This window comes from Pseudomonas sp. D4-21, from assembly GCF_051132125.1.
Taxonomy (GTDB): domain Bacteria; phylum Pseudomonadota; class Gammaproteobacteria; order Pseudomonadales; family Pseudomonadaceae; genus Aquipseudomonas.
Map to the genome: position 1 here is coordinate 5,030,025 of NZ_CP071664.1, position 57,671 is coordinate 5,087,695.

A 57,671-nucleotide genomic window follows, 5' to 3' on the forward strand; every position below is an offset into this window, starting at 1 on the left:
TGCTTCTATCGTCTTCTTCAATGAATCAAGCAATTCGTGTGGGAGCTCATGGAGCCGCTGCTGTCGTCGATTAAGGAGGTGATCCAGCCGCAGGTTCCCCTACGGCTACCTTGTTACGACTTCACCCCAGTCATGAATCACACCGTGGTAACCGTCCCCCCGAAGGTTAGACTAGCTACTTCTGGTGCAACCCACTCCCATGGTGTGACGGGCGGTGTGTACAAGGCCCGGGAACGTATTCACCGCGACATTCTGATTCGCGATTACTAGCGATTCCGACTTCACGCAGTCGAGTTGCAGACTGCGATCCGGACTACGATCGGTTTTGTGGGATTAGCTCCACCTCGCGGCTTGGCAACCCTCTGTACCGACCATTGTAGCACGTGTGTAGCCCAGGCCGTAAGGGCCATGATGACTTGACGTCATCCCCACCTTCCTCCGGTTTGTCACCGGCAGTCTCCTTAGAGTGCCCACCATAACGTGCTGGTAACTAAGGACAAGGGTTGCGCTCGTTACGGGACTTAACCCAACATCTCACGACACGAGCTGACGACAGCCATGCAGCACCTGTCTCAATGCTCCCGAAGGCACCAATCCATCTCTGGAAAGTTCATTGGATGTCAAGGCCTGGTAAGGTTCTTCGCGTTGCTTCGAATTAAACCACATGCTCCACCGCTTGTGCGGGCCCCCGTCAATTCATTTGAGTTTTAACCTTGCGGCCGTACTCCCCAGGCGGTCAACTTAATGCGTTAGCTGCGCCACTAAGAGCTCAAGGCTCCCAACGGCTAGTTGACATCGTTTACGGCGTGGACTACCAGGGTATCTAATCCTGTTTGCTCCCCACGCTTTCGCACCTCAGTGTCAGTATCAGTCCAGGTGGTCGCCTTCGCCACTGGTGTTCCTTCCTATATCTACGCATTTCACCGCTACACAGGAAATTCCACCACCCTCTACCATACTCTAGCTCGACAGTTTTGAATGCAGTTCCCAGGTTGAGCCCGGGGATTTCACATCCAACTTAACGAACCACCTACGCGCGCTTTACGCCCAGTAATTCCGATTAACGCTTGCACCCTCTGTATTACCGCGGCTGCTGGCACAGAGTTAGCCGGTGCTTATTCTGTCGGTAACGTCAAAACACTAACGTATTAGGTTAATGCCCTTCCTCCCAACTTAAAGTGCTTTACAATCCGAAGACCTTCTTCACACACGCGGCATGGCTGGATCAGGCTTTCGCCCATTGTCCAATATTCCCCACTGCTGCCTCCCGTAGGAGTCTGGACCGTGTCTCAGTTCCAGTGTGACTGATCATCCTCTCAGACCAGTTACGGATCGTCGCCTTGGTGAGCCATTACCTCACCAACTAGCTAATCCGACCTAGGCTCATCTGATAGCGCAAGGCCCGAAGGTCCCCTGCTTTCTCCCGTAGGACGTATGCGGTATTAGCGTCCGTTTCCGAGCGTTATCCCCCACTACCAGGCAGATTCCTAGGCATTACTCACCCGTCCGCCGCTCGCCACCAGGTACAAGTACCCGTGCTGCCGCTCGACTTGCATGTGTTAGGCCTGCCGCCAGCGTTCAATCTGAGCCATGATCAAACTCTTCAGTTCAAACATCTTTGGGTTTTGAGAAAACCCTAAACTTGGCTCAGCAATCGTTGGTTACATCTTTGATTTCTCGCGGAGTAACTTGTGATGCTGATAATCTGTTGACTAGCAGTCTGACTCCACAAGCACCCACACGAATTGCTTGATTCAGTTGTTAAAGAGCGGTGGGTTGAGCCTTTCGTCTCAACCGAGGCGCGCATTCTACAGCGCCCCGTGTATCTGTCAAGCGGTTATTTTAAGAAGTTTTCAAAGTTTCGCTTGGAAATCCTTAACAACTTCAACCACTTGCGCTTTCGATCTCTCGTTAGCGGGAGGCGAATTCTACAGCGTTACTCGCTGCTGTCAACACCTCTTTTTTACCGCTTTCGACCGAGAAGATCGAACCGTCGATAGCGCCCAACAAACCGGCCTACCCACTCCTTCCGTGCTTCGATGAACTGAAGCGAAGCACTTACCGAAACCTGGCTAACTCATTGAAACTCAAGGAGTTTTCCGTTTCGACTGCGCCGGAAGTGGGGCGAATTATAGACATCCAGAATTTGCCGTCAACCGTTATTTTCAGCTTTACGTAGATTTCAGCGTAATACGTGCGAAAGCCTTCTTGCCGGCCTGGCACACATGGGTAGAACCCAGCTTATATATGTAGGTGCGATCCACCACCTCACCATCTATACGCACACCTCCCGAACCCAGGAGGTCCCGCGCCATTGCGGCATTCTTGACCAAACCTGCCTTATTAAGCACCGCAGCGATCGGCATATCCTCAGCGGCGATCAACTCGACCTCAGGCAAATCATCCGGCAACTCACCATCTTTCATGCGATTACCTGCTGCACGATGAGCATTGGCCGCAGCCTCCTCACCATGGAAACGCGCAACGATTTCCTCGGCCAACTTGATCTTGATGTCACGCGGATTCGCCCCAGCCTCCACATCCGCACGGAACCCATTGATCTCGTCCATGGACCGGAAACTCAACAGCTCGAAATAACGCCACATCAGAACATCAGGAATAGAGACCAATTTGCCATACATGACGCCTGGCGCTTCCTGGATGCCGACGTAGTTGCCCAGGGACTTGGACATCTTCTTCACGCCATCGAGCCCTTCCAGCAAAGGCATGGTCAGGATGCACTGAGCCTCTTGGCCATAACCGCGCTGCAGCTCACGCCCCATCAGCAGATTGAACTTCTGGTCGGTTCCGCCAAGCTCAACGTCCGCGCGCAACGCGACCGAGTCGTAACCCTGTACGAGCGGGTAGAGAAACTCATGAATGGCGATTGGCTGGTTGGTTGTGTAGCGCTTGTCGAAATCATCACGCTCGAGCATGCGAGCGACAGTGTATTGGGAAGTCAGGCGAATGAAATCAGCCGGCCCCATCTGATCCATCCAAGTAGAGTTGAAAGCCACTTCAGTCTTGGCGGGGTCAAGAATCTTGAAAACCTGAGTCTTGTAGGTTTCCGCGTTGTCGAGAACCTGCTCACGGGTCAACGGTGGGCGTGTCGCGCTCTTCCCGCTCGGATCACCGATCATCCCGGTGAAGTCACCTATAAGAAAGATGACCTGGTGCCCAAGGTCCTGGAACTGGCGCAGCTTATTGATAAGCACGGTATGGCCAAGGTGCAGGTCAGGCGCCGTCGGATCGAAACCAGCCTTGATGCGCAGCGGCTGCCCGCGCTTGAGCTTTTCGATCAGCTCGGACTCGACCAACAGTTCTTCCGCACCACGTTTGATCAGCGCTAGCTGCTCTTCAACCGACTTCATAACAGACCCGTAAGGCTCAGATTCAAAGGGCCCCAACCATACAAGATCGCGCACCAAATACAAGGTTTGCCGGGCATGAGGAAGCCCATCCAACAGAACAGAAGGCTCGCGGGCTTGCTTCGCAGGGGTTTTGGTTATATTTTATACAGTTATTTCATCTTCATCATGTCATTCATCTTTTCCAATTCATTTTTTAAAAGTCAAAATTACTTATGACCTCAGAACCGTCTAAAGCGCCGCCGCTTTACCCGAAGACCCACCTGCTTGCTGCAAGTGGCATCGCAGCCCTCCTTAGCCTGGCGCTCCTGGTGTTTCCCTCCAGCGATGTTGAAGCCAAAAAGACGACTTTGAGTCTCGAACTGGAAAGCCCTGCTGAACAACTGACACAAGAACAAGACGCCGCCGAAGCCGTTCAGGCCACAAACGAACCGGCCGCCTCTCCTTTTGCGCAGATTGAAAACAGCCCGGAAGATACTGCCCAGGCTGCAGCACCTGTCGCAGAAGAACAGAAAGGACCGGACCATCGCGAAGTGATCGTTGCGAAAGGCGACACACTCTCTACCCTTTTTGAAAAGGTCGGCCTGCCCCCGACTGCCGTCCATGAAATCCTGGCCAGCGACAAGCAAGCCAAACAATTCGCCCAACTGCAACGCGGCCAGAAGCTGGAATTCGAACTCGATCCAGAAGGCCAACTGACCAACCTGCACACCAAGCTGAGCGATCTGGAAAGCATCACCCTGACCAAGAACGACAAGGGTTATGTGTTCAACCGCGTCACCGCCAAACCTACCGTTCGCTCAGCCTACGTTCATGGCGTCATCAGCAGTTCGTTGTCTCAGTCGGCAGCGCGCGCCGGCCTTTCCCATAGTCTGACCATGGACATGGCCAATGTGTTTGGCTACGACATCGACTTTGCCCAGGACATTCGCCGGGGTGACGAATTTGACGTCATCTATGAACAGAAGATGGTTAATGGGAAGAGCGTCGGCAACGGCCCGATTCTTTCCGCGCGCTTCACCAACCGTGGAAAAACCTACACCGCGGTGCGCTACACCAACAAACAAGGCAATAGCAGTTACTACACCGCCGACGGCAACAGCATGCGCAAGGCATTCATCCGCACACCGGTTGATTTCGCCCGCATCAGCTCGAAGTTTTCCGCCGGTCGCAAGCATCCGATCCTGAACAAGATCCGCGCCCACAAAGGTGTCGATTACGCCGCTCCTCGCGGTACGCCAATCAAGGCTGCCGGTGATGGCAAGGTACTGCTGGCCGGACGTCGCGGCGGGTATGGCAATACGGTGATCATCCAGCACGGCAATACCTATCGCACGCTGTATGGTCACATGCAGGGCTTTGCCAAAGGCGTGAAGACGGGCGGCACCGTCAAGCAAGGCCAAGTCATCGGCTATATTGGTACCACCGGCCTGTCCACCGGCCCGCACTTGCATTATGAGTTCCAGGTCAACGGCGTCCACGTCGACCCGCTTGGCCAGAAATTGCCGATGGCCGATCCGATTGCCAAGGCCGAGCGCACGCGCTTCCTGGCTCAGAGCCAACCCTTGATGGCTCGCATGGATCAAGAGAAAGCCACGATGCTAGCCTCGAGCAAGCGCTAAGTCATGGCGCTTTATATCGGTGTGATGTCCGGGACCAGCCTGGATGGCTTGGATATCGCACTGGTCGAACTGGACCCGGCGATCAAATTGATCGCCACCCACTACATCCCCATGCCCACCGCCCTGCGCACCGAGCTGCTCGAATTGTGCACCAGCGGGCCCGACGAGATTGCTCGCTCGGCGATTGCCCAGCAAAACTGGGTAAAGCTGGCCGCACAGGGCATACACGCCTTACTCAACGAACAGAAACTCAAGCCGGCGGACATCACGGCAATTGGCAGCCATGGCCAGACCATTCGCCATGAGCCGGCCCGTGGATTTACCGTGCAGATCGGCAATCCAGCATTGCTGACTGAGTTGACCGGCATCACCGTCGTTAGCGATTTCCGCAGCCGTGATGTGGCTGCTGGCGGACAAGGCGCCCCACTCGTTCCTGCGTTTCACGAGGCGCTGTTTGAAGAGCGAGTCGGAAATCGCGCCGTTCTGAACGTCGGCGGCTTCAGCAATCTCAGCCTGATAGAGCCCGCGAAACCCGTAGCCGGTTTCGACTGCGGTCCGGGGAACGTATTGCTCGATGCCTGGATACTTCAACAACGAGGCGAGCACTTCGATCGCGATGGCCAATGGGCCGCCAGCGGGAAAGTCGAACCAGTCCTGCTGAAGACCCTGCTCAGCGACCCGTTCTTCGTCACCAAGGGGCCGAAAAGCACTGGGCGTGAAGTCTTCAACTTGCCTTGGCTGACCCGGCATCTGTCGCAGCTGCCAGGCATCGCCCCGCAAGACGTACAGGCCACGCTGCTCGAACTCACTGCCCTGACGATTGTTGAATCACTGCAACATGCCCAGTCAAATACCCAAGAGTTGTTGGTCTGCGGCGGCGGCGCGCACAACCACACGCTCATGAAGCGCCTGGCTGACTTGCTGCCGCATGCTACCGTCAACAGTACTGCAGTTTACGGCGTTGATCCGGATTGGGTCGAAGCCATGGCCTTCGCCTGGCTTGCCCATTGCTGCCTTGGCGGTATTCCAGGCAATCGCCCAAGCGTCACAGGCGCCCGCGGCCTGCGCGTTCTCGGCGCTATCTACCCGGCCTGAGGTCAAAATTGCAGGCAACAAAAAACCGCAGTGCCGTAAGGCACCCGCGGTTTTTTTATGAAGCTATCAGATCGAGAATGAAGAGCCGCAGCCACAAGTAGTGGTAGCGTTTGGATTCTTGATCACGAAACGCGACCCTTCCAGGCCCTCCTGGTAATCCACCTCGGCCCCGGCCAGATACTGGAAGCTCATCGGATCGACCACCAGGCTCACGCCTTCGCGCTCGACAATGGTGTCATCCTCAGCCACTTCTTCATCAAAAGTGAAGCCGTACTGGAAACCTGAACAACCGCCGCCCGTTACAAATACGCGCAGCTTCAAACGATCATTGCCCTCTTCATCGACCAGGCTCTTCACCTTGTGCGCGGCACCTTGGGTGAATTGCAAAGCCGTGGGGGTGAAGGTTTCGACGCTCATGCTGAATATCCCCCGGCGCTTACGCCGCCATAATGCGTGATGGCGGGCATTATCCGCTTCTCCTACAAAATTGGTCAACTATTAGAAAAGCAACGGCAGCTACAAGCCCGAGCCTATAGCTGCCGCGGTGAAGCTTGCAGTTGCGGTTACGGCAACATCCCTGCGTGGGACAGGCCCAGGCGTTCATCCAGGCCGAACAGGATGTTCAGGTTCTGCACTGCCTGGCCGGACGCACCCTTGACCAAGTTGTCGATGACCGACAATACCACTACCAGGTCGCCATCCTGCGGACGATGCACGGCAATCCGGCAAACGTTCGCACCACGCACGCTGCGGGTCTCCGGGTGGCTGCCGGCGGGCATTACGTCGACAAACGGCTCATTGGCGTAACGCTTTTCAAACAACGCCTGCAGGTCCACCGAACGGTCGACGACGGTCGCATACAGGGTGGAATGGATACCACGTATCATCGGTGTCAGGTGCGGCACGAAGGTCAGGCCGACATCCTTGCCCGCTGCCCGGCGCAACCCTTGGCGAATCTCCGGCAGGTGGCGGTGCCCCTTCACCGCGTAGGCCTTCATGCTTTCCGACGTTTCGGAATACAGCGAACCGACACTGGCGCCACGCCCGGCACCGCTGACACCGGACTTGCAGTCGGCAATCAGCCGCGAGGTATCTGCAAGGCCGGCTTCCAGCAGCGGCAGGAACCCCAGTTGCGTTGCAGTCGGGTAGCAACCAGGGACAGCGATCAGCCGTGCCTGCCTGATTTTCTCCCGATTGACTTCCGGCAGCCCATAGACCGCCTCGTCAAGCAGCTCCGGCGCGCCGTGAGGCTGGCCGTACCACTTGGCCCATTCGTCGGCGTCCTGCAGGCGAAAGTCCGCTGACAGATCGATGACCTTGGTTCCGGCGGCGAGCAATTCGCCTGCCAGCGCGTGAGCCACGCCGTGGGGGGTGGCGAAGAACACCACATCGCAGGCGCCAAGGGTCTTGATATCCGGAACACTGAATGCCAGGCCATCATAATGACCACGCAGGTTCGGATACAGGTCGGCGACGGCCAGGCCGGCCTCGGATCGGGAGGTGATGACCACTACCTCAACCTGCGGATGCTGTGCCAGCAGACGCAGCAGTTCGACACCGGTGTAACCCGTGCCGCCGACAATACCGACCTTGACCATAGACCTGCCCTCAACGAACCCACTGGAAAGCCGTCGATGATAGGGGGCACGCGTCGCCGCGACAACCGCCAAGGTGACGTGTGGCCGCTCTAACCTCTACTATCGGCCTACCGTGAATCTGGGAATAACCAAAAATGCTCTATCTGTGGCTCAAAGCACTTCACATCGTCAGCATGGTCTGCTGGTTTGCCGGCCTGTTCTATCTGCCTCGCCTGTTTGTCTATCACGCCCAAAGCGAAGACAGCGTCAGCAAGGAACGCTTCAGCATCATGGAACGCAAGTTGTATCGCGGCATCATGGGTCCGGCGATGATCGCTACCCTGGTGTTTGGCATCTGGCTGCTCAGCCTTAACGCCGGCGCCTACTTCACTCAAGGCGGCTGGATGCACGCCAAGCTTACCCTGGTGGTATTACTGATCGGTTATCACCACATGTGTGGAGCCCAGGTGAAGCGCTTCGCCCGTGGCGAAAACACCCGCAGCCATGTCTTTTATCGCTGGTTCAATGAAATACCGGTCGTGATATTGCTGGCTATCGTAATTCTCGTCGTGGTCCGGCCGTTCTGATTTCAAACGCACACTGACCCGGGGTACCTCCAATGTCACTGCCCGCCTTGCTTGAACAACGTCTGCGGCTACCCGTCGTGGCAGCACCCATGTTTCTCATTTCCAACCCCCAATTGGTGCTGGCCTGCTGTCGCAACGGTGTAGTCGGCAGCTTTCCGGCCTTGAACCAACGCGAGAGCAGCGGCTTCAAGGCGTGGTTGGAAGAAATCGAAGCGGGCTTGGCCAATCTGGAAAAACCGGCCCCCTACGCGGTCAATCTGATCGTTCATAACAGTAATCCACGGCTTCAGGCCGACCTGGCGATCTGCATCGAACACAAGGTGCCGATCGTCATCACCAGCCTGGGCGCAGTGAAAGAACTGGTCGATGCGGTCCATGGCTATGGCGGACTGGTCTTCCACGATGTGACGACTCGCCGCCATGCCGAAAAAGCCGCCGAAGCAGGCGTCGACGGCCTGATTGCCGTCGCGGCCGGTGCGGGTGGGCATGCCGGGACCTGGAGCCCGTTCGCACTGGTTGCGGAAATCCGGCAATTCTTTGATAAAACCCTGCTACTCGCAGGATGCTTGAACCACGGCCATCAGATCCTGGCGGCTCAAATGCTCGGCGCGGATCTGGCCTACTTCGGAACGCGCTTTATCGGCACGATCGAAAGTCACGCGTCCGACGCTTATAAAGAGATGTTGCTCACATCCAAAGCCGCGGACATCGTGCATACTCCCGCTGTATCTGGAGTGCCGGCCAGTTTCATGCGCCAGAGCCTGGAAAGTGCCGGCTTCGACCTGGCCGCCCTGCAAGGCAAGGGTGCGTCGGGCTCCGATTCGAAACTCAAACCGCTCAATGATGAAGCCAAGGCCTGGAAAACCGTATGGTCCGCAGGTCAAGGCGTGGGCGAGATCGATGATTTGCCAAGCGTCGACCAACTGATCGCACGCCTGGATGAAGAATACCGCCAGGCGCAAGCGCGGGCGGCACAGCTTGGCGGCCAATGGCCCCGCTGAAACCAACCACAAATACAACTTGGAAAGACAAGGATGCCAGGCATGAGCGAAAACCGCTTCAACATTGTATTCGACGGGGCTTTGCTGCCTGGCGTCGATACAACTACCGCCAAGCTCAATCTCGCCGAACTGTTCAAAAGCGATGTCAGTGCCATAGAACGTCTGTTCAGCGGTCGCAAAGTGTCCCTGAAGCACAACCTCTCCCAGAATGAAGCGCAGCAGTATCTGGAAGCGCTCCATAAAACCGGGATCGATGCACGGATCGAAACGGAACCGTCCCTCCAACTGAACCTTGGCGAAGTGCAGGAATCGCCCCAGTCGAGTGCGCGTCATCCCGAGTCGGTGATCGACCCAGTCTCTCCCTACGCGCCTCCCCGGGCACAGGTAGGTGAAGCATTCGCCGAGTACGGCACGCTCAAGCCCTTCAGTTTCGAAGGCCGTATCGGGCGCCTGCGCTACCTGGCATGGACCATGGTTTTGACTCTGGCCGTCCTGCCGCTGGTCGGCCTGGGATTCTGGCTCGCCACGACCTGGCTCCTCGCTTCCGATTCGATAGCGGGGCTGATCGTCGGCGGCCTGGTCGCTGCCGTGGTTGTGCTGGCTTTTGCCTTCGTGAGTATCCAGTTCAACGTCCAGCGCCTGCATGACCTCGGCTGGTCAGGTTGGTTGTGGCTGATCAACCTCGTGCCTTTCGTGGGAAGTATTTTCCCGTTCATCCTCATCATCGCCCCGGGCAATACCGGCGCAAACCAATATGGCCCACCTCCGCCACGCAATACCACGGCAGTCAAAGTACTTGCGTCGCTCTGGCTGGTGATGATCGTGTTGATTTTCATGGCCACGTTTGCCGGCATCTTCGGAGCCCTCCAGGATTACGACAGCAGCGACGTAAGCAGCTATGAGAGCAGCGAATACAGCGACCAGAGCGCCGAAGAACCCGCCGTCGAGGCAGCCGAGCCCGCCTCGCCTTCTGTAGACTATCAAGAAGAAGAGGAACAATAAGCGTACTTCGTGCCGGTGACTGCCCCATCCACCGGCGCGAAGCCGTTGCGATGGAGAACTGCATGACCCGTTACGCTCTGATCACTGGCGCCTCCAGTGGTATCGGCCTGGCCATGGCCGAAGCACTGGCTCGGCGCGGGCGCAACCTGTTACTGGTAGCTCGACAGCGCGATCGGCTGGAAAGCACTGCGATCGAACTGACCCAACGATTTGGCGTGGAGGTTTTGTTTCGGGCCTGCGACCTGAGCGAGCCCCTGCGGCTTTCAGGTTTCCTGCTCGAGCTGGAGGAAGGTGAACGCCAGATCGACCTGCTGGTCAACTGCGCCGGCATCAGCACCTGCGGTCCGTTCCTGGGCCAGGACTGGATGACCGAGCAAGACCTGATCGAGGTGAACATCCTTGCCCTGACCCGCCTTTGTCATGCCGTAGGCAATAGCATGGCGTTGCACGGAGGCGGTCAGATTCTCAACGTTGCTTCTATCGCAGCGTTCCAGCCTGGCCCCTGGATGAGCACCTATCACGCCAGCAAAGCCTATGTATTGCACTTCTCCGAAGCCCTTCGAATAGAGCTGAAGAAATATGCAATCAACGTATCGGTACTTTGCCCAGGCCCCACCCAAACTGCCTTTTTTAGCAAGGCCCAGCCCGACGGGAAGACGCTGCGCAGCACTAGCAACTCGATGCCCCCTGAAGAGGTCGCGCTGTACGCCGTCCGTGCACTGGAAAGAAACCGGGCCATCATCATTCCTGGGCGCCGCAATCGCTGGATTGCCCTGCTGCCACGACTCGGGCCGCGCTGGCTGGTTCGAATCCTCGCCGGCAGATCCAACAGAGCCTGTTACGCACGTTGAAGCCCCTTCCCCTGAAAAACCCGGGCTCGATGACCGAGCCTTCAGTAAACTTGGCTCAAACAACTCAACGGAGAAACAGCTGTGGATACTCTGTTTACCAAGATCATCAACCGGGAAATCCCGGCCAGGATCATTTACGAGGATGATCAGGTCCTGGCCTTCCATGACATTGCCCCACAGGCTCCGGTGCACTTCCTGGTCATTCCGAAAAAGCCGATCCGAACCCTCAACGAACTGACCGAGGAAGACAAGGGACTGGCCGGGCACATCCTGTTCACCGCCCAGCGCCTGGCGCTCGAACTTGGCTGCGAGGAAGGCTTCCGCGTGGTGATGAACTGTAATGAACTTGGCGGGCAGACTGTCTATCACATCCATATGCACGTGCTGGGACAGCGCCAGATGAACTGGCCGCCGGGTTGATACCCTGTTCCAACGCAAATCCTCAGCGGCCGATTGAGTTAGACTGGCCGCCGTGATTTTTTCCGGAGGTAAGCATGACTACCCAACGTCACTACTCGCCCATTGACCGTCTGTTGCTGCAGGCCGATACCGCGATGCGCACGCTGCTGCCTTTCAGTGGCCAACCGTACCGCCCATCACCGGCAATCGTGCAGCCGGAAGTGCAGATGAGCGATGAAGAGACTCGCCATGTCGCTGGGCTGATGCGCATCAACCACACCGGCGAAGTGTGCGCCCAGGCCCTATACCAGGGCCAGGCGCTGACGGCGAAACTGCCGCAGGTCCGGGAGGCGATGGAACAGGCCGCCGAGGAAGAAATCGATCACCTGGTCTGGTGCGAGCAACGTATCCACCAACTGGGAAGCCACACCAGCGTGCTGAATCCCTTGTTCTACGGCATGTCTTTCGGGATCGGCGCAGTCGCCGGGTTGATCAGCGACAAGGTCAGCCTCGGATTCGTAGCGGCAACCGAACATCAAGTGTGCAAGCACCTGAACGAACATTTGCAGCAATTGCCGGCCGAGGACGAAAAGTCCAGGGCGATTCTCGAACAGATGCGCCAGGACGAAGAACATCATGCTGAAAGCGCGCTCGATGCAGGCGGCTTCCGATTCCCGGCCCCCGTCAAATTCGGCATGAGCTTGTTGGCCAAAGTGATGACCAAGAGCACCTATCGGATCTGACAGCGGACGCGGAACCAAACCTTCAAAACCAAAAAAGGCGACTGTCCATTCAGGGCAGTCGCCTTTTTTTCAGCCGAAACCTTAGCGCGGCATGTTGCGCGCGTAGAAGATCTCCAGCATTTCGTGTTTCACGCGCTCTTCCACCTGGCCACGCTGTTCGATGGACAGGTTGCTGGTAGCGTCACCGAACAGGTAGTTGTCCAGTTCGAAGTCCTTGAGGAGCATTTTCGTGTGGAACAGGTTCTCCTGATACACGTTCACGTCGGTCATCTGGTACGCGTCGCGAGTGTCTTCGGAGAGGTAGTTCTGGATCGAGTTGATTTCATGATCGATGAAGTGCTTGTGCCCTTCCACGTCCCGGGTAAACCCACGCACACGATAATCCACCGTCACAATGTCGGAATCGAACTGGTGAATCAGGAAGTTGAGCGCCTTGAGCGGTGAAATGACGCCACAGGTCGACACATCAATGTCCACTCGGAACGTCGCGATACCGTCCACCGGATGAATTTCCGGGTAGGTGTGTACCGTGATGTGGCTCTTATCGAGGTGGGCCAGGATAATTTCAGGCAACGGGCCCGGCGACTCTTCGATCTGGCTGTCGGTCGGTGTCACCGGCTCTTCCGAGATCAGAATGGTCACGCTGGCGCCTTGGGGTTCATAGTCCTGACTGGCGATGTTCAGGATGTTGGCACCAATGATATCGACAACTTCCGTGAGGATCTGCGTGAGGCGCTTGGCGTTGTACTCTTTATTGATGTACTCGACGTAGGCCTGTTGGTCTTGCGGGGTTTCCGCATAGCAGATGTCATAGATGTTGAAGCTCAAGGTCTTTGTCAGGTTATTGAACCCATGGAGCTTGAGTTTGCTTTTCACCGTTTGAAAACTCTCTGTGTATTGCGGCCTGGCCGCGTGATCAAGCATGCCCGTCAGATGCGAACGACGCACCTGCGTAGGACGGTTAACACCTCTTCGCGATGGCGATTTTGGTTGTCTGTCCAGACAAGTGAGCGGCCTCTGGCCGATCACTGCCCTGAAAAAAGTGGCGCATTATGCAGACGTCAGCTTCTGATCGCCAGAGCTTGCACCGCTTTTGTGATGGTTGGATGTCGATTTAACCCAACTCGATGATTTCATAATCATGGGTGATTTCGACGCCTGCCGCACCGAGCATGATCGAGGCCGAGCAGTATTTCTCCGCCGACAGCTCAATGGCGCGCTTGACCTGGGCCTCCTTCAACCCTCGGCCCTTTACTACAAAATGCATATGGATCTTGGTGAACACCTTTGGATCCTCGGTCGCGCGCTCGGCTTCCAGAAAAGCTTCGCAGCTTTCCACTGCCTGGCGCGACTTCTTGAGGATGCTGACCACGTCGAAATTACTGCAGCCACCCACACCCAGCAGAAGCATTTCCATTGGTCGAACACCCAGGTTCCGACCTCCGGCATCCGGCGGGCCGTCCATGACAACTACATGACCACTGCCCGACTCACCGAGGAACATGGCTTCGCCAGCCCATTGGATGCGTGCCTTCATCGCCAAGACTCCACTGTCAAAAAAAGGGGGCGCCAGCTTAGCACAGGCCCCCGTCATGGCAGCGGTCGCCTGGGGTTACTTGGAGCTGATACAGCTAAGTAAATTCTCGAATCAATTTTGAACGCCTCTGTTAAGCTGGCGCCCAATCGCTGGCGTATGGCCAGCTTTTTTTTGCGAAAGCTATTCGCACCCACAACAACACCAAACCAACACAAAGCGCAGTTTTCCGGGACACAACCATGGTTGCTATTACTCCCACGTCCAAGATCAAGAATCTCGACAAACTCTTGATGCATTGCCAGCGTCGCCGTTACCCCGCCAAGCACAACATCATCTGCGCAGGTGATCGTTCCGACACGCTGTTTTTTATCATCAAGGGCTCGGTCACTATCCTGATTGAAGATGACGATGGGCGAGAGATGATCATCGCCTACCTCAATTCAGGGGATTTTTTTGGCGAGCTAGGGTTGTTCGAACAGGCGGGGAAAGAGCAGGAACGCAGTGCCTGGGTGAGAGCCAAGGTCGAATGCGAAGTTGCGGAAATCAGTTACGGCAAGTTCCGGGAACTGTCGCAGCAAGACCCGGACATCCTTTACGTCCTAAGTGGACAAATCGCACAGCGCTTGCGCAACACCACTCGCAAGGTCGGCGACCTCGCCTTCTTTGATGTAACAGGCCGCGTTGCCCGCTGCCTCCTGGAACTGTGCAAGCAACCCGACGCCATGACTCATCCGGACGGCATGCAGATCAAGGTGACCCGCCAGGAAATCGGTCGGATCGTGGGCTGTTCGCGGGAAATGGTCGGCCGGGTACTCAAGGATCTGGAAGAACGTAACCTGGTCAATGTCAAAGGCAAGACCATGGTGGTGTTCGGAACCCGCTAAAGGCTGTCGAGCAAGTTCTGATAGAGCGTTTGGAGCCGTTCCAGCGCGTGAGGCGCCGGGTATTTTTCATGGAGGGCGATGTGGCTCTCGGCGCGCACGCGCTGCTCCAGGCCACACGCCTCATTGAAACGATTGACCGCGTCCACCATGCAGTCGCGTTCGTCTTCCAGCAACAACGCGCCATGCACCAGCCCTACAGGCCGTTGCCCGCCCTTGCTCTGGCGCCAGCGCTGCGCAGTGCCGACCATTTTGCGACCGTCAAGATTGACATTGAAGCGCCCGTCACAAAACGCGCCCTCCACTTCACCCAGCGAAGCGACCCCGCCCAACTCATCGAGCAACTGGCAGATGGGATCGCACAAGCGGCGGTAAGCGGTTTCGATCCGACCGTGGTCACCCTCGCTTCGCGGTGGTGCGTAGACCAACGCGATATTGACGGTGGCAGCGGATTGAGGCACCGGCTCACCGCCGGTCTCACGCAACAGCACGGGCCACCCATTGGCGGCCGATACTTCACAAGCCAGCTCGAAGCCAGGCAAGCGGCTCAAGCGCCGCGGCATGACCAACGCGCGGTCGCTGGGCTGCCAGAACAGCAAGCCGGACTCAGCGTCCCCGGCGCAGATGCTGGCCAGCAGATCCTGTTCGGCTTGGAGTCCGTTTTCAACGGTGAAGGCTATGGCTGGAGGCATCATCAGTCCAGCGTCGAGCCGCTCACCGGAACGCCGCGCTCAGGGAAAAACAACCGCTGCAATTCCGTGCCCGGGCTTTCAGCCCGCATGAACGCCTCGCCCACCAGGAACGAATACACATCGCTGACTTCCATCAACTCGACATCGGCCCGGTTGAGGATGCCGCTCTCGGTGATGACCAGCCGATCACGGGGGATCCGTGGCAACAGGTCCAAGGTCGTCTCCAGGCTGACTTCAAAGGTGTGCAGGTTGCGGTTGTTCACGCCAACCAGTTTGGTGTCCAACGTCTTGAGGGCACGCTCCAGCTCGTCGCCATCATGAACTTCCACCAGCACATCCAGGCCAACGTCCTTGGCGACCGCAGCCAACTCGGCCATCTTCACGTCGTCCAGGGCAGAGACGATCAACAGCACGCAATCGGCGCCCAACGCTCGCGCCTCGACGATTTGATACGGATCGATCATGAAGTCCTTGCGAATGACCGGCAACTTGCATGCCGCCCGAGCCTGTTTGAGGTAATCGTCCGCGCCTTGGAAAAAATCGATATCGGTCAGCACCGAAAGGCAGGTCGCGCCGCCTTTCTCGTAGCTCTTGGCAATGTCGGCCGGAACAAAATGCTCCCGGATCACGCCCTTGCTGGGGGAAGCTTTTTTGATCTCGGCGATTACCGCCGGTTGCTTTCTCTTCGCCTGGTCGATCAATGCCTGGGCAAAGCCACGTGGCGCGTCCGCCAAACGTGCGAGGGCTTCAAGCTCGGTCAGACTGACCCGGGCACTGCGCTCGACGACTTCCTGCCTTTTGCGGGCCAGAATGTTTTCCAGAACCGTTGGCACGCTCATCCTTCATTCTCCACTTTGAATACGGCGGTAAATGCGCCCAATTCTTCCAGTTTTTCCCTGGCCAGCCCGGTGTGCAATGCATCGTGGGCGAGCTCTACGCCTTGCTTGAGGCTGCTGGCGTGATCAGCGGCGTACAACGCGGCACCCGCGTTGAGCATGATCATTTCCGCCGCTTTCTGGCCATTCTCCGTTTTACGACGTCCCAGGGCATCGCGGATCAACTCCAGCGACTGGGCCGGTCCATCCACCGCCAGGCCATGCAGGCTCTGGCTCTTCATGCCCAGGTCTTCAGGTTCGACCCAATATTCAGTGATCTGATCGTTTTTCAGCTCAGCCACGAAGGTCGGCGCGGCGAGACTGAACTCATCCAGGCCATCCTTGGAATGGACCACCAATACGTGTTTACTGCCCAGGCGCTGCAGGACCTCGGCCAAGGGGCGGCACAGCGCCTGGCTGAACACCCCGACGACCTGGTGCTTCACGCCGGCCGGATTCGTAAGCGGGCCGAGCATGTTGAACAGCGTGCGCAGTCCCAGTTCACGGCGCGGTGCCGCCGCGTGCTTCATGGCGCTGTGGTGGGTCTGGGCAAACATGAAACCGATGCCGACGCTATCGATACACCGGGCCACCTGGACTGGCGTCAGGTTCAGGTAGATACCGGCGGCCTCCAGCAAGTCGGCGCTGCCGCTCTTACCCGAGACAGCGCGATTGCCGTGTTTGGCGACGGTGCAGCCGGCTGCCGCAACCACAAACGCCGAGGCCGTGGAAACGTTGAAGATGTTGGCGCCATCGCCCCCCGTACCCACGACATCCACCACGCCGTCCAGCGTCTTGAGTTCAACTTTGTCCGCCAATTCACGCATGGTCGTGACTGCACCGACGATCTCGTCGATGCTCTCGCTCTTCATGCGCATGGCCATCATGAACGCGCCGATCTGCGCATCCGTGCATTGGCCGGTCATGATTTCGCGCATTACGTCGCGCATTTCATCGGTGCTCAGGTCGAGCTGGCCGACGATACGGTTCAGGGCTGCCTTGATATCCATGAAAAGTCCTTAGCGCGTGCCGCCGCTTTGTTTGAGGAAGTTGGCGAACAGCTCGTGGCCCTGCTCTGTGAGGATAGACTCGGGGTGGAATTGCACACCCTCAATATTTAACGTCTTGTGTCGCAGTCCCATGATCTCGTCCACCGAGCCGTCTTCGCGCTGGGTCCAGGCGGTCAATTCCAGGCAATCAGGCAAGGTTTCGCGCTTGACGACCAGGGAATGGTAGCGAGTGACCGTAAGCGGATGATTCAGGCCTTCGAATACGCCCTTGTCTTGGTGGAACACCGGGCTGGTCTTGCCATGCATGACTTGCCGGGCGCGCACGACGTCGCCACCGAACGCCTGGCCGATGGACTGGTGGCCCAGGCAGACACCGAGGATCGGCAATTTGCCGGCGAAATACTTGATGGCCTCGATGGATACGCCCGCTTCGGTCGGCGTGCACGGGCCGGGCGAGACCACGATACGTTCGGGCTTGAGGGCCTCGATCTCGGCGATGGTCAGCTCGTCGTTGCGCACCACCTTGACCTCGGAGCCCAGCTCGCCGAGGTATTGCACAACGTTGTAGGTAAAGGAGTCGTAATTATCGATCATCAGCAACATGGCGTAGCAACCTTTGGATTCACTGACTTTAAATACGGCCTCGGGGCGCGAAAAGCTCCGGGCCACAGGTTGTCGGGGAGCAATTCAGTTGCCTGAAGTCTGCTCCGCCAACGCCACGGCGCGGAACATCGCCCGACGCTTGTTCAAGGTTTCTTCCCACTCCAACGCAGGCACAGAGTCGGCGACAATGCCACCGCCCGCCTGTACATGCAGTTCGCCGTTCTTGATGACCGCGGTACGAATGGCGATGGCCGTGTCCATGTTGCCGTTCCAGGCGAAATAACCCACCGCGCCGCCGTACACACCGCGCTTGACCGGTTCCAGCTCGTCGATGATTTCCATCGCCCGGATTTTCGGCGCGCCAGACAAGGTGCCCGCCGGCAGGATCGCCCGCAACGCATCCATGGCCGTCAATCCGGCCTTCAACTGGCCGGTGACGTTGGACACGATGTGCATCACGTTGGAATAGCGCTCGATGACCATTTTCTCGGTGAGCTTCACCGAACCCACTTCCGATACCCGCCCGGTGTCATTGCGGCCAAGGTCGATCAGCATCAGGTGTTCGGCAATTTCCTTGTCGTCCGACAGCAGGTCTTCTTCCAGAGCCCGATCCGCTTCTTCCGTGGCGCCGCGAGGACGAGTGCCGGCAATCGGACGCACGGTGATCAGGTTGTCTTCGACTCGCACCAGCACTTCCGGCGAACTGCCCACGACGTGGAAGTCGCCGAAATTGAAGAAGTACATATAGGGTGTGGGGTTGAAGCAGCGCAGCGCCCGGTAGAGGTCGATAGGCGCGGCCTTGAAGTCGATGGACATCCGTTGCGACGGCACGACTTGCATGCAATCGCCGGCGAGGATGTATTCCTTGATGGTATCGACGGCCCGTTCGTAATCGTCCTGCGTGAAGCTGGAGCGGAACACCGGGTCGGTTGCCGACTGCTTGCTGAAATCCAGGCCTGGGCGTGGCGTGATCGGCTGGCGGAGTTTTTCCAGCAGCGCCTGCAGGCTTTTCTGACCTTGCTCGTAGGCATCTTCCTGAGACGGATCGGCCAGGACGATCGCGTGCATCTTGCTCGCCAGGTTATCGAAGACGACAACCGCATCGGAGACCATCAACAGGATGTCCGGTACGCCCAACGGATCAGGGTTGGGACAAGTGCCGAGGCGCTTCTCCACATAGCGCACGCAGTCGTAGCCGAAATAACCCACCAGACCGCCGTTGAAACGGGGCAGGCCGGGGATGGTCGGCACGTTGTAGCGAGCCTTGAAGGTCTCGACGAACGCCAGCGGGTCTTCGGCTTCGAGGCTTTCGATCTCAACGCCGTCCTGGGTCACGCTGATTTGATGGCCATGCACCCGCAACACGGTGCGACACGGCAAGCCGATGATGGAATAACGGCCCCATTTCTCACCGCCCTGCACCGATTCGAGCAGATAGGAGTTGGGCTGGTCAGCCAGCTTGAGATAGATCGACAACGGCGTGTCGAAGTCGGCCAGGGTTTCGCAGGCGAGCGGGATGCGGTTGTAGCCGGCAGCGGCTAGACGCAGGAATTCTTCGCGGATCATGGGGTGCCTCGTGGCAAGAGGAGCTGTCAGTCAGGTATGCAAACGCGCCGGATAACCGGCCAGGAACAAGTCAGGCGCGCCAACGCCAGCGGGCCAAGGCCTTCATGACTTTCATCCAGAGTTTGCGAGTGACCACCACGATGGCGTTTCCAGAAGAGGATTGAACAGCGTCGGGCAACGTTATCTCAGCGGCCGGGTCCAGGCAACCGGGAATTAACAGGCGCAAATCATCGATCACCAGTGTCGGAAACTCTTCGGCGATCGGCCGGCCGTGGTTGTAGCCATAACTCAGCGCCACGCATTTGACTCCGGCCGCCTTTGCCGCCAGCACATCACTGCGCGAGTCGCCGACGAACAGCGATTGGGAAGCCGGGACATTGGCCATTTTCATCACGAAGAACAGCGCGGCCGGGTCTGGCTTTTTCTGCGGCAGGGTGTCGCCGCCGATGATCCAGCGAAAATATCGGCCGATTTTCATCTGGTCCAGCAGCGGCGCGACGAAGCGTTCCGGCTTGTTGGTGATCAACGCCATTTCCACGCCTTGCTTGTGCAGCCATTTGAGCGTGGAACGCACTCCGGGATAGACCACGGTCAGTTCGTGGTTGCCTTCGTAGGCTTCGTTGAAAAGCTCCATCGCCCGCTCGGCCTCGGCTTCATCGACGCCCTGGGCATCGATGTGGTTGGCCAGGGCCCGGCGCACCAGCATGGGCGCGCCGTTGCCAACCCATTGGCGAACCGCGTCGATACCAGCGGGGGGACGTCCAAGTTTGAGCAGCATGCTGTCCACGGCTGCCGCGAGGTCCGGGACCGAATCAACCAGCGTGCCATCGAGGTCGAACATCACCAGGCGCGGCAGGCTGCCGGGAAACAGCTGCTCGAAACCGCTCATGGGCGCGCCAGGGCCAATTCGGCGCGCATTTTCTCAATGACCTCTTTGTAGTCGGGCGCATTGAAGATCGCCGAACCGGCGACAAAGGTGTCGGCGCCGGCCGCGGCGATTTCGCGGATGTTGTTCACGTTCACGCCACCGTCGATCTCCAGCCGGATGTCGCGCCCCGAGGCATCGATCAGCGCCCGGGCTTCGCGCAGCTTGTCGAGGGTGCCCGGGATGAACTTCTGCCCGCCGAAGCCGGGGTTGACGCTCATCAGCAAGACCATGTCGACCTTGTCCATCACGTATTTGAGTACATCCAAGGGCGTTGCCGGGTTGAACACCAGGCCAGCCTTGCAGCCACCTTCGCGGATCAACTGCAAGGAGCGGTCGACATGCAACGAGGCTTCCGGGTGGAAGGTGATATAGGTCGCGCCTGCCTCGATGAAATCACCGACGATGCGATCCACCGGGCTGACCATCAGGTGCGCGTCGATCGGCGCGGTGATGCCGTACTTGCGCAGCGCCGCGCAGACCATCGGGCCGATGGTCAGGTTGGGTACGTAATGGTTGTCCATGACATCGAAGTGCACGATGTCGGCCCCGGCGGCCAGAACGTTGTCCACTTCTTCGCCCAAGCGGGCGAAGTCGGCGGAGAGAATCGACGGAGCAATAGCGAAGGGCTGCATGACGCACCTGTTTTGAGCGAAATCACGATGGCGCGCATTGTATACCTCAAGATTTGGCGCGCCCACCGTGGCAGACGATCAATACGCCGCGCGGTAGATCTTCTCGATATCGGCGGCGCTCAGTTGCCGCGGGTTGTTGCGCATCAGCCGCTCTATCCCCGCAGCCTCCGCTGCCATGGACGGGATCACATCCTCGGTCACGCCCAAGCCGCTGAGCCCTGAGGGGATTTCAACGGCGGCACACAACGCAACCATGGCTTGCACCGCCTCGTCCGCGGCTTCGAGGTCGCTCAGATGGGCGGTCTTGATGCCCATGGCGTCGGCGATGTCTCGCATGCGTTCGACACAGGCCATTTTGTTCCACGCCATGACATAAGGCAGCAGCAACGCGTTGGCCACACCATGGGATACATGGAACCGCCCGCCCAGCGGATAAGCCAGCGCGTGCACGGCCCCCACCCCGGCATTGCCGAACGCCATGCCCGCCATCAGGCTTGCGGTGGCCATGTCTTCGCGGGCTTGCAGGTGCGAAGGGTTGGCGTAGGCCTTGGGCAGTGCGCGGGTGATCAGTTTGATTGCGCCGATGGCCAGGGCATCGGTGATCGGTGAAGCATTGAGCGACAGGTAGGACTCGATCGCGTGCACCAGCGCATCGACACCGCTGGCGGCGGTCACCCCCCGCGGGCAGGTGAGGGTCATTTGCGGGCTGACCAGCGCCACGTCCGGCAACAGGTAATCGCTGACGATGCCTTTCTTCAGCTGTGCAGCCTTGTCGGAGAGGATCGCCACGTTCGTGACTTCCGACCCGGTACCGGCCGTGGTAGGGATGGCGATCATCGGCGGGCCTTTGCGCGGCACCTGATCGACGCCGAACATGTCTTGCAGTTCGCCGTGATAACCGGCATAGACGCCCACGCACTTTGCGATATCGATGGCACTGCCGCCACCCAGGCCGATCAGGCCGTCATGGCCACCGTCGCGGTAGGCTTGCATGCAGTCTTCGACGATGGCGATTTCCGGGTCCGGCATGACCCGGTCGAAAATCTCGTAGTCGCGGCCGCCAAGATGCTGCAGCGCCAACTCCACGGTGCCGGACTTCACCAGCGCCGCATCGGTCACGATCAGCGGGTTGTCGACATCCAACCGCGTCAGTTCCGCCGCCAGTTGCTCGATGGCAGCGGCACCGGTGATCAGTTTGTGGGCGATCTTGAACGAGGAAAGACTCATGTGCGCGGCCTCTTGCTCGAGAGTGGGCTGGCACAAGGATAGCTCGGTATGGCGGGTTGTCTGTTATTCAGCGTGTGAATGCCCCAACGAATCCCAATGTGGGAGCGAGCCTGCTCGCGAAGCGGAGTGTCAGCCGACATAAACGTTGAATATGCCACCGCATTCGCGAGCAGGCTCGCTCCCACACTGCTTTACCGCAATTCTCAGACCTGGGTAGTACGCAGCTTCTCGCTGCGCCCACGCAACCACTCCAGGGTCAGCAACAGGATCACCGAGAAGGCGATCAGCAGCGTTGCTGCCGCCGCGATGGTGGGGCTGAGGTTTTCACGGATGCCGCTGAACATCTGCCGAGGCAACGTCGCCTGCTCCGGCCCCGCCAGGAACAGAGTCACCACCACTTCATCGAACGACGTCGCGAAGGCGAACAGCGCGCCGGAAATGACGCCCGGGGCGATCAACGGCAAGGTCACCCGGCGAAACGCCGTCAATGGCGACGCTCCGAGGCTGGCGGCAGCCCGGACCAGGTTGTGGTTGAAGCCCTGCAAGGTCGCCGAAACGGTGATGATGACAAACGGTACGCCCAGCACAGCGTGGACGACGATCAGTGAAAAGAAGCTGTTACCCATTCCCAACGGCGCGAAGAACAGGTAGCTGGCCACGCCGATGATCACCACCGGCACCACCATGGGCGAAATCACCAGGGCCATCACCAGCGCCTTGCCCGGGAAGTCGCCACGGGTCAGTCCGATAGCGGCCAATGTGCCGAACACCATCGCCAACAGCGTCGCTGCCGGGGCGACGATGATGCTGTTCTTCAAGGCCCGCATCCATTCCGCCGAAGCGAAGAAGTCGTGGTACCACTGCAGCGAAAAGCCCTGCAACGGGTAAACCAGGAAGCTGCCGGAGTTGAACGACAACGGAATGATCACCAGCACCGGCAGGATCAGGAACAACAGGATCAGCCCGCAGAGTATGCGCAAGCTGTAGAACCACACCCGTTCGACGGGGGACATGTAAGGACTCAGCATTTCGATCTCCCCTTAGCTCAGGCGCAGGCGACTGGCGCCCACCAGCCAGCTGTAAATCAGATAAAGCACGATGGTCGCCAGCAACAGCAGGCCGCCGAGCGCCGTGGCCATGCCCCAGTTGATGCTGGTGTTGGTGTAGAACGCGACGAAGTAGCTGACCATCTGGTCGTTCGGGCTGCCCAGCAGCGCTGGGGTGATGTAGTAGCCGATGGCGAGAATGAACACCAACAGGCAACCGGCACCGACACCTGCGTAGGTCTGCGGGAAGTACACCCGCCAGAAACTGGCGAACGGGTGGCAACCCAGGGAAATCGCCGCGCGCATGTAGGTGGGCGAGATACCCTTCATCACGCTGTAGATCGGCAGGATCATGAACGGCAGCAGGATGTGGACCATGGAGATGTACACACCGACGCGGTTGAACACCAGTTCCAAAGGTTTATCGATGATGCCCATGGCCATCAAGGCGCTGTTGATCAAGCCTCCCGATTGCAGCAGCACGATCCACGCCGCCACACGCACCAGGATCGAGGTCCAGAACGGCAGCAGCACCAGAATCATCAACAGATTGCTCTGGCGCGACGGTAGGTTCGCCAGTAGATAAGCCAACGGATAGGCGAGCACCAGGCAAATGGCGGTAATGACCAGGCCCATCCAGAAGGTGCGGGTAAAAATGTCCAGGTAGATCGCCTGGTCGGGAGTGGCCGGCGCGAGTTCACCGAGATCGTCAATGCGATGGTCGACCGCCGCGAGCAGGTAGTACGGCGTGACGTCGCTGGTGTTGCGGCGGATCACCTGCCAATAGGCCGGGTCACCCCAACGTTCGTCGAGGCCTTCGAGCGCTTCTTTATAGGAAGCCGGTTCGGCAGCGAACGGCAGCGCCCTGGCAGTCTTGGTCAGGAGGCTGCGATAGCCGGCCAGTTCCATGTTCAATCGTTTGGACAGGTCGCCCAAAGTCTGATTTTTCCGGGCTTCGGCCAGGTCCTCGCTGGCTGCCTTGTAAACAGGCTCGCCTGGCAATCCACGTCCATCCCAGGCGGCGACCGCAGCCACGGTGCGCGGCATTGCGTTGACCACTTCCGGGTTGCTGACGCTTTTGAACAACAGCGCGACGATGGGCACCAGGAACACCAGCAACAGAAACAGCACCAACGGCGCGATCAAGGCCTGGGCCTTCCAGCGGTTGACCCGCTCGGCGCGCTTGAGCCGCTGCTTTAGGGTGGGGCTGGTGCCCGCGTTCAGTGGAACGGCGATGGCCATGGCGAACTCCGCAAATCTTTTTATCGTTACAGGGGCGGCGGGCCGCCTCTGTTCTTTTGAAACCACAACCTGGACGTACGCGTGATCGTGGCGAGGGAGCTTGCTCCCGCTGGGCCGCGAAGCGGCCCCAAAAATGTCGGCAATGCCTATCTCGTGAGTGCTACGCACTCAAGCGGGAGCAAGCTCCCTCGCCACAAAAAGCCTCGCCTCCCAGGAAGACGTGGGTTACTTCGCCGCCCAGGAGTTGAAGCGCTGTTCCAGTTGCTCGCCGTTGTCAGCCCAGAAGCTCACGTCGATCTGCACTTGGTTGGCAATGTTCTCCGGAGTGGTCGGCATGTCTTTCAGGACATCCTTGGCCAGCAACGGAACAGCCTGGGTGTTGGCCGGGCCGTAGGCGATGTTTTCCGAGTAGGTCTTCTGCTGCTGTGGCGCCACAGAGAAGGCGATGAATTTCTTCGCCGCTTCTGCGCGCGTCTTGTCCAGGCCACGAGGAATAGCCCAGGCGTCGAAGTCGTAGATGCCGCCGTTCCACACCACTTTCAGGTTGCTTTCTTTCTGCACCGCGGCGATCCGGCCGTTGTAGGCCGAGCTCATGACAACGTCACCGGAAGCGAGGTATTGCGGCGGTTGGGCACCAGCTTCCCACCATTGGATGTTCGGCTTGAGTTCGTCCAGCTTCTTGAAGGCGCGGTCCTGGCCATCTTTACCAGCCAGCACTTTGTAGACGTCTTTGGGCGCCACGCCGTCGGCCATCAAGGCAAATTCCAAGGTGTACTTCGCGCCCTTGCGCAGGCCACGCTTGCCCGGGAACTGCTTGGTGTCCCAGAAATCAGCCCAGCTGGTCGGCGCGGTTTTCAGCTTATCGGCGTTGTAGGCCAGCACGGTCGACCAGACGAAAAAGCCCACGCCGCAAGGCTGGATGGCGCCCTTGACGTAGTCTTCGGTCTTGCCGAACAAGGCCGGATCGAGCTGCTCGAACATGTCCTCGTCGCAGCCACGGGACAATTCCGGCGACTCGACTTCCACCAGGTCCCACGAGACGCTCTTGGTATCGACCATGGCCTTGACCTTGGCCATTTCGCCGTTGTACTCGCCCGCCACAATCTTGCCATTGCCGGCCGCTTCCCACGGTGCGTAAAAGGCTTTGACCTGAGCCGCCTTGTTCGCCCCGCCGAAAGACACCACGGTCAGGTCCGGGCCCGCCGCCATCGCGCTTGCCGCACCCATCATGCCCAATGTCAGGGCTGTGAACTTCAAGGATCTCAACATTTATTGTTCTCTCCACGTGCAGGGTTGGTGTTGGTACAGCAGGGGGGCGATCAGTTCGCCTCTAAAAGGGGATCGAGCGCGCGCACATGCTCGACTTGCCAGCCAAGCGGAACCACGTCCCCGACGGCGAGCGCGGGATCGAGCTCGGCAATGGGCTGTTTTACGAAGAAGTCGTTCTTGCCGCAGACCTCCAGGCGAACCCGGACGTGGTCGCCCAGGTAGATGAATTCCGCCACCCTCCCTGAAAAGCGGTTGACGCATTGTTCGCTGGAGCCGTTGAGGCTCACCCGCTCCGGCCGGATCGAGAGCGTGACCGGCTCGCCAGGCTGGCCGACATTGACGGCCAGGGCCTCGACTTTCTCACCGCGCCCCAACTCCACCAGGCAGCGATCGCCGGTCTGGCTGTGCAGGCGGCCGTTGAGGCGGTTGTTTTCGCCGATGAAGTTGGCGACGAAGGTGTTTTTCGGTTCTTCGTACAGTGTGCGCGGCGGGGCGATCTGCTGGATCTCGCCCTGGTGGAACACGGCCACACGGTCGGACATGGTGAGGGCTTCGCCCTGGTCGTGCGTCACGTAGACCACGGTGACGCCGAGGCGCTGGTGCAGGTGCTTGATTTCCATCTGCATGTGTTCGCGCAGCTGTTTGTCCAATGCACCAAGGGGTTCGTCCATCAAGACAAGTTGCGGCTCGAACACCAGCGCCCGGGCCAGGGCCACGCGCTGCTGCTGGCCACCGGACAATTGCGCCGGATAACGCTGGGCGAAGGTTTCCAGCTGGACCATGCTCAAGACTCGCTTGACCCGATCACCGACGTCGCTCTTGTTCAAGCCGCGAACGGTCAACGGGAAGGCCAGGTTCTCGGCGACGGTCATGTGGGGAAACAACGCGTAGTTCTGGAACACCATGCCGATGTCGCGCTTATGAGGCGGCACGTTGTTGATGGAACGGCCAGCCAGCAGGATTTCACCGGCGGTCGGAGTCTCGAAACCGGCGAGCATCATCAGGCTGGTGGTCTTGCCGGAGCCGGAAGGTCCGAGGAGGGTCAGGAATTCGCCTTTGCGAATGTCCAGGTTGAGGTCTTTGACGATCAGGTTCTCGCCGTCGTAGCTCTTTTGCACACCACGAAAGCTGACCAGCACATCACTGGCCCCCGCGCTTGAATCGACCTGGCTCATACCCGCACCTTTTGTATTGATGACTGCTTGTGAGTCCAAGCCTAGTGGAGCCCGGGACCCGCGCAAATCGGGCCGCAGGAGAGAATCGCCTCAGCCGGATGGAAGAGTCGGGGTAGGGATTTCCCTACACGGGTGGCGGGATTGGATAAGTGCAATGGCAAGTTTCAAGCAGCGAGCTGCAAACCGGGGCAAACGCTGTGCTGGGGCGTGTCGCAAATGGATATGCCAACACAAACCCTGTGGGGGCGAGCTTGCTCGCGATGGCGGTCTGTCAGCTACCTATGCGCTGTATGGTCCGACGCTATCGCGAGCAAGCTCGCTCCCACAAGGGGACGATGGTGGGATTCAGAGCAACTTGTGCTCCATCGCGTATTTCACCAGTTCCGCCAGCGAGGTGATGTTGAGTTTCTGCATCAGCCGCGCCTTGTGGGTACTGATGGTCTTGCTGCTCAGGGCCAGTTGCTGGGCAATGTCGTTGACATTGGCGCCTTGGGCGAGGCGTTCGAAGACTGAGAACTCGCGCTCCGACAATAGGGAATGCAGCGGTCGGGTGTCGGTCAGGCCCACTTCGAAGACCATGCGGTCGGCCAGGTCCGGGTCGATGTAGCGTCCGCCGGCAGCGACTTTTCGAATCGCCATGAGCAGCAATGCCGGGTCGCTGTCCTTGGTGGCGTAGCCGGCGGCGCCGACCTTAAGGGCGCGAGCCGCCATTTGCGCTTCGTCATGCATGGACAACACCAGGATGGCCGGCGGGTTGTTCAACGCCCGGATCCGTGGGATCGCCTCCAGGCCGTTGACGCCCGGCATGGAAATATCCAGCAGCACGACTTCGCAGGGCACGTGCCGCAGGGTCTCGAGCAGTTGTTCGCCATTGCTCGCCTCCCCCGCCACCACCAGATCCTTGGCCAGGCCGATCAACTGCTTGATCCCTTCGCGGACGATGGTGTGGTCTTCGGCTACCAGTACACGGATCACATTGTTCTCCAGATTCAGAATCTCATCGCGAGCAAGCTCGCGTAACATTAATCCATGTGGGAGCGAGCTTGCTCGCGATGCGGTCACCCCGGATAACCACTCCCGTCATGCCTCACCCAACGGCACGCGCACCGACAAGGTCGTCCCCTCCCCCGGCTCGCTGTCCAGAGTCAACTGTCCGCCCATGATCAACACACGCTCACGCATGCCAACCAAACCAAAGGACGTTGGCCTACTGGCGTCGGCAATGAATCCTACACCGTCATCGCTGACCGTCAGGCATAGATGGCCGCCTTCCTGGGTCAGCGTCAGTTCCACAGTATGCGCCTGGGCGTGGCGCATCACATTGGTCAGCGCTTCCTGGAGAATCCGGAACAGACCGATGGCCTTCGCGTCGCTCAACGGTGGCAAGTTGTCAGGCACCTGCACCAGGCACGGGATATGGGTACGCGCCTCGAAGCGCCGTGCCTGCCATTCAATGGCCGAAGCGATACCGGCATCCAGGATAGGTGGGCGCAACGCTGTGGCCACGTCTCGCACCAGTTGAAACAGCTGGGCGATCAAGCGCTTCATGCTGTTGAGCCGCTCCTGCAGGCCAGGATCCAGCTGCGCGTAGGCCAATTCGCACATGGAAGTCTCCAGCTTCAGCACCGTCAGCATCTGGCCCAGCTCGTCGTGGACCTCCCGGGCAATACGTGCTTTTTCTTCCTCTCTTACGCTTTCCAGGTGCGCCGACAACTCACGCAACTGTTCACGCGAGCTGGCCAGCTCCAGTTCGATGCGCTTGCTTTCAGTGATGTCCCAGACGATACCGTCCCAGACGTAGGCGCCATCCTCGAGACGACGTGTGATTGCCTTGATCTCGGCCCAGCGTTGCTGCCCTTCGCGCGTCAGGATGCGGCCTTGCCATGACCAGTCGCTGTCACTGTCCAGCGCCTGGTCCTGGGTGCGGTGGTAATCGGCCTTGTCGTCCGGATGGACCAGGCTGCGCAGACCGGTATCACTGCGGGCCAAAGTCGCCGGGGAGTAGCCCACCAGGCTTTCGCTGCCTTCGCTGATGTAGGCAAAGTCGATTTGTCCAGTCACCGGAGCCCGCTCCAGTCGAAAGACCAACCCCGGCACGTTCGCCGCGATGCCTTGCAGGCGCGCCTCGCTTTCACGCAAAGCCGCCAATGCGCGTCGGCGCTCCGTCACGTCGTTTAGGTAGACGACCAGGTATTCGGCATCGCGAAAACGCAGGAAGCTCAGGGAAACGTCGGCCGGCAGGATGCTACCATCGGCGCGCACACATTCGGTCTCGAAACTCTGCGGCCCGTCTTCACTGGCTCGGGCGCGCTTCCACAAATTCAACCAACGGTCCATGTGCAAGCCCGGCTCGAAATCGATCAGCGGGCGGTCGATGATCCCGCCCGGGCCGTAGCCCAGCATGGTTTCGGCGGCGCGGTTGGCGTAGCGCACATGGCTGTCCCAGTTGACCCAGAGGATGCCGACCGTACTTTGATCGATGGAAAACTGCGTCAGCCGCAAGGCTGCTTCGCTGGCGGTGCGTTGGGCGATGTCCTCTCGCGCGGCACGCAACCGGCGCTCCAGTCCACGTTGCTGGCGGCGTTGCCAAGACACGGTGGCCACGCTGGCGAGCAGCAATGCCAGCAACAGCAAGGTCAGGTTCTGCCAGAAACCCGGAGTTTCGGTCAGGCGCGGGTATTTCGGCTTGAGCCAACGACTGTGCAGTTGCTCAAGTTCCTTGGCCGGGATGGCTTGCAGCCCCTTGTCGATAATTTCGGCCAACTGGGGCCAGTCCCGGCGCGTGGCGACCCGTAGCAACTGTGGCGACCCAATATCGCCCACCACCGCCAGTTCCGAGAACTCGGGCTCGACCATCAACCGTCCCAGCTGCGCCTCATCGACCACCGCGAACCGGGCCTGCTGGGTCAGCAACAATTGCAGCGCCTCGCGCTCCATCGGCACCCCTTGCAGGTTCAACGCTGGGTAATTGCTGCGCAGATAATCCGCCGTGGCGCTGGGCATGCGCACCGCAACGCGGACCTGGCCGTCGAGCTTCTCCAGCTCCACGCCCTCGGCGCTTTTCTGCGCGCCGACGATCAATTGCGGCACTCGCATGTAAGGGTCGGAAAACTGCCAGAGCCTGAGCCCGACCGGGGTTTGGGTCAGGCCGGGCGCGACATCGATTTCGCCGTCACGTACCGCTGCTTCCAGCTGCGCGACGTCTTGGAAATTGCGCCAGGTCAACTCGACGTTCAACGTCTTGCCCAGCCATTGCATCAACTCGACATGGGTACCGGACAACCGCTGTAAACGCCGATCGTATTGTGCATAGGGGGCCTGCAATACCACGCCGACCCGCAGCTGTTGATGTTGCGTCAGCCATTGACGCTGTTCCGCACTCAGTTGCACGCCATGAACCTGCGGCGCAGGCGCAGCCCAAGCCATCAAGGGAAGCCATAAACAGCCGATAACCCACAGGCAGCAATAACGCATCATCGAAGTCTCATGCACTGACAAATACTGACCAACCCATTAGGCTGCCGGAAATACTTCTGGTCATGGAATATCCGATGCCCTCTGTTTATCGCCTGGCGTTGCCAGCATTGTGCCTGTCGCTGATCCTGCCGAGTGCATTTTCTGTGCAGGCTGGCGAAACGGCACCCGCCGCAGTGGAACCATCCGCTGGAGAAAAGCCGGTCGAACGCCAACCCTTGCTCGAGCGTAGCCAGGAAGAGGCGGCGGCGCTCGTAAGAAAGGTCCCCGCTCAAGAGCAGCAACAGCTACAAACCGGTAGCGACGCCTTCCTCGCGCTGTGGAAGCCAGCCAATACCAGCGAGCCCAAGGGCGCCGTCATCATCATCCCTGGCGCCGGTGAAACCGCTGACTGGCCTCAAGCAGTCGGCCCCCTGCGCAAGAAACTGCCTGATGCCCAATGGAGCAGCCTGAGTATCACCCTGCCGGACCTGCAAGGCGACGTCATCGCTCCGCGCACCGTGGAAACGCCACCCGAGACCAAACCCGCCGACGTCGCGGCCGCGGCACCGGACGCCACCACCGCCGCACCGATCGAGCAAGTGACGGGGGGCGAAGCCGAGGCAGCGGATGCCGCCATCGCCGAAACCGGTGAAGAACACGCCAACGCCGATGCCGAGCGCATTTTCGCCCGCATCGATGCGGCGCTGGCCTACGCCGAACAGCAGAGCGCCCGCAGCATTGTGCTGCTAGGCCATGGCACGGGCGCCTATTGGGCAGCGCGCTACCTTAGCGAAAAGCAACCCTCGCAGATCGAACGCTTCGTGATGGTCGCGGCCCAGACTCCGGTAACCGCCAAGCCTGGCCTGGCAGAGCTGACACCCACCCTGAAGCTGGCGACCGCCGATATCTTCTATATGGACAAGCCACTGGACCGCAACGCGGCACTGGAGCGCTTGCAAGCGAGCAAACGCCTGAAAGGATCGACCTTCAGCCAGGTTGCCCTCAAAGCCGTGCCGAACCGTTCGGCGGAGCAAGAGCAATTGTTCCGTCGGGTCCGGGGTTGGTTGAATCCGCAAAACCCTGGGGAGTGAGACCTTCCCAGCGGTAAGCGACACGCTAGCTATCTGTGGCAAGGGAGCTTGCTCCCGCTCGGCTGCGCAGCAGTCGTCAGCCAACTGAGACTCCGTAAGAAATTCGGCGCCAGGTTGAGGCGCCGCTTCGTGAACCAGCGGGAGCGAGCTCCCTCGCCACAGGCACCCCGTATTAGCGGAAATCCCTCCGCTCGCGAATCAAACGATAGGCATTGTGCAGCTCTCGGGTCCTGTCGGTCGCTTCACGCACCTGTAAAGGCGTGGCGCCGCTGCCGGCGATCTTGTCCGGGTGATGCCGGCTGAGCAAGCGGCGATAAGCCCGCTTTATTTGCGACGGCTCGCTGGTGGCCGAAACACCCAGCAATCGCAATGCCTCCTGATAAGTCACGCCGCTTGAGGGTTGCGACAGTTTCTGCGGTTCGTAATCCATCGCCAACGCCTGGACCTGCTGCGGCGTCCAACCCAGCCATTTGCCCCACTGGACAAGCAACTCGCGCTCGCTGGCGCCAGCGCGACCGTCAGCCCAGACCATCCTCCAGCAGGCGCGTAGCACGCCTTCGGCCGCGTGGGGCTGAGTGGCGAGGCGACGCAGATAACCGCGCAAGCGATCATGCTCGGACTTGCCTCGGTTGAATGCCGCAATGGCACGACGCTGCGCCGGTTCGCTCAGGTCGAGGGCGCGCATTTCCAGGCGAGCCTGCTGAATGTGACCGTCCACAACCCGCCCATCGCTTTTCGCCAGGCGTCCGAGCAACACGAACAATAATTCATCGTTGCGCAACGCCGGGCGCCCGCCCAGCCGTTCACGCACTTGCGCCCAGCTGTGGACGTTCAGGCGCCTGTCCAGCGCCTGTCCCAGCAATGCGCCAAGCATGGCCCCCGGGATGCTGGCTATGGCAAAGCCTGCTCCCGCTCCGATCAGAGTCCCTGGCCACCACATATCAACGGCTCGCTTCTATCAATTTTTCAATCTGCGCCAAACGTTCAAGGGTTCCGACATCTACCCAATGACCTTGCAGCCGCTCGCCGCTGACCTGCCCATGGTCCATGGCCTTGCGCAGCAACGGTGCGAGCTTGAACGCGCCAGCCGCGCAACCGTCGAATAATCGCGGATGCAGGACGGCGATACCGCTGTAGGTCAGTTTGTCGGCCGTGGACGCGCCTTCATGAACCTTTCCGTCGGTGAGGACGAAATCGCCATCTGGGTGATGTTCAGGATTGTCCACCAGCACCAGATGAGCCGACGCGTCGAGCGAACGAGGCAAGGTGCTGAAATCGAAATCAGTCCATATGTCGCCATTGACCACGAGAAACGCTTCATCGCCCAGCAACGGCAGCGCCCGGAAAATCCCCCCGCCGGTTTCCAGCGGCTCGCCTTCCGGGGAATAGACGATGCGCACGCCGAACCGTGAGCCGTCCCCCAGGTGGTCTTCGATCTGCTGCCCGAGCCAGGCGTGATTGATGACGATCTCGCCAAACCCGGCGGCGACCAGCGCCCGCAGGTGATATTCGATCAAGGGAATTTCGGCGACACGGATCAAAGGCTTAGGCGTGGTAAGCGTCAGCGGGCGCATGCGCTCCCCCTTGCCCGCCGCGAGGATCATCGCCTTCATGCATTTGCCCCGGCCGATTGGCGCAGGCTGCGGAGCAACTCATCCAGCGGCGCCAGCTCAGGACGGCGGTCGATGACCGCTTCTATATAGTCGAAGAAGCGCGGTACGTCCTTCAGGTAGCGCGGCTTGCCGTCGCGGTGGCAAATGCGCGCGAAGATGCCGATCACCTTGAGATGGCGCTGCACGCCCATCAAGTCGCTGGCCCGCAGGAAATCTTCGAAGTCCGGCTGCACAGCAATGCCAAGGGCACCGGCCTGCTGCCAATAATCCTCCAGCCAACCGCGCACTCGCGCCTCGGGCCAACTGAGGAAAGCATCCTTGAAAAGGCAGGTCACATCGTAGGTCACCGGCCCGTAGACCGCGTCCTGGAAATCGAGCACACCTGGATTGGGATCGCTGAGCATGAGATTGCGCGGCATGTAGTCGCGGTGCACCAGCACTTTCGGCTGGGCCAGGGCGCTGTTGATCAACAGTTCGCAAGCCTGCTGCCAAAGTTGCTGCTGTGTCGCATCGAGTTCGATACCCAACTCGCGCTTGACGTACCACTCCGGGAACAGCTCCAACTCGCGACGCAGCAAAGCAACGTCATAACTGGGCAGCGGAGCCACCATAGGCAATTGCTGAAAAGCCAACAATGCCTGCAAGGCATCGCGGAATAAATCGTCGGCATTTTCGCCGTTGATTACATCCAGGTAGGTCTGGTTACCCAGATCATTGAGCAAAAGAAAACCGCGATCGAGGTCTTCGGCATAAATTTTTGGCACGTTGATGCCGGATTTCGCCAGCAAAAACGCGATATCCACGAAGGGTTTGCAGTTTTCCTGGGGCGGCGGTGCATCCATCACGATCAGGCTGCGGCCCGCGCCTTCCCAGCGGAAATATCGCCGGAAACTCGCGTCGCTGCTGGCCGCGGTCAACGTGGCCGGGGGTACGCCCCCCCACCCCTGTTGATTGAAAAGGATCGGTAACTGCTCATCGAGCCAAACTTTCAGGTGTTGCAAGCGTACATCTTGGTCAGGCATTGCAAGGGTCTCCGACGGCGCTAGCCGTCAAGCGGGTCATGCTTTATTATCCAGCATCTTTTTCAGACCATCGAGAGGCGTGCGGCCCACACCGCGGGCAGATGGCACGCAGGAAGCCCGGACTAATAAGATGGCATTGAAATCCCCCGCGTTTCGTAAAAAATTTCCGTTGCTGGTTACCGGCAGTCTGCTGGCCCTGCAACCCCTGGCCTCTTCATTCGTCGTTGCGGCGCAACAGTATGACTGTTCCGTCTCCGCTTCGGGTGCCTGGGACTGTTCACCCAAGACGCCGGCCGCTGCATTGCCGCCACGCCCCGTGCATGAAGGCAGCGCGGTTGCCGACAGCGGCAGCGCACCGGCCGACAGCGATTCGGGCGAGGTGGCCGGCGACAAGCCGATGCTCGTCACCGAAGCCAAGGGCCGCGGCTTGAAGACGCGCAGTGAAGACTACAGTCACTTGGACTGGGTTCCGCGCGAGAACCTCACGCCCGCTCAACTGGCTGAAACCGGTCCTTACTGCGCTGGCGCGTACATCGAGCCGACGCGTCCGGGCATGAACGACAAGACCGCCAAGAGCGACGCGCCGACCTTCCTGGGCGCCAAGGCTTCGCGCTACGAGCAGGAGCAACAGGTGGCGACCCTGGCCGGCGACGTGGTCATGCGCCAGGGCAGCATGCAGGTCGAAGCCGACGAGGCCAGCCTGTACCAGGCCGAGAACCGTGGCGAGCTGAACGGCAACGTGCGGGTCCGCGACAACGGCGCGCTGATTGTCGGCGACCACGCCGATGTGCAGCTGGACACCGGTGAAGCCAAGGTCGACAACGCCGAATACGTGATGCACAAGTCGCGCATCCGCGGTAACGCGCTGTACGCCCGCCGCGCCGAAAACGCGATCATCCGCCTCAAGGACGGTACGTACACCACGTGCGAACCGGGCAGCAACGCGTGGACACTCAAGGGCAACAACATCACCTTGAACCCGGCCACGGGCTTCGGCACCGCGACCAACGTCACGCTGCGGGTCAAGGACTTCCCCGTCCTGTACACGCCTTATATCTATTTCCCGATCGACGACCGTCGTCAGTCCGGCTTCCTGCCGCCGACCATCGGCAGCGGCAGCGATACCGGCTTCCTGCTGGTCACCCCGTACTACTTCAACCTGGCGCCGAACTACGACGCCACGTTGTACCCACGCTACATGAGCAAGCGCGGCCTGCTGATGGAAGGCGAGTTCCGTTACCTGACCAAGTCCAGCGAAGGCCAGTTCGGCGCCGCGTACCTCAACGACGAAGACGATGAGCGCAGCGGGCAGAGCGACTACGACAAGACCCGCTACATGTACAACTGGCAGCACAAGGGCGGCCTCGACTCGCGCGTGCTGACAGAAGTCGACTACACCAAGATCAGCGATCCGTATTATTTCCAGGATCTGCAGACCGATCAGATCGGCGTCGAGTCGCGGGACTACGTGAACCAGCAAGGCGCTGTCAGCTATCGCGGCGACAACTACACCGCTCGGCTCAATGCCCAGGCTTACCAGATGGCGACGATTTCGAAGATCACGCCATATAACCGCCTGCCTCAGATCACCTTCAATGGCTCGCTGCCCGAACATCCGTATGGACTGGATTTCGCGTACAAGACCGAACTGGTGCGGTTTGATCGTGATTTGCGCACCGGTGACTACACCGATGAAGACGGCAACACCGAGCCGTTCCTGGATAACAACATCCGCGGCTTGGCCAGGGCTAACGGCGACCGGCTGAACCTGGCACCCGTCATGAGCCTGCCGATGACCGCAAGCTATGGCTACATCAAGCCGTCGCTCAAGTACCAGTACACTCAATATGACCTGGACCTGGATAGCAGGGGCAGATCTCAGGTCGCTGCGCAGAACGCCGAGGCCGATCGCCTGCGCGGCACCTACAGCAGCAGCCAGAGCCGTGGCGTTCCAATCGCCAGCATCGACAGCGGCCTGTATTTCGACCGCGACACCCAATGGTTCGGCACCAACTATCGCCAGACCCTGGAGCCTCGCCTGTTCTATCTCTATGTACCGGAGAAGGACCAGAGCGATATCCCCGTGTTCGACACCAGCGAATCGACCTTCAGCTACTCCTCGCTGTTCCGAGATAACCGTTTCACCGGCTCCGACCGTGTCGGCGACGAAAACAAATTGTCCCTTGGCGTGACCAGTCGCTGGATCGAAGAAAACGGGTTCGAGCGTCAGCGCATCAGCGTCGGCCAGGCCCTGTACTTCAAGGATCGTGAAGTCCAACTGCCAGGCATCGACTTCAAGACACGTGAAGACGCCAAGTCCGACGTTTCCCCGTATGCCTTGGAATACGAATATCGCTGGAACCGCGATTGGCGCACCACGGCGACCTACAACTGGGACCCGGACACCAGCAGCCCCCGTTCGGGCAGCGCGATGTTCCACTACCAGCCTGAAGACAACCCGAACAAGGTCATCAACGCCGGTTATCGCTATCGCAACGACCAGGTCCGCTATGACGAATCCACCGGCCAATGGCAAGTGGGCGGTGGCGACTATGGCCGTCCGGGCGATCCGAACTACGTGAAGGACTACTACAAGATCAAGCAGCACGATTTCTCGATCATCTGGCCGATCGTGCCGCAGTGGAACGCCATCAGCCGCTGGCAATATGACTACAACCGCAACCGTACCCTGGAAGCCTTCGGTGGTTTCGAATACGACAGCTGCTGCTGGAAACTGCGCCTGATCAACCGTTACTGGGTCGACTATGAAGAATTCAGTCAAGCCGCCCCGCAAAACGAAAAAGGCGACCACGGCGTCTTCCTCCAAATTGTTCTGAAGGGACTCGGCGGCCTTACCGGCGCCAAAGTAGAGAGTTTCCTCGACAAAGGCATTCAAGGTTATCGTGAACGTGAAGACCAAGCTTTCTGATTGTCTGCGCCCGCTGATGCTGGGCGCGCTGTTCCTGGGTACCGCAGCGAACGCCGCGGTACAGTCCATCGACAAGGTCGTGGCCATCGTCGACAACGACGTGGTCATGCAGAGCCAACTGGACCAGCGTGTCCATGAAGTGCAGCAAACCATCGCCAAGCGTGGCGGCGGCTTGCCACCACCGGGCGTGCTGGATCAACAGGTGCTCGAGCGCCTGATCGTCGAAAACCTGCAGCTGCAGATTGGCGAACGTTCCGGTATCCGCATCACCGATGAGGAACTGAACCAGGCCGTCGGCACCATTGCCCAGCGCAACAACATGTCCATCGATCAGTTCCGCGCCGCCCTGGCTCGCGACGGCCTGTCCTTTGATGACGCCCGCGACCAGATCCGCCGTGAGATGGTCATCAGCCGCGTACGTCAGCGACGCGTGGCCGAGCGCATCCAGGTGTCCGAGCAGGAAGTGAAGAACTTCCTCGCTTCCGACTTGGGCAAGATGCAGCTGTCTGAAGAACTGCACTTGGCGAACATCCTGATCCCAACCCCCGAGAGCGCCAACTCCGAAGCGATTCAGAGTGCCTATCGCCAGGCGATGGATGTTTACCAGCAGCTCAAGCAAGGTGCTGACTTCGGCCAGATGGCCGTGGCGCGTTCGGGCAGTGAGAACGCCCTGGAAGGTGGTGACATGGGCTGGCGTAAAGCCGCTCAATTGCCGCCTCCGTTTGATCGCGAGCTCAGCGCCATGGCCGTGGGCGACATCACCCAGCCGGCCCGCACTCCAGGTGGTTTCATCATCCTCAAGCTGCTGGAAAAACGCGGCGGCGGCACCCAGGTGCGCGACGAAGTACATGTCCGCCATATCCTGATCAAGCCGAGCGAGATCCGTAGCGAAGCCGAGACCAAGCGCCTGGCCGAGAAGCTCTACGAGCGGATCACCGCCGGCGAAGACTTCGCCGAGCTGGCCAAAAGCTTCTCGGAAGACCCGGGTTCCGCCCTTAACGGTGGCGACCTGAACTGGGTCGACCCGAATGCGCTGGTCCCCGAGTTCCGCCAGGTCATGGCCGAAACACCCCAGGGCCAACTGTCCAAGCCGTTCAAGAGCCCTTACGGCTGGCACGTCCTGGAAGTCCTTGGCCGTCGCGCAACGGACAGCACCACCCAGGCGCGCGAGCAACAGGCGATGACGGTATTGCGTAACCGCAAATACGACGAAGAGTTGCAAACCTGGCTTCGCCAGATTCGCGACGAAGCCTACGTCGAGATCAAACTCCCTGGTGCAGACCAGGCCGCGCAGTGAAACCCAAGCGTTTCGCGCTGACCCCCGGCGAGCCTGCCGGCATTGGTCCCGACCTGTGCCTGCTGCTCGCCTCGCAAGCCCAGCCTCACCCCCTGATTGCCATCACCAGCCGCGACCTGCTCCTCGAGCGGGCCGCGCAACTGGGGCTGGCCGTCGATCTGCGCTTGGTTACGCCAGACGCCTGGCCCGATGCCCCGGCACCTGCGGGCAGCCTGTATGTCTGGGATACGCCCCTAGGCGCACCGGTCGTCACCGGTCAATTGGATACGGCAAACGCGGCGTTTGTTCTGGAAACCCTGACCCGCGCCGGCCAAGGCTGCCTGGATGGGGCTTTCGCCGGGATGATCACCGCCCCGGTACACAAGGGTGTCATCAATGAATCCGGTATTCAGTTTTCCGGACACACGGAATTCCTGGCAGACCTGACCCGAACCTCGCAAGTCGTGATGATGCTCGCCACGCGCGGCCTTCGCGTAGCCTTGGTCACCACTCATCTGCCCTTGCGAGATATCGCCGACGCGATCACACCGCAACGCCTGGAACGGGTCACGCGCATACTGCACGCCGACCTTCAGGAAAAATTCGGCATCGTCCGGCCACGAATCCTGGTGTGTGGGCTCAATCCCCATGCCGGCGAAGGCGGACACCTGGGCCGTGAAGAAATCGACATCATCGAACCTACATTGGAACGCCTGCGTAGCGAGGGCATGGACCTGCGTGGCCCGCTGCCTGCCGACACTCTGTTTACCCCCAAATATCTGGAGCACTGCGATGCGGTGCTGGCGATGTACCACGACCAGGGCTTGCCCGTGCTGAAGTACAAAGGCTTCGGCGCGGCGGTCAATGTGACGCTGGGCTTGCCGATCATCCGCACCTCCGTGGACCACGGCACCGCCCTGGACCTGGCCGGCAGCGGCAGGATCGACACCGGCAGCCTGCAAGTCGCCTTGGAAACCGCTTACCAGATGGCCGAGACCCACTTATGACCGAGCAATACCAACACCGCGCGCGCAAGCGCTTCGGCCAGAATTTTTTGCATGACGCTGGCGTGATCGACCGCATACTGCGTTCCATCAATGCCAAGCCCGATGATCGCCTGCTGGAGATCGGTCCAGGCCAGGGTGCACTGACCCAAGGCCTGCTCGGTAGCGGCGCGCAACTGGACGTGGTGGAACTGGACAAGGATCTGGTGCCGATTCTCAACCAGCAATTTGCCGGCAAGAGCAATTTCAACCTGCACCAGGGCGACGCACTGAAGTTTGACTTCAACAGCCTGGACGCCGCGCCGGGCAGCCTTCGGGTGGTTGGCAACCTGCCCTATAACATTTCCACGCCGCTGATTTTCCATCTGCTGAGCAATGCCGCACTGATCCGCGACATGCATTTCATGCTGCAGAAAGAAGTGGTCGAGCGCCTCGCCGCCGGTCCTGGCGGTGGTGATTGGGGCCGACTATCGATCATGGTCCAGTACCATTGCCGGGTCGACCATTTGTTCAACGTGGGCCCGGGAGCATTCAACCCGCCCCCTAAAGTCGACTCCGCGATCGTCCGCCTTGTACCTCATGCGGTCCTTCCTCACCCGGCCAAGGATCACCGCCTGCTGGAGCGCGTAGTGCGCGAAGCTTTCAACCAGCGTCGCAAAACCCTGCGCAACACGTTGAAACTGCTGCTCAGCAGCGCTGAAATCGAAGCCGCGGGTGTTGACGGCAGCTTGCGCCCCGAGCAACTGGACCTGGCGGCCTTCGTGCGCCTGGCCGACAAGCTCAGTGAACAGGTCGCGCCAAAAGACAACGTCATTTGACATGCGAGGCCGTTATCGGGAAGTACGCCGGTCTGGTTTACTACCCGACACTTGGCCTAGACTGACTCCCTCAGTTCTTCCCGCGTCCCGCTTTCAAGGCCTTTTTGCATGTCCGATCCTCGTTACCAGGTCGACGTCAGCGTCGCCACCCGCTTCCTCGCTGAACAGTCACAACCCGAGCACGACCGCTTCGCCTTCGCCTACACCATCACAGTGCGCAACAATGGCTCGCTGCCCGCCAGGCTGCTGTCACGGCATTGGATCATCACCAACGGCGACGGCCATGTAGAAGAAGTGCGTGGTGAAGGCGTGGTTGGCCAACAGCCACTGATCGATGCCGGCAAGAGCCACAGCTATAGCAGCGGGACAGTGATGACGACCAAGGTCGGCACCATGGAGGGCACCTACCAAATGCTCGCCGACGACGGTAAGCGATTCGATGCGATCATCAAGCCCTTCCGACTGGCGGTGCCCGGAGCGCTGCACTGATGGCCACGTATGCGGTTGGTGACCTGCAGGGCTGCCTGGACCCGCTCAAATGCCTGCTGGAGCAGGTAGCGTTCGACCCATGCAAAGACACGCTGTGGCTAGTCGGCGACCTGGTCAACCGTGGCCCGCAGTCGCTGGAAACCCTTCGTTTCCTCTATGGTATCCGCGACTCTTTGGTATGCGTGCTCGGCAATCACGATCTGCACCTGTTAGCCGCCTGGCAAAACATTGAGCGCCTGAAAAAATCCGACACCTTGAGCGAGATTCTCGACGCCCCCGATTGCGTCGAGCTGCTTGAATGGTTGCGCCAGCAAAAACTCATGCATTACGACGAGGCGCGCAACCTCGCGCTGGTCCATGCCGGCATCCCACCCCAATGGTCGCTGCGCAGAGCGCTCAAGTGCGCTGGCGAAGTGGAACAGGCGTTGCGCGACGACAACCTGTTCGGCCCCTACCTGGACGGCATGTACGGCAACGAACCCGTCAAATGGGACAACGACCTCACCGGCACGGCCCGTCTTCGCGTCATCACCAATTATTTCACGCGCATGCGCTTCTGCACCCGCGACGGCAAGCTCGATCTCAAGGGCAAGGAAGGCATCGAGACCGCCCCGCCCGGCTACGCGCCGTGGTTCAAGCACAAGGAGCGCAAAACCCGCGACCTGAAGATCATTTTCGGGCACTGGGCGGCACTCGAAGGCCAAACTGACGAAGCCGGGGTTATTGCCCTCGATACCGGCTGCGTCTGGGGCAGCGCGATGACACTGATGAACGTCGACACCGGCGAGTTGCTGCGCTGCGATTGCGACGAGAAGGGCCACGCCAGACTCAATACATCGACCATTGCATCATTGCCGGCCGGCACCGACGCTTGACCGGCGTTGCGCCCAAGGCCACAGGAGTACCTCATGACCGAATTCAAACGCATCTCCCCCGAGCAGGCCCAGGCCCTGCGTGAACAAGGCGCGGTGCTCGTCGATGTGCGCGACCCGGCCACTTACGCAACTTCACATATCAGTGGCTCCAAGCATTTGGATAACCATTCCCTTCACGCTTTCATCCAGGGCGCTGATCTCGATGCGCCTACCATCGTAGTCTGCTATCACGGCAACTCCAGCCAAAGCGCAGCGGCTTACCTGGTCAGCCAGGGTTTCAGTGACGTGTACAGCATGGACGGCGGCTTTGAGCTGTGGCGCACGGTTTATCCTGATGAAACAGAGCAAGGCACCCACGAATAATTTTTTATGACACCCAAGCCCACGAGAACCGCGGGCTTGGGCGATGGCGGACGAACGGTCTGCCACAACTAATTACGTATTCAACCTTTACCTCTCGGATTCCGAACTATCCTTAGCCTCAGGCCATCCAAAACAGGGGAGAGCCGGTACACCGGCGCGCGGATCATCGGGAGTCAGCTTTCAGGAGCCGCATTCTTGAAAGCATTCTGGGGGGTAAAACGGCAACTGGGGTCCCAGCGGCTGTCCAGCATCGACTGATTGATCCGACACCGGCTCCACGTATCGAGCGAGGTGACGTCATGAGTATTTTTAGCCACTTCCAGCAACGTTTCGAGTCCACGCGGCAGGAGGAGTACTCGCTGCAGGAATACCTCGAACTCTGCAAGCAAGACCGCAGTGCCTACGCATCGGCTGCGGAGCGTCTGTTGCTGGCAATCGGAGAACCTGAACTGCTGGACACCTCGACCAACTCGAGGCTCTCGCGGATTTTTTCCAACAAAGTGATCCGGCGCTACCCGGCCTTTGCAGACTTCCACGGGATGGAGGAATGCATCGAACAGATCGTGTCCTATTTCCGCCATGCCGCCCAAGGCCTGGAGGAGAAGAAGCAGATTCTCTATCTGCTCGGCCCCGTCGGTGGCGGTAAATCGTCCCTGGCCGAGAAACTCAAGCAACTGATCGAAAAAGTGCCCTTCTACGCCATCAAGGGCTCTCCTGTCTTCGAATCGCCCCTGGGGCTTTTCAACGCCACCGAGGACGGCGCGATCCTCGAAGAGGACTTCGGCATTCCCCGTCGCTACCTCAACACCATCATGTCGCCATGGGCCACCAAGCGCCTGGCGGAGTTCGGCGGCGACATCAGCCAGTTCCGCGTGGTCAAGCTCTATCCTTCGATCCTCAACCAGATCGCGGTGGCCAAGACCGAACCAGGTGACGAAAACAACCAGGACATCTCGGCCCTCGTGGGCAAGGTCGATATCCGCAAGCTAGAAGAATTCCCACAGAACGACGCCGATGCCTATAGCTATTCGGGCGCGCTGTGCCGGGCCAACCAGGGCCTGATGGAGTTCGTCGAGATGTTCAAGGCGCCGATCAAGGTGCTTCACCCATTGCTGACCGCCACCCAGGAGGGTAACTACAACAGCACCGAGGGGCTGGGGGCGATACCATTCAGCGGCATTCTGCTCGCTCACTCCAACGAATCGGAATGGCATACCTTCCGCAACAACAAAAACAACGAAGCCTTCATCGACCGGATCTACATCGTCAAGGTGCCTTACTGCCTGCGCGTCTCCGATGAGGTGAAGATCTACGACAAGCTGCTGTTCAACAGCTCGCTGTCCAAGGCCCATTGCGCGCCCGACACGCTGAAGATGCTCGCCCAGTTCACTGTGTTGTCGCGCCTGAAGGAGCCGGAGAACTCCAACATCTATTCGAAGATGCGGGTGTACGACGGCGAAAACCTCAAGGACACCGATCCGAAGGCCAAGTCGATCCAGGAATACCGGGACAACGCGGGCGTGGACGAAGGGATGAACGGACTGTCCACCCGTTTTGCGTTCAAGATCCTGTCCAAGGTGTTCAACTTCGACCCCCACGAAATCGCCGCCAACCCTGTCCATCTGCTGTACGTTCTCGAGCAACAGATCGAGCAGGAGCAGTTCCAGGCGGAGACCCGGGAGCGCTACTTGCGTTTCCTCAAGGAGTACCTGGCGCCACGGTACATCGAGTTCATCGGCAAGGAGATCCAGACGGCCTATCTGGAGTCTTACAGCGAGTACGGCCAGAACATTTTCGACCGTTACGTGCTGTATGCGGATTTCTGGATCCAGGACCAGGAATATCGCGATCCGGAAACGGGCGAGATTCTCAATCGCGTAGCGCTCAACGAAGAGTTGGAAAAGATCGAGAAACCCGCGGGCATCAGCAATCCGAAGGACTTCCGCAACGAAATCGTCAATTTTGTCCTACGCGCCCGGGCCAACAACAACGGCAAGAACCCTACCTGGCTCAGCTACGAGAAGCTTCGGGTGGTCATCGAGAAGAAAATGTTCTCCAACACCGAAGACCTGTTGCCCGTCATCAGCTTCAATGCCAAGGCCAGCAAAGAGGACCAGCAAAAACACAACGACTTCGTTACACGCATGGTCGAACGTGGCTATACCGACAAACAGGTACGGCTGCTGTCCGAGTGGTACCTGCGGGTCCGTAAATCACAATAGCCAGCAACAAGCCGCAAGCGACAAGCTGCAAGAGGAAAGCGCGTGAACCCTGGAGCCGGGTTACTGCTTCCACTTGCAGCTTGCAGCTCACCACTTGAAGCTGCCCGGAGGGCACCCATGAGCTATGTGATCGACCGACGCCTGAATGGCAAGAACAAGAGCACGGTAAATCGCCAGCGTTTCTTGCGGCGCTACCGCGACCACATCAAGAAGGCCGTCGAGGAGGCGGTCAGTCGTCGTTCCATTACGGATATGGAACATGGCGAGCAGATCAGCATCCCTGGCCGGGATATTGACGAGCCGGTGCTTCACCATGGCCGGGGCGGCAAGCAGACCGTCGTACACCCTGGAAACAAGGAATTCACCAGCGGCGAGCATATCCCTCGCCCACCCGGTGGAGGCGGCGGCAAGGGCCCGGGCAAGGCTGGCAATTCCGGCGAGGGCATGGATGAATTCGTCTTCCAGATCACCCAAGAAGAGTTCCTTGAATTCATGTTCGAGGACCTGGAACTGCCAAACCTGGTCAAACGCAACCTGACCGGCACCGATACTTTCAAGACCGTGCGCGCCGGTATCAGCAATGAGGGTAATCCGGCGCGGATCAATATCATCCGCACCCTGCGCTCAGCCCACGCACGTCGCATCGCGCTTTCGGGCAGCAGCCGGGCAAAACTGCGCGAGGCCAAGGAGGAGCTTGCCCGCCTCAAGCAGGAGGAGCCGGACAATTTCGGCGACATCCAGGCCTTGGAAGCGGAAATCGAGCGTCTTAGCGCGCGCATCCATCGCGTGCCGTTCCTCGATACCTTCGACCTCAAGTACAACCTTTTGGTGAAGCAACCGAATCCTAGCTCCAAAGCGGTCATGTTCTGCCTGATGGACGTGTCCGGCTCAATGACGCAGGCCACCAAAGACATCGCCAAGCGGTTCTTCATCCTGTTGTACCTGTTCCTCAAGAGGAATTACGACAAGATCGATGTGGTGTTCATCCGGCACCACACCAGCGCCAGGGAAGTCGACGAAGAAGAGTTTTTCTATTCAAGGGAAACCGGCGGCACCATTGTTTCCAGCGCCCTGAAGCTGATGCAGGAAATCATGGCCGAACGCTACCCCGCCAACGAATGGAACATCTATGCGGCCCAAGCGTCCGACGGTGACAACTGGAACGACGACTCGCCGATTTGTCGCGACATCCTGATCAACCAGATCATGCCGTTCGTCCAGTACTACACGTACGTCGAGATTACGCCGCGCGAACATCAAGCGCTGTGGTATGAATACGAACGCATTGCCGAAGCGTTTTCCGATACTTTTGCCCAGCAGCAACTGGTCTCGGCCGGGGATATCTACCCGGTCTTCCGTGAACTCTTCCAGCGCAGGTTAGTGACATGACCGCCAAAAAAGAGCAGAAACGCCAGCCTATTTCCACCGGCTCCGAATGGACGTTCGAGCTGATACAAGCGTACGACCGTGAGATCAGCCGTATCGCGGATCGCTATGCCCTGGACACCTATCCCAACCAGATCGAAGTGATCACCGCCGAGCAAATGATGGATGCCTATGCATCCGTCGGTATGCCGCTGGGTTATCACCATTGGTCGTATGGCAAGCATTTTCTCAGTACCGAGAAATCCTACAGCCGGGGCCAGATGGGCCTGGCCTATGAGATCGTGATCAACTCCGACCCATGCATCGCCTATCTGATGGAGGAGAACACCATCTGCATGCAGGCGCTGGTGGTGGCCCATGCCTGTTATGGCCATAACAGCTTTTTCAAGGGCAACTATCTGTTCCGCACATGGACCGATGCCAGCTCGATCATCGACTACCTGGTCTTCGCCAAGCAGTACATCATGCAGTGCGAAGAGCGCCATGGCATCGACGCGGTGGAGGACTTGCTGGACTCTTGCCATGCCCTGATGAACTACGGCGTGGACCGCTACAAGCGACCCTATCCGATCTCCGCCGAAGAGGAACGGCGACGCCAGAAGGATCGAGAGGAACATCTGCAGAAACAGATCAATGACCTATGGCGGACCATTCCCAAAGGCGCCGACAAGTACAACGAGAAGGACAACGCACGCTTTCCGGCCGAGCCCCAGGAAAACATTCTCTACTTCATCGAAAAACATGCGCCCCTGCTGGAGCCCTGGCAACGGGAAATCGTGCGTATCGTGCGCAAGATCGCCCAGTATTTCTATCCGCAGCGCCAGACCCAGGTCATGAACGAAGGGTGGGCGACGTTCTGGCACTACACCTTGATGAACGACCTGTACGACGAGGGCCTGGTCACGGACGGCTTCATGATGGAGTTCCTGACCTCCCATACCAGCGTGGTGTTTCAGCCCGGCTTCGACAGTCCGTATTACAGCGGCATCAATCCCTATGCTCTGGGTTTCGCCATGTATCGGGACATCCGGCGCATGTGCGAAAACCCTACGGAGGAAGATCGCCGCTGGTTCCCGGAAATCGCCGGCTCGGACTGGCTGTCGACGATCAAATTCGCGATGAGCAGCTTCAAGGATGAAAGTTTTATCCTGCAATACCTGTCGCCCAAGGTAATACGCGACCTCAAGCTGTTCAGCATCCTTGACGACGATCAAAAAGATGACCTGCTGGTGCCCGCCATCCATGACGAAGGTGGTTACCGCGTCATCCGGGAAACCCTGGCGGCGCAATACAATCTGGGCAACCGCGAGCCCAACGTGCAGATCTACAGCATCGACCGCCGCGGTGATCGCTCACTGACTCTGCGTCATCAGCAGCACAACCGCAAACCGCTAGGCGAATCAACGGATGAGGTACTCAAGCACCTGCATCGTCTATGGGGGTTCGACATCCATCTGGAAACCCTGCAGGGCGATCAAGTGATGAAAACCCATCATGTGCCGCCACGCACCGAACAAGCCGAAGGAGATTATGGGCGCCTGGATCTGGCCGTCATTCATCTTTGATCACGCTTTCGCCTCCGAACGTCCGACATAAAGGTTTATCCTGTCGGCCCAACGGAGGTTTTTTATGCAGATCTACAAAGTCGGCGGCGCTGTACGCGATCGCCTGCTAGGCATCCCCGTCACCGACGTTGACCGGGTCGTGGTGGGCGCCACTGCCGAGGAGATGCTCGCCAAGGGTTTTCGCCCCGTAGGGGCTGATTTTCCGGTATTTCTTGATCCAAAAACTGGCGAGGAATACGCCCTGGCCCGCACCGAGCGCAAGAACGGCCGAGGTTATGGTGGTTTCGTGTTCCATGCCAGCCCCGAGGTCACGCTCGAAGAAGACCTGGTCCGCAGAGACTTGACGATCAACGCGATGGCCGAGGACGACCACGGCAATCTCACCGATCCCTACCACGGGCAGCGCGATCTGGAAGCACGCTTGCTCCGTCACGTTTCCCCCGCATTCGCCGAAGATCCCCTTAGAGTCTTGCGCGTTGCACGTTTTGCGGCACGCTATGCCCCCCTGGGTTTCAAGGTGGCCGACGAGACGCTCGAGCTGATGCGCCAGCTCAGCGAATCCGGCGAACTGGAGGCATTGACGGCTGAACGCAGCTGGAAGGAAATTTCCAGAGCGCTGATGGAGAGCCAGCCCCAGGTATTTATCCAGGTACTGCGCGACTGCGACGCCCTAAAAATCCTCATGCCCGAAGTGGATGCGCTGTTTGGCGTTCCACAACCCGAAGTCCATCATCCGGAAATCGACACCGGCGCTCACACGCTGAGCGTGCTGGAACAGTCGGCACGGCACAAGCAACCGCTGACCGTGCGCTGGGCTTGCCTGCTGCATGACCTGGGCAAAGGCCTGACACCCGAGCATGAATGGCCGAGACACATCGCCCATGAGCACAAGGGGCTGAAGCTGATCAAAGCGGTCAACGAACGCTTCAAGGCGCCACGCGACTGTCAGGAATTGGCACTGCTGGTTGGCCAATATCACACGCATGGACACCGCGCGCTTGAATTAAAGGCGTCTACGCTGCTGGAACTGTTGCAAAGCTTTGATGTGTACCGCCGTCCCCAGCGCTTCGAGGAGTTCATCATGGCCTGCGAAATGGATGCACGGGGGCGCAAGGGGCTTGAGGAACGGAATTATCCACAGGCTGATTATCTGCGGGGAGCCGCGGCAGCGGCTCGCGCAGTGGCGGTGCAGCCGCTGTTGGAAAAGGGCTTCAAGGGACAGGAACTGGGTGAGGCAATCAAGCGTGAGCGCCTCAGGGCATTGAAGGCCTACAAGGAAGCAGCAGCGAATTAAAGGCGGTCGTGCCAGTTTCCGCGTGTTCGCCGGGGGTTCCGCCGCCTCAGAGCAGATCCGGTGGCGTAAGCTGCTGCCCTCGCCATTGGAAAGCCACCGGGGCCAATACCTGGTCGATCTGCGCCTCTTCCCACAACGTGGCAAAGCTTTTGCCCACGCCAGGGTGGATTCGATCCGGCGCGATCAAAGACAAAGGCCACAGGACAAAGGCATTCTTGAGAATTTCGGCACGCGGTAGGATCAAGCCGTCGAAGTTGCCTACCTGCTCGCCATACAACAACACGTCGATGTCCAGCGGCAGGCCCTTGCGGTCCGGTGCATAACGACCGTTGTCGGCCTCGATGAACTTGAGGCGACGGTCCAACTCAATCAGCGACAGGTCAGTGAAGGCCGACAAGACGAAATTGAAAAAAGGCCCACTCTTGATGCCCACCGGCTGGCTCTCGAACACGGCCGAACAGCGCATGTCCACCAGAAAACCGGCCAGTGCTTCAAGCCCCGCGCATAGATGGGTTTCGCGCTCGATATTGCTACCAAGCCCGAGGAAAACCTGTGTCAGCGACATCCGCGCTCGATCTCCACGCCCACACCGCTGGCAGCCGGTACGGCGCCAGGCTTGGTCACTTTCAGGCGCAGCCAGGTGATTTCGAACTCATCCATGAGCACCTGGGCCAGTCGTTCGGCAAAGGTCTCGACCAACTGGAACTGCGCCTGCTCGGCGAACGCCTGGATGCGTGACGATACGCTGGCGTAATCGAGCGCCAGGGTCAGGTCGTCGCCCGCAGCGGCCGGACGGTTGTCCCAGGCAAAACTCAGGTCAAGGCGCAGGCACTGTCGGATGCCTCGTTCCCAGTCGTAGGCACCGATTACCGTGTCGACTTCAAGGCCTTCGATAAAAACTCTGTCCAAGCACTCTTCTCCGCAGCACGACAAGGGCGCATTGCGCCGTTAGAATCAGGGCGTCCCCGCCCGGAATGGTTAGCATGTTTTGGTTACTGGCGATCCTCGCCTACCTGCTCGGCTCACTGTCCTTCGCCATTTTGCTCAGCCGCCTGACCGGTCGTCCGGATCCGCGAATGAGTGGCTCGGGTAATGCCGGCGCCACCAACATGCTACGCCTGGCCGGACGAAAACTCGCCATCCTGACCCTGCTCGGTGACCTCTGCAAAGGCCTCTTCCCGGTACTGATCGCCAGCCTTGCAGGACTGTCGTTACAGCAACAGGCCTGGATCGGCGTCTGTGCCGTCATCGGCCATCTGTTCCCATTGTACTTTCGCTTTCGTGGCGGCAAGGGCGTCGCCACTGCCGCTGGAATGCTGCTGGGCCTGTATCCGCCGGCCGCCCTGCTTGCCGTCTGCACCTGGCTACTGACTTTCTACCTGACCCGCACCAGCTCGCTAGCCGCGCTGATCGCCACACCGCTCACCCTGCCATTACTGGCTTGGCAGGAGCCGGCGGCCCTGCTGCCGATGACAGCGCTCGTCGCGCTGATCGTCTGGCGTCACCGGGGCAATCTACGCGACCTGTTCGCCGGGCGCGAACGGCATTTCTAAACATCGCTTCACAGCGGCGACAACTGCTCCATTGGCCAACGGGCCTGCACGCTGATCGCCAGGCTCTCCTGCTGGCCCGCTTGCAGGCGCTGGCAGCCGGCAAAGGCAATCATCGCGCCGTTATCCGTGCAGAACTGTGGTCGAGCGTAGTAAACGTCGCCCTTCATGTCGCCAAGCATTTTTTCCAGGGAAATCCGCAAGGCCTTGTTCGCGCTCACGCCGCCGGCGATGACCAGGCGCTTGAGCCCGGCCTGCTTCAACGCGCGCTTGCACTTGATGGTCAAAGTCTCTACCACGGCCTGCTGGAACGCCAGGGAGATGTCGCAACGGGCTTGCTCACTGTCGTCCCCGGCGCTGACACATTGCTGCCAGGTGTTCAGCGCGAAGGTTTTCAAGCCGCTGAAGCTGAAATCCAGACCCGGTCGATCGCACATCGGACGCGGAAAGACGAAACGTCCTTCAACACCCTGGGTTGCCAGCCGTGCGATTTCCGGCCCGCCCGGATAGTTGAGCCCCATCATCTTCGCGGTTTTGTCGAAAGCTTCCCCGGCGGCATCATCGAGCGATTCACCCATGAGCTCGTATTGACCGATCCCATCCACGCGGACCAGCTGGGTATGCCCACCCGACACCAACAAAGCGACGAACGGGAATTGCGGCGGCTGCGGCTCCAGCATCGGCGCCAGCAGATGGCCTTCCATGTGATGCACGCCCAGCGCCGGGATGCCCCAGGCAAAGGCCAGCGCCTGGGCGCAGGAAGCGCCGACCAGCAGCGCGCCCACCAGGCCCGGCCCGGCCGTATAGGCAATGGCATCGATCTCGGTCGGCACACAGTCGGCTTCGGCCAGGACCTGGCGGATCAAGGGCAGCATGCGCTTGACGTGGTCGCGGGACGCAAGCTCGGGCACCACGCCGCCGTAGGCGCGATGCAGGTCGATTTGACTGAACAAAGCGTCAGCCAGCAGGCCGCGCTCACTGTCGTAGAGGGCAACGCCGGTTTCGTCGCAGGATGTTTCTAATCCCAGTACTAGCATGGGTTTGCGCCTTGTAGAGGCTGAATTCGAAGGCGCGCATAATAGTCGCCGCGTTGTGCCCCGACCAGCGGTTTTCGATCAGAGGCTTTGCATTCCGAGCGATGAGGGGTTAACATCCGCAACCCTTAAAAACCGACGTCTTCAAGTGCTCTTTTGCCGCGAGGATGTTGACCCCGGTAATGAATGAAGGTAGCTCTGGATGCCAGCCGTCAAAGTAAAAGAGAACGAACCCTTCGACGTAGCTCTGCGTCGTTTCAAGCGCTCCTGCGAAAAAGCCGGTGTTCTGGCTGAAGTTCGTAGCCGCGAATTCTACGAGAAGCCGACTTCCGAGCGTAAGCGCAAAGCAGCAGCCGCTGTTAAGCGTCACGCCAAGAAAGTTCAGCGCGAACAGCGCCGCGCCGTACGTCTGTACTAATACACAGACGCCCGTCGCAAGCTTCTTGCCAAGCCCGGCCTTCAAGCCGGGCTTATGGCATTTGCGGAACAACGCTTGATGCTTCACCGTCAAAGTCGCAGACGCGACCTAGACAACCCGCTTCACCGCGTCAGACCTGGCTCTTTTGCCAGCGGTGCACGTCTCTTCTGACGAGCCTTCCAAGGCTACTGACGAGCACACCCTGATTCCTCTAACGACGATCAGCCCAAGGCACCTGCCTGCGTGCCCGCTTCATGAGCTATCCGTGGCCAGATCGGCCGTTACCGGATTCAGCGCAACACATTCATACAGTCGAGTACTGATAGTAATTAACGTCAGTGGACAATCGGCAGATACACTTCCGACAGCAATGAAGCAAACGATCCGGTCGAGCCACCTTTTTGCCGTGCCTCGAAACCTGGAATCGATCATGCCTGCTGGTTTCGGATCCTATTTCGCGCAGTGATGATGAGAACGCCATGGCCGGGCTAATTCCCCAGAGCTTTATTGACGACCTCCTGAACCGCACCGACATCGTCGACGTGGTCAGCTCTCGCCTGCAAATGAAGAAAGCAGGCAAGAACTACACCGCCTGCTGCCCGTTTCACAAAGAGAAAACCCCGTCCTTCAGCGTCAGCCCCGACAAGCAGTTCTATTACTGCTTTGGCTGCGGCGCGGGCGGCAATGCCCTCGGCTTCATCATGGACCACGACAACCTGGACTTCCCCCAGGCAGTCGAAGAACTGGCCAAAGCCGCAGGCATGGAAATTCCACGGGAAGAGAGCGGCCGGCAGCACAAGCCACGCCAACCCACCGATTCGCCGCTTTATCCGCTGCTGACGGCGGCAGCGGATTTTTATCGCCAGGCGCTTAAAAGCCACCCCGCGCGCAAGGCGGCGGTGGACTACCTCAAGGGTCGCGGATTGACTGGCGAGATTGCCCGGGATTTCGGCCTCGGCTTCGCCCCGCCCGGCTGGGACAATCTGTACAAACACCTGAGCAGCGACACGCTCCAGCAGCGCGCCATGATCGACGCAGGCCTGCTCATCGAGAACGCCGAGACAGGCAAGCGCTACGATCGCTTCCGTGACCGAGTGATGTTTCCGATCCGCGATACACGGGGGCGCATCATCGCCTTCGGCGGCCGGGTTCTGGGCGATGACAAGCCCAAGTACCTGAACTCTCCGGAAACCCCGGTTTTCCATAAAGGCCAAGAACTCTACGGTCTTTACGAGGCACGCAAGAACAACCGCAACCTCGACGAGATCATTGTCGTGGAAGGCTACATGGACGTTATCGCCCTGGCACAGCAAGGCTTGCGCAACGCCGTTGCGACCCTGGGAACGGCCACCAGCGAAGAACACATGAAGCGCCTGTTTCGCGTGGTGCCCAGCGTGCTGTTCTGCTTCGATGGCGACCAGGCGGGACGCAACGCCGCCTGGCGCGCATTGGAAGCGACATTGCCATGCCTGCAGGACGGGCGACGTGCACGTTTCCTGTTCCTGCCCGAAGGCGAGGACCCGGATACCCTGGTGCGCTCCGAAGGCACCGACGCATTTCGTGCGCGGATCAACCAGCACGCCCAACCGCTGGCCGATTATTTTTTCCAGCAACTGACCGAAGAAGCCGATCCACGCTCCCTTGAAGGCAAGGCCCACATGGCCACCCTCGCGGCACCGCTGATCGACAAGGTGCCCGGTGCCAACCTGCGCACACTCATGCGCCAACGGCTCAGCGAAATCACCGGCCTGAACAACGAAGCGATGAATCAACTGGTGCACAGCGCTCCGCAGGAAGCACCGCCAGCGTATGACCCAGGCATCGATTACGACGCGATGCCGGATTTCGCCGACTATCATCAACCTCAGCAGGATTACGCGCCTCAGCAGGAATGGACGTCGAAAAAAACCGCCGGTGGCGGCAAGAAATGGGACAAGAAGCCCTGGGACAAGAACGGCAAGCGGGGCGATCGCGACCAGCCACGTGTCCCGCGCGTGCCGGCCGCCGTCGAACCACCAACACTGGCCGCCCTGCGCACCTTGCTGCATCACCCGCAACTGGCTGAGAAGGTCGAGGACGCAGGACATTTTGCCGCCGAGGACCACAGCAATACACAATTGCTGGTCGCACTCCTTGAAGCCGTGCAGAAGAACCCCAAGCTAAACTCATTCCAGTTGATCGCTCGGTGGCATGGCACCGAGCAGGGGCGCCTCTTGAAGGCGCTGGCCGAGAAGGAATGGCTGATAGAGGGAGACAACCTTGAACAACAGTTTTTCGACACCATTACTAGCTTGTCCGCCCGCCAACGCGAGCGAAACCTGGAACAACTTCTGCGCAAAGCTCGCCAGAGCGAGTTGACCAGCGAAGAGAAAAACCAATTGCGGGATCTACTCAGCCGCAATGTTTGCGCATCAAACCCGACCTCAACTGGCGCGTGAGGTCACAGCTCAGGTATAATCCTCGGCTTGTTTTTTGCCCGCCAAGACCTTCAGTGGATAGGGTGTTATGTCCGGAAAAGCGCAACAGCAGTCTCGTATCAAAGAGTTGATCCTATTGGGTCGTGAGCAGGGCTACCTGACTTACGCGGAGGTCAACGACCACCTGCCGGAGGATATTTCAGATCCGGAACAGGTGGAAGACATCATCCGCATGATCAATGACATGGGGATCAACGTATTCGAGGTTGCTCCAGATAAGGATGCCCTTATGCTGGCCGACGCCGATACCGACGAGGCGGCCGCTGAAGAAGCGGCCGCAGCGTTGGCGGCGGTCGAGACCGACATTGGTCGCACCACCGACCCCGTGCGCATGTATATGCGTGAAATGGGTACGGTAGAGCTCCTCACGCGTGAAGGCGAAATCGAAATCGCCAAGCGTATTGAAGAAGGCATCCGTGAAGTGATGGGCGCGATCGCGCACTTCCCTGGCACGGTCGACCATATTCTCTCCGAGTACACCCGCGTTACCACCGAAGGTGGCCGCCTATCCGACGTCCTGAGCGGCTACATCGACCCGGACGACGGCATCGCGCCGCCTGCCGCTGAAGTGCCGCCGCCGATCGACGCGAAAGCCGCCAAGGCTGACGACGATACCGATGACGAAGACGCCGAAGCGAGCGACGACGAAGAAGAGGCCGAAAGCGGTCCCGATCCGGTCATCGCTGCCCAGCGCTTCGGTGCCGTGGCCGACCAGATGGAGATCACCCGCAAGGCCCTGAAAAAGCATGGTCGCAACAACAAGCAGGCAATCGCCGAGCTGTTGGCGCTGGCCGAGCTGTTCATGCCGATCAAGCTTGTACCCAAGCAGTTCGAAGGCTTGGTAGAGCGTGTTCGCAGTGCCTTGGATCGCCTGCGTCAGCAAGAGCGCGCGATCATGCAATTGTGCGTTCGTGATGCGCGCATGCCCCGTGCAGACTTCCTGCGCCAGTTCCCTGGTCACGAAGTCGACGAAAGCTGGACCGATGCACTGGCCAAGGGCAAGAGCAAATACGCCGAAGCCATTGCCCGCCTGCAACCGGACATCATTCGTTGCCAGCAGAAGCTAAGCGCGCTGGAGACCGAGACCGGCCTGAGCATCGCTGAAATCAAGGACATCAACCGTCGCATGTCGATCGGCGAAGCCAAGGCCCGCCGCGCGAAGAAAGAGATGGTCGAAGCGAACTTGCGTCTGGTGATCTCCATCGCCAAGAAGTACACCAACCGTGGCCTGCAATTCCTCGACCTGATCCAGGAAGGCAACATCGGCCTGATGAAAGCGGTGGACAAGTTCGAATACCGTCGCGGCTACAAGTTCTCGACTTATGCTACCTGGTGGATCCGTCAGGCGATCACTCGCTCGATCGCCGACCAGGCCCGCACCATCCGTATTCCGGTGCACATGATCGAGACGATCAACAAGCTCAACCGTATTTCCCGGCAGATGTTGCAGGAGATGGGTCGCGAACCGACCCCGGAAGAGCTGGGCGAACGCATGGAAATGCCTGAGGACAAGATCCGCAAGGTACTGAAGATCGCCAAAGAGCCGATCTCCATGGAAACCCCGATCGGCGATGATGAAGACTCCCATCTGGGTGACTTCATCGAAGACTCCACCATGCAGTCGCCGATCGATGTCGCCACCGTTGAGAGCCTCAAGGAAGCGACTCGCGAAGTACTTTCCGGCCTCACGGCCCGTGAAGCCAAGGTTCTGCGCATGCGTTTCGGCATCGACATGAATACCGACCACACCCTCGAGGAAGTCGGTAAGCAGTTCGATGTGACCCGTGAGCGGATTCGTCAGATCGAAGCCAAGGCGTTGCGCAAACTGCGCCACCCGACGCGAAGCGAGCATCTACGCTCTTTCCTCGACGAGTGACCTTCAAAACCCCCGGCCCTGCCGGGGGTTTTGCTATGCGCAGATAAAACGCTTTCGTTGCCACCCCCGCCCTTTTGCCCGTCTACACTCGAAACATCCTCCCCAAGCCAAGACGAGACCGTGATGCCCAGACTGACGGCCGTGCTTTTGCTGTCACTGATGACCTGGACCGCGACGGCCGGCGCGTTGACGCTCACCGACGAAGAGCGCCGCTGGCTCAAGGACCACCCCGACCTGCGCCTGGGTGTCGATGCCTCATGGCCGCCGTTCGAATTCCGCGACGATCAGGGGCGCTACCAAGGCCTGGCTGCCGATTACGTCGATATCATTCGCCAGCGATTGGCGATTACATTGACGCCCATCGAGCCAGTGAGCTGGACCGTGGTGCTGGAGCAGGTCGCACAGGGCAAAATCGATCTTTTGCCGGGCATCATGTCCACCCCCGAACGCCAGAATTATCTGGCTTTTACCCGTCCCTACCTGGATTTCCCGATTGTCATCCTCGCCCATCACGGGGGCGCCCAACCGCGCAGGCTGGAGGACTTGTACGGCTTGAAGATCGCCGTGGTGGAAAACTATGCCCCCCACGAGTTGTTGCGCAATCACCATCCCGACCTGAATCTGGTTGCCCTGCCCAACGTCAGCTCGGCCTTGCAGGCGCTGGCGACGGATCAGGTGGATGCCGTGGTGGGTGACCTTGCTTCCAGCGTCTGGAGCCTGCGCCAGCTCAAGCTCGATGGGCTCTACGTAAGTGGGGAAACGCCCTACCGGTATCAATTGGCGATGGCCGTCCCCCAGGAAAACAAGATTCTCGTGGGCATTCTGGACAAAGTGATGGCAGATATGACGTCGGCCGAAATCAGCGAGATCCAGGAAAAGTGGATCGGCAATGTGCGCGATTATCGTCAACTCTGGTCAGATCTGCTGCTTTACGGCCTGCCAGGAATGCTTCTGCTGGGCGGCATCCTGGCCGTGGTGATTCGCATCAATCGTCGCCTCAGCTCGGAAATAGCCCGGCGAGTCGATCTTGAACAGGAACTGCGCAGCAGCGAATACCATTATCGGGGATTGGTCGAGAGCCTTTCGGCCATCGCATGGGAAGCGAGGGTCAGCGATTTCACCTACAGCTACGTGTCGCCCCACGCCGAAGAGCTGCTCGGCTACCCTCTCGCCCATTGGCTCATTCCTGGCTTCTGGCGCAACATCATCCACCCGGCAGACCTCATACGCGCCCAGACTTATTGCGACCACGAAGTGCTTGCCGGCCGCGATCACTGCGTCGATTACCGGGTTATCACTGCTGATGGTCGCTGCCTCTGGGTCAGGGATATCGTCAGCCTCATCCAGCACGGCCACGAGCCGCTGATGCGTGGCTTGATGATCGACATCAGTGAAGCCAAGCACACCGAGGAAGCGTTACGTCTTTCCGAACAAAAATTCGCCTCGGTGTTTCGCCAGTGCCCCGACATCCTGGTGATTGCGCGCCTGCAGGACGGCTGCCTGCTGGAAGTGAACAAAGCTTTCGAGGAACAGATCGGCATCAGTGCCGACCAGGTGATTGGCAAAAACACTACGGACCTGGACATCTGGGGCATTCAAGGCGTCGGGCCAAGCCTGTTGCAGCGTTTGCAGGCCGGCAGCATCCGCAACCTCGAAATGCCCTTTCGACGCAGCAACGGCCAGGTGTTTACCGGCCTGATCTCGGCCGAACCCTTCGATCTCGACACCACCCCCGCCCTGGTGGTGGTCGTGCGCGACATCAGCCAACTCAAGGAAACCCAACAACAACTGCAGACCTCCGAAGAAAAGTTCGCCAAGGCTTTTCATGCCTCGCCCGACGGCCTGTTGCTGTCCCGGCAAAGCGACGGCCTGCTGATAGAAGTCAACGAGGGTTTCAGTCGCATCACCGGTTTCAACAGCGCCCTGTCGGTGGATCGCTCCACGCTGGACCTCGGCATCTGGGTCAACCTCAACGAACGCAAACA

At 59.4% G+C, this 57,671-nt stretch carries 51 protein-coding genes and 1 rRNA gene (1 of these 52 only partly in view); 26 read left to right on the top strand and 26 right to left on the bottom strand.

The features are described 5' to 3' along the window. Positions 1-71 precede the first annotated feature (71 nt). Positions 72-1,610 (bottom strand): 16S ribosomal RNA (locus J3Q04_RS22775). A 561-nt stretch (positions 1,611-2,171) separates the two neighbouring features. Beyond that, the gene (tyrS, locus tag J3Q04_RS22780; RefSeq protein ID WP_434609244.1) at positions 2,172-3,371 is read right to left on the bottom strand and encodes a tyrosine--tRNA ligase; all 1,200 of its coding nucleotides are present in this window, start codon (positions 3,369-3,371) and stop codon (positions 2,172-2,174) included. A gap of 212 nt (positions 3,372-3,583) precedes the next feature. On the opposite strand from tyrS, the gene J3Q04_RS22785 reads away from it, so the two are divergent. Further along, on the top strand, positions 3,584-4,990 hold the full coding sequence (locus tag J3Q04_RS22785) for a peptidoglycan DD-metalloendopeptidase family protein (RefSeq protein ID WP_434609242.1): 1,407 nt from the start codon (positions 3,584-3,586) through the stop codon (positions 4,988-4,990). A gap of 3 nt (positions 4,991-4,993) precedes the next feature. Next, positions 4,994-6,085, top strand: a complete 1,092-nt coding sequence (locus J3Q04_RS22790; protein ID WP_434609240.1) for an anhydro-N-acetylmuramic acid kinase — start codon at positions 4,994-4,996, stop codon at positions 6,083-6,085. Positions 6,086-6,151: 66 nt separating this feature from the next. On the opposite strand, the gene erpA is transcribed toward J3Q04_RS22790, so the two are convergent. Both erpA and argC read right to left on the bottom strand, forming a co-directional pair. Then, positions 6,152-6,502, bottom strand: coding sequence for an iron-sulfur cluster insertion protein ErpA (gene erpA / locus J3Q04_RS22795; RefSeq protein ID WP_420764845.1), 351 nt, complete (start codon positions 6,500-6,502; stop codon positions 6,152-6,154). A gap of 146 nt (positions 6,503-6,648) precedes the next feature. Beyond that, positions 6,649-7,683 (bottom strand): N-acetyl-gamma-glutamyl-phosphate reductase, encoded by a 1,035-nt coding sequence (gene argC / locus J3Q04_RS22800; RefSeq protein WP_420764846.1) that lies wholly within the window; start codon positions 7,681-7,683, stop codon positions 6,649-6,651. Between the two features lie 134 nt (positions 7,684-7,817). Between argC and hemJ the strand changes: the two genes are divergently transcribed. From hemJ to coq7, 6 genes are all read left to right on the top strand, one after another. Beyond that, entirely contained in the window at positions 7,818-8,249 is a 432-nt protein-coding gene (gene hemJ, locus J3Q04_RS22805) for a protoporphyrinogen oxidase HemJ (RefSeq protein WP_434562028.1), read from the top strand. A 32-nt stretch (positions 8,250-8,281) separates the two neighbouring features. After that, positions 8,282-9,250: an NAD(P)H-dependent flavin oxidoreductase gene (locus tag J3Q04_RS22810; RefSeq protein ID WP_434609237.1), complete on the top strand. Its 969-nt coding sequence runs from the start codon at positions 8,282-8,284 to the stop codon at positions 9,248-9,250. 42 nt (positions 9,251-9,292) lie between these two features. Further along, positions 9,293-10,252, top strand: a complete 960-nt coding sequence (locus tag J3Q04_RS22815; RefSeq protein ID WP_420764849.1) for a DUF805 domain-containing protein — start codon at positions 9,293-9,295, stop codon at positions 10,250-10,252. Positions 10,253-10,314: 62 nt separating this feature from the next. Continuing rightward, positions 10,315-11,103 carry an SDR family NAD(P)-dependent oxidoreductase gene (locus J3Q04_RS22820; protein WP_434609235.1) on the top strand — a complete coding sequence of 263 codons (789 nt, stop codon included), beginning with the start codon at positions 10,315-10,317 and terminating at the stop codon, positions 11,101-11,103. 81 nt (positions 11,104-11,184) lie between these two features. Beyond that, entirely contained in the window at positions 11,185-11,523 is a 339-nt protein-coding gene (locus J3Q04_RS22825) for a histidine triad nucleotide-binding protein (RefSeq protein ID WP_420764851.1), read from the top strand. Positions 11,524-11,597: 74 nt separating this feature from the next. Beyond that, positions 11,598-12,245 (top strand): 2-polyprenyl-3-methyl-6-methoxy-1,4-benzoquinone monooxygenase, encoded by a 648-nt coding sequence (gene coq7, locus J3Q04_RS22830; RefSeq protein WP_420764852.1) that lies wholly within the window; start codon positions 11,598-11,600, stop codon positions 12,243-12,245. An 81-nt stretch (positions 12,246-12,326) separates the two neighbouring features. On the opposite strand, the gene speD is transcribed toward coq7, so the two are convergent. Then, positions 12,327-13,121: an adenosylmethionine decarboxylase gene (gene speD / locus J3Q04_RS22835; protein WP_039590886.1), complete on the bottom strand. Its 795-nt coding sequence runs from the start codon at positions 13,119-13,121 to the stop codon at positions 12,327-12,329. Positions 13,122-13,359: 238 nt separating this feature from the next. Next, positions 13,360-13,782 (bottom strand): OsmC family protein, encoded by a 423-nt coding sequence (locus J3Q04_RS22840; RefSeq protein WP_008061600.1) that lies wholly within the window; start codon positions 13,780-13,782, stop codon positions 13,360-13,362. 239 nt (positions 13,783-14,021) lie between these two features. Between J3Q04_RS22840 and crp the strand changes: the two genes are divergently transcribed. Further along, positions 14,022-14,666 carry a cAMP-activated global transcriptional regulator CRP gene (gene crp / locus J3Q04_RS22845; protein ID WP_420764853.1) on the top strand — a complete coding sequence of 215 codons (645 nt, stop codon included), beginning with the start codon at positions 14,022-14,024 and terminating at the stop codon, positions 14,664-14,666. Here the strand turns inward: crp and J3Q04_RS22850 are convergent. From J3Q04_RS22850 to J3Q04_RS22915, 14 genes are all read right to left on the bottom strand, one after another. Then, positions 14,663-15,355: a lipoate--protein ligase family protein gene (locus J3Q04_RS22850; RefSeq protein ID WP_434609231.1), complete on the bottom strand. Its 693-nt coding sequence runs from the start codon at positions 15,353-15,355 to the stop codon at positions 14,663-14,665. The two genes, crp and J3Q04_RS22850, sit on opposite strands and share 4 nt — an antisense overlap. A 2-nt stretch (positions 15,356-15,357) precedes the next feature. Next, a complete protein-coding gene (gene trpC, locus J3Q04_RS22855) occupies positions 15,358-16,194 on the bottom strand; it encodes an indole-3-glycerol phosphate synthase TrpC (protein ID WP_434609230.1) in 837 nt (278 codons plus the stop codon). Then, positions 16,191-17,240, bottom strand: a complete 1,050-nt coding sequence (gene trpD, locus J3Q04_RS22860; protein WP_420764856.1) for an anthranilate phosphoribosyltransferase — start codon at positions 17,238-17,240, stop codon at positions 16,191-16,193. Before trpD ends, trpC begins: the two co-directional genes overlap by 4 nt. A gap of 9 nt (positions 17,241-17,249) precedes the next feature. Beyond that, complete coding sequence (locus tag J3Q04_RS22865) at positions 17,250-17,843, bottom strand: aminodeoxychorismate/anthranilate synthase component II (RefSeq protein ID WP_420764857.1); 594 nt, start codon at positions 17,841-17,843, stop codon at positions 17,250-17,252. 84 nt (positions 17,844-17,927) lie between these two features. Next, a complete protein-coding gene (gene trpE / locus J3Q04_RS22870; protein ID WP_434609228.1) occupies positions 17,928-19,409 on the bottom strand; it encodes an anthranilate synthase component I in 1,482 nt (493 codons plus the stop codon). Between the two features lie 70 nt (positions 19,410-19,479). Beyond that, complete coding sequence (locus tag J3Q04_RS22875) at positions 19,480-20,298, bottom strand: phosphoglycolate phosphatase (RefSeq protein WP_434609226.1); 819 nt, start codon at positions 20,296-20,298, stop codon at positions 19,480-19,482. Then, positions 20,295-20,969 carry a ribulose-phosphate 3-epimerase gene (rpe, locus tag J3Q04_RS22880; RefSeq protein WP_420764860.1) on the bottom strand — a complete coding sequence of 225 codons (675 nt, stop codon included), beginning with the start codon at positions 20,967-20,969 and terminating at the stop codon, positions 20,295-20,297. The genes J3Q04_RS22875 and rpe overlap by 4 nt, the downstream gene beginning before the upstream one ends. Positions 20,970-21,047: 78 nt before the next feature. Continuing rightward, positions 21,048-22,196 (bottom strand): iron-containing alcohol dehydrogenase, encoded by a 1,149-nt coding sequence (locus J3Q04_RS22885; RefSeq protein ID WP_434562012.1) that lies wholly within the window; start codon positions 22,194-22,196, stop codon positions 21,048-21,050. Positions 22,197-22,399: 203 nt separating this feature from the next. After that, positions 22,400-23,224 (bottom strand): ABC transporter permease, encoded by an 825-nt coding sequence (locus J3Q04_RS22890; RefSeq protein WP_420764862.1) that lies wholly within the window; start codon positions 23,222-23,224, stop codon positions 22,400-22,402. A 12-nt stretch (positions 23,225-23,236) separates the two neighbouring features. Further along, positions 23,237-24,484 carry an ABC transporter permease gene (locus J3Q04_RS22895; protein ID WP_420764863.1) on the bottom strand — a complete coding sequence of 416 codons (1,248 nt, stop codon included), beginning with the start codon at positions 24,482-24,484 and terminating at the stop codon, positions 23,237-23,239. A 225-nt stretch (positions 24,485-24,709) separates the two neighbouring features. Beyond that, positions 24,710-25,753, bottom strand: a complete 1,044-nt coding sequence (locus J3Q04_RS22900; protein ID WP_042730717.1) for an ABC transporter substrate-binding protein — start codon at positions 25,751-25,753, stop codon at positions 24,710-24,712. A 50-nt stretch (positions 25,754-25,803) separates the two neighbouring features. Then, entirely contained in the window at positions 25,804-26,928 is a 1,125-nt protein-coding gene (locus tag J3Q04_RS22905; protein WP_420764864.1) for an ABC transporter ATP-binding protein, read from the bottom strand. A gap of 345 nt (positions 26,929-27,273) precedes the next feature. Then, positions 27,274-27,951, bottom strand: a complete 678-nt coding sequence (locus J3Q04_RS22910; RefSeq protein ID WP_420764865.1) for a response regulator — start codon at positions 27,949-27,951, stop codon at positions 27,274-27,276. A gap of 57 nt (positions 27,952-28,008) precedes the next feature. Beyond that, a complete protein-coding gene (locus J3Q04_RS22915; protein WP_434609218.1) occupies positions 28,009-30,405 on the bottom strand; it encodes a PAS domain-containing sensor histidine kinase in 2,397 nt (798 codons plus the stop codon). A 74-nt stretch (positions 30,406-30,479) separates the two neighbouring features. Between J3Q04_RS22915 and J3Q04_RS22920 the strand changes: the two genes are divergently transcribed. Beyond that, positions 30,480-31,475, top strand: a complete 996-nt coding sequence (locus tag J3Q04_RS22920) for an alpha/beta hydrolase family protein (protein ID WP_434609215.1) — start codon at positions 30,480-30,482, stop codon at positions 31,473-31,475. A gap of 172 nt (positions 31,476-31,647) precedes the next feature. On the opposite strand, the gene J3Q04_RS22925 is transcribed toward J3Q04_RS22920, so the two are convergent. From J3Q04_RS22925 to J3Q04_RS22935, 3 genes are read right to left on the bottom strand one after another with little or no spacing between them, the layout of a single operon-like run. Next, positions 31,648-32,415, bottom strand: coding sequence for a TerB family tellurite resistance protein (locus J3Q04_RS22925; RefSeq protein ID WP_420764868.1), 768 nt, complete (start codon positions 32,413-32,415; stop codon positions 31,648-31,650). Between the two features lies 1 nt (position 32,416). Then, entirely contained in the window at positions 32,417-33,088 is a 672-nt protein-coding gene (murU, locus tag J3Q04_RS22930; protein WP_434609212.1) for an N-acetylmuramate alpha-1-phosphate uridylyltransferase MurU, read from the bottom strand. Next, positions 33,085-34,110 carry an aminoglycoside phosphotransferase family protein gene (locus tag J3Q04_RS22935; RefSeq protein ID WP_420764870.1) on the bottom strand — a complete coding sequence of 342 codons (1,026 nt, stop codon included), beginning with the start codon at positions 34,108-34,110 and terminating at the stop codon, positions 33,085-33,087. The genes murU and J3Q04_RS22935 overlap by 4 nt, the downstream gene beginning before the upstream one ends. 130 nt (positions 34,111-34,240) lie before the next feature. Here J3Q04_RS22935 and J3Q04_RS22940 point away from each other — a divergent pair, with 130 nt between their 5' ends. From J3Q04_RS22940 to J3Q04_RS22990, 11 genes are all read left to right on the top strand, one after another. Further along, positions 34,241-37,039 carry an LPS-assembly protein LptD gene (locus tag J3Q04_RS22940; RefSeq protein WP_434609210.1) on the top strand — a complete coding sequence of 933 codons (2,799 nt, stop codon included), beginning with the start codon at positions 34,241-34,243 and terminating at the stop codon, positions 37,037-37,039. Continuing rightward, the gene (gene surA, locus J3Q04_RS22945; RefSeq protein WP_420764872.1) at positions 37,020-38,336 is read left to right on the top strand and encodes a peptidylprolyl isomerase SurA; all 1,317 of its coding nucleotides are present in this window, start codon (positions 37,020-37,022) and stop codon (positions 38,334-38,336) included. The genes J3Q04_RS22940 and surA overlap by 20 nt, the downstream gene beginning before the upstream one ends. Further along, positions 38,333-39,322, top strand: a complete 990-nt coding sequence (gene pdxA, locus J3Q04_RS22950; protein ID WP_434609208.1) for a 4-hydroxythreonine-4-phosphate dehydrogenase PdxA — start codon at positions 38,333-38,335, stop codon at positions 39,320-39,322. Before surA ends, pdxA begins: the two co-directional genes overlap by 4 nt. Beyond that, positions 39,319-40,137, top strand: a complete 819-nt coding sequence (gene rsmA / locus J3Q04_RS22955) for a 16S rRNA (adenine(1518)-N(6)/adenine(1519)-N(6))-dimethyltransferase RsmA (protein WP_434609206.1) — start codon at positions 39,319-39,321, stop codon at positions 40,135-40,137. Before pdxA ends, rsmA begins: the two co-directional genes overlap by 4 nt. Positions 40,138-40,245: 108 nt before the next feature. Then, positions 40,246-40,626: a Co2+/Mg2+ efflux protein ApaG gene (gene apaG, locus J3Q04_RS22960; RefSeq protein WP_434561994.1), complete on the top strand. Its 381-nt coding sequence runs from the start codon at positions 40,246-40,248 to the stop codon at positions 40,624-40,626. Continuing rightward, positions 40,626-41,501, top strand: coding sequence for a symmetrical bis(5'-nucleosyl)-tetraphosphatase (locus J3Q04_RS22965; protein ID WP_434609203.1), 876 nt, complete (start codon positions 40,626-40,628; stop codon positions 41,499-41,501). Before apaG ends, J3Q04_RS22965 begins: the two co-directional genes overlap by 1 nt. A gap of 33 nt (positions 41,502-41,534) precedes the next feature. Then, entirely contained in the window at positions 41,535-41,864 is a 330-nt protein-coding gene (gene glpE, locus J3Q04_RS22970) for a thiosulfate sulfurtransferase GlpE (RefSeq protein ID WP_420764877.1), read from the top strand. A gap of 299 nt (positions 41,865-42,163) precedes the next feature. Next, complete coding sequence (locus tag J3Q04_RS22975; protein ID WP_420764878.1) at positions 42,164-44,086, top strand: PrkA family serine protein kinase; 1,923 nt, start codon at positions 42,164-42,166, stop codon at positions 44,084-44,086. A 117-nt stretch (positions 44,087-44,203) separates the two neighbouring features. Further along, entirely contained in the window at positions 44,204-45,475 is a 1,272-nt protein-coding gene (locus J3Q04_RS22980) for a YeaH/YhbH family protein (RefSeq protein WP_420764879.1), read from the top strand. Then, a complete protein-coding gene (locus tag J3Q04_RS22985; protein WP_434561990.1) occupies positions 45,472-47,037 on the top strand; it encodes a SpoVR family protein in 1,566 nt (521 codons plus the stop codon). The genes J3Q04_RS22980 and J3Q04_RS22985 overlap by 4 nt, the downstream gene beginning before the upstream one ends. Before the next feature lie 64 nt (positions 47,038-47,101). Continuing rightward, positions 47,102-48,331: a multifunctional CCA addition/repair protein gene (locus tag J3Q04_RS22990; RefSeq protein WP_434561988.1), complete on the top strand. Its 1,230-nt coding sequence runs from the start codon at positions 47,102-47,104 to the stop codon at positions 48,329-48,331. A gap of 46 nt (positions 48,332-48,377) precedes the next feature. Here J3Q04_RS22990 and folK read toward each other — a convergent pair whose 3' ends face one another. Together folK and folB are read right to left on the bottom strand one after the other, a co-directional pair. Next, positions 48,378-48,896 carry a 2-amino-4-hydroxy-6-hydroxymethyldihydropteridine diphosphokinase gene (folK, locus tag J3Q04_RS22995; RefSeq protein ID WP_420764882.1) on the bottom strand — a complete coding sequence of 173 codons (519 nt, stop codon included), beginning with the start codon at positions 48,894-48,896 and terminating at the stop codon, positions 48,378-48,380. Next, complete coding sequence (gene folB / locus J3Q04_RS23000; RefSeq protein ID WP_420764883.1) at positions 48,887-49,240, bottom strand: dihydroneopterin aldolase; 354 nt, start codon at positions 49,238-49,240, stop codon at positions 48,887-48,889. The genes folK and folB overlap by 10 nt, the downstream gene beginning before the upstream one ends. A 74-nt stretch (positions 49,241-49,314) precedes the next feature. On the opposite strand from folB, the gene plsY reads away from it, so the two are divergent. Then, positions 49,315-49,884 (top strand): glycerol-3-phosphate 1-O-acyltransferase PlsY, encoded by a 570-nt coding sequence (gene plsY / locus J3Q04_RS23005; RefSeq protein ID WP_420764884.1) that lies wholly within the window; start codon positions 49,315-49,317, stop codon positions 49,882-49,884. A gap of 8 nt (positions 49,885-49,892) precedes the next feature. Here plsY and tsaD read toward each other — a convergent pair whose 3' ends face one another. Beyond that, a complete protein-coding gene (gene tsaD, locus J3Q04_RS23010) occupies positions 49,893-50,918 on the bottom strand; it encodes a tRNA (adenosine(37)-N6)-threonylcarbamoyltransferase complex transferase subunit TsaD (RefSeq protein WP_434609198.1) in 1,026 nt (341 codons plus the stop codon). A gap of 199 nt (positions 50,919-51,117) precedes the next feature. Here tsaD and rpsU point away from each other — a divergent pair, with 199 nt between their 5' ends. From rpsU to J3Q04_RS23030, 4 genes are all read left to right on the top strand, one after another. Continuing rightward, entirely contained in the window at positions 51,118-51,333 is a 216-nt protein-coding gene (gene rpsU / locus J3Q04_RS23015) for a 30S ribosomal protein S21 (protein ID WP_002551877.1), read from the top strand. A gap of 479 nt (positions 51,334-51,812) precedes the next feature. Next, positions 51,813-53,771: a DNA primase gene (dnaG, locus tag J3Q04_RS23020; protein ID WP_420764886.1), complete on the top strand. Its 1,959-nt coding sequence runs from the start codon at positions 51,813-51,815 to the stop codon at positions 53,769-53,771. 67 nt (positions 53,772-53,838) lie between these two features. Next, positions 53,839-55,686 (top strand): RNA polymerase sigma factor RpoD, encoded by a 1,848-nt coding sequence (gene rpoD, locus J3Q04_RS23025; RefSeq protein ID WP_420764887.1) that lies wholly within the window; start codon positions 53,839-53,841, stop codon positions 55,684-55,686. A 123-nt stretch (positions 55,687-55,809) separates the two neighbouring features. Further along, positions 55,810-57,671, top strand: the beginning of a protein-coding gene (locus J3Q04_RS23030) for a bifunctional diguanylate cyclase/phosphodiesterase (RefSeq protein ID WP_420764888.1). The gene runs 1,882 nt beyond the window's last position; the window shows 1,862 of its 3,744 coding nt (coding positions 1-1,862); its start codon is at positions 55,810-55,812; the stop codon falls past the right edge of the window.

Excerpts from the sequence above, each read along its gene's own strand:
- trpC (WP_434609230.1), bottom strand. The coding sequence starts at position 16,194 with ATGAGCGTGCCAACGGTTCTGGAAAACATTCTGGCCCGCAAAAGGCAG.
- J3Q04_RS22850 (WP_434609231.1), bottom strand. The coding sequence starts at position 15,355 with ATGCCTCCAGCCATAGCCTTCACCGTTGAAAACGGACTCCAAGCCGAA.
- hemJ (WP_434562028.1), top strand. The coding sequence starts at position 7,818 with ATGCTCTATCTGTGGCTCAAAGCACTTCACATCGTCAGCATGGTCTGC.
- J3Q04_RS22875 (WP_434609226.1), bottom strand. The coding sequence starts at position 20,298 with ATGAGCGGTTTCGAGCAGCTGTTTCCCGGCAGCCTGCCGCGCCTGGTG.
- plsY (WP_420764884.1), top strand. The coding sequence starts at position 49,315 with ATGTTTTGGTTACTGGCGATCCTCGCCTACCTGCTCGGCTCACTGTCC.
- J3Q04_RS22915 (WP_434609218.1), bottom strand. The coding sequence starts at position 30,405 with ATGATGCGTTATTGCTGCCTGTGGGTTATCGGCTGTTTATGGCTTCCC.
- J3Q04_RS22910 (WP_420764865.1), bottom strand. The coding sequence starts at position 27,951 with ATGTTACGCGAGCTTGCTCGCGATGAGATTCTGAATCTGGAGAACAAT.
- J3Q04_RS22920 (WP_434609215.1), top strand. The coding sequence starts at position 30,480 with ATGCCCTCTGTTTATCGCCTGGCGTTGCCAGCATTGTGCCTGTCGCTG.
- dnaG (WP_420764886.1), top strand. The coding sequence starts at position 51,813 with ATGGCCGGGCTAATTCCCCAGAGCTTTATTGACGACCTCCTGAACCGC.
- J3Q04_RS22895 (WP_420764863.1), bottom strand. The coding sequence starts at position 24,484 with ATGGCCATCGCCGTTCCACTGAACGCGGGCACCAGCCCCACCCTAAAG.
- J3Q04_RS22900 (WP_042730717.1), bottom strand. The coding sequence starts at position 25,753 with ATGTTGAGATCCTTGAAGTTCACAGCCCTGACATTGGGCATGATGGGT.
- J3Q04_RS22985 (WP_434561990.1), top strand. The coding sequence starts at position 45,472 with ATGACCGCCAAAAAAGAGCAGAAACGCCAGCCTATTTCCACCGGCTCC.
- J3Q04_RS22865 (WP_420764857.1), bottom strand. The coding sequence starts at position 17,843 with ATGTTGCTGATGATCGATAATTACGACTCCTTTACCTACAACGTTGTG.
- rpsU (WP_002551877.1), top strand. The coding sequence starts at position 51,118 with ATGCCAGCCGTCAAAGTAAAAGAGAACGAACCCTTCGACGTAGCTCTG.
- rpoD (WP_420764887.1), top strand. The coding sequence starts at position 53,839 with ATGTCCGGAAAAGCGCAACAGCAGTCTCGTATCAAAGAGTTGATCCTA.
- trpD (WP_420764856.1), bottom strand. The coding sequence starts at position 17,240 with ATGGATATCAAGGCAGCCCTGAACCGTATCGTCGGCCAGCTCGACCTG.
- J3Q04_RS22940 (WP_434609210.1), top strand. The coding sequence starts at position 34,241 with ATGGCATTGAAATCCCCCGCGTTTCGTAAAAAATTTCCGTTGCTGGTT.
- J3Q04_RS22935 (WP_420764870.1), bottom strand. The coding sequence starts at position 34,110 with ATGCCTGACCAAGATGTACGCTTGCAACACCTGAAAGTTTGGCTCGAT.
- J3Q04_RS22840 (WP_008061600.1), bottom strand. The coding sequence starts at position 13,782 with ATGAAGGCACGCATCCAATGGGCTGGCGAAGCCATGTTCCTCGGTGAG.
- J3Q04_RS22885 (WP_434562012.1), bottom strand. The coding sequence starts at position 22,196 with ATGAGTCTTTCCTCGTTCAAGATCGCCCACAAACTGATCACCGGTGCC.
- J3Q04_RS22980 (WP_420764879.1), top strand. The coding sequence starts at position 44,204 with ATGAGCTATGTGATCGACCGACGCCTGAATGGCAAGAACAAGAGCACG.
- J3Q04_RS22990 (WP_434561988.1), top strand. The coding sequence starts at position 47,102 with ATGCAGATCTACAAAGTCGGCGGCGCTGTACGCGATCGCCTGCTAGGC.
- apaG (WP_434561994.1), top strand. The coding sequence starts at position 40,246 with ATGTCCGATCCTCGTTACCAGGTCGACGTCAGCGTCGCCACCCGCTTC.
- erpA (WP_420764845.1), bottom strand. The coding sequence starts at position 6,502 with ATGAGCGTCGAAACCTTCACCCCCACGGCTTTGCAATTCACCCAAGGT.
- J3Q04_RS22815 (WP_420764849.1), top strand. The coding sequence starts at position 9,293 with ATGAGCGAAAACCGCTTCAACATTGTATTCGACGGGGCTTTGCTGCCT.
- folK (WP_420764882.1), bottom strand. The coding sequence starts at position 48,896 with ATGTCGCTGACACAGGTTTTCCTCGGGCTTGGTAGCAATATCGAGCGC.
- tsaD (WP_434609198.1), bottom strand. The coding sequence starts at position 50,918 with ATGCTAGTACTGGGATTAGAAACATCCTGCGACGAAACCGGCGTTGCC.
- J3Q04_RS22890 (WP_420764862.1), bottom strand. The coding sequence starts at position 23,224 with ATGCTGAGTCCTTACATGTCCCCCGTCGAACGGGTGTGGTTCTACAGC.
- rsmA (WP_434609206.1), top strand. The coding sequence starts at position 39,319 with ATGACCGAGCAATACCAACACCGCGCGCGCAAGCGCTTCGGCCAGAAT.
- argC (WP_420764846.1), bottom strand. The coding sequence starts at position 7,683 with ATGGTCAAGGTCGGTATTGTCGGCGGCACGGGTTACACCGGTGTCGAA.
- J3Q04_RS22925 (WP_420764868.1), bottom strand. The coding sequence starts at position 32,415 with ATGTGGTGGCCAGGGACTCTGATCGGAGCGGGAGCAGGCTTTGCCATA.
- J3Q04_RS22975 (WP_420764878.1), top strand. The coding sequence starts at position 42,164 with ATGAGTATTTTTAGCCACTTCCAGCAACGTTTCGAGTCCACGCGGCAG.
- trpE (WP_434609228.1), bottom strand. The coding sequence starts at position 19,409 with ATGATCCGCGAAGAATTCCTGCGTCTAGCCGCTGCCGGCTACAACCGC.
- J3Q04_RS22790 (WP_434609240.1), top strand. The coding sequence starts at position 4,994 with ATGGCGCTTTATATCGGTGTGATGTCCGGGACCAGCCTGGATGGCTTG.
- rpe (WP_420764860.1), bottom strand. The coding sequence starts at position 20,969 with ATGCAGCCCTTCGCTATTGCTCCGTCGATTCTCTCCGCCGACTTCGCC.
- crp (WP_420764853.1), top strand. The coding sequence starts at position 14,022 with ATGGTTGCTATTACTCCCACGTCCAAGATCAAGAATCTCGACAAACTC.
- coq7 (WP_420764852.1), top strand. The coding sequence starts at position 11,598 with ATGACTACCCAACGTCACTACTCGCCCATTGACCGTCTGTTGCTGCAG.
- J3Q04_RS22965 (WP_434609203.1), top strand. The coding sequence starts at position 40,626 with ATGGCCACGTATGCGGTTGGTGACCTGCAGGGCTGCCTGGACCCGCTC.
- J3Q04_RS22905 (WP_420764864.1), bottom strand. The coding sequence starts at position 26,928 with ATGAGCCAGGTCGATTCAAGCGCGGGGGCCAGTGATGTGCTGGTCAGC.
- J3Q04_RS22785 (WP_434609242.1), top strand. The coding sequence starts at position 3,584 with ATGACCTCAGAACCGTCTAAAGCGCCGCCGCTTTACCCGAAGACCCAC.
- tyrS (WP_434609244.1), bottom strand. The coding sequence starts at position 3,371 with ATGAAGTCGGTTGAAGAGCAGCTAGCGCTGATCAAACGTGGTGCGGAA.
- murU (WP_434609212.1), bottom strand. The coding sequence starts at position 33,088 with ATGAAGGCGATGATCCTCGCGGCGGGCAAGGGGGAGCGCATGCGCCCG.
- J3Q04_RS22820 (WP_434609235.1), top strand. The coding sequence starts at position 10,315 with ATGACCCGTTACGCTCTGATCACTGGCGCCTCCAGTGGTATCGGCCTG.
- J3Q04_RS22810 (WP_434609237.1), top strand. The coding sequence starts at position 8,282 with ATGTCACTGCCCGCCTTGCTTGAACAACGTCTGCGGCTACCCGTCGTG.
- glpE (WP_420764877.1), top strand. The coding sequence starts at position 41,535 with ATGACCGAATTCAAACGCATCTCCCCCGAGCAGGCCCAGGCCCTGCGT.